The organism is Kluyvera sp. Awk 3 (assembly GCF_028069715.1).
Lineage (GTDB): Bacteria > Pseudomonadota > Gammaproteobacteria > Enterobacterales > Enterobacteriaceae > Kluyvera > Kluyvera georgiana_A.
The window spans coordinates 1-42,728 of sequence record NZ_JANEWH010000028.1; the positions used below are offsets into that span (position 1 = coordinate 1).

The following is a 42,728-nucleotide window of genomic DNA, read 5'->3' on the forward strand; positions in this document are numbered from 1 at the left end:
GTGTTGGGACATGTCGATTTTTATGATGAATTAATGCATTAAAAAATCTAATTAAAAACTTGCGCTGTCAACCGAAAACGGCCACTTCATGATGAAGTGGCCGGAAGATCGTTTACTGATTACCCGTTAGCTCGCCGTACGGCAGCGTATCGTAATCTTTCAGTGATTTTTTGTCGTATGGGTTGCCAATCCAGCGCGTACTTTCCTCAAACTGAGGGTTGGTTAGCGCACGCGTTGGGTCGAAACCGTCATAGCTCAGGCCTGCCAAATCTGACCAGGTGTGGATGAGCTCGGAGCTGCTGTATTTGCGGTTCACGTCCTGCGAGAAATCACGCGGATGCGCCTCATGCCACTTCTCCGATGTCCACAGCAGGAACGGAATGGTGTACATGTGGCGGGTCGGTTCTTTCTCATTACGCCCCTGAGTCTGATGCGGCGGCGTGTCATAGACCTCTTCCCCATGGTCAGAGAAGTACAGCAAGAAGCCATTAGGATCCGTCGCCTTGTAGTCTTTAATCAGCGTGGAAACGATATAGTCGTTATACAGGTTGGCGTTGTCATAGTTGTTGTACGTGTCCTGCTGATCCTGGCTTAAACCAGCCGGCATAGTGTCGGTTTTACCGGAGAATTTGTTCCAGTTTTCAGGGTAGCGGTACTCGTAGTTAATATGCGTACCCAGCAGGTGAACGATAATGAACTTTTTCGGCGCCGGGTCGGCCAGCACCTGCTTAAACGGCGCCAGCACGTTGGCATCGTATTCGCGGGCGCTTTGGGTGCGCTGCTGGTTCATATAGTACTGCTGGTCGGTCTGTTTCGAGAACACCGTCAACATAGTGTTGCGCGACGTCATCGTCTGCTGGTTTGTTATCCAGAAGGTTTTATAACCCGCCTGCTTCATCAGGTTCATCAGCGAGGGTTTGGTCAGATACAGGTCCGGGTTCTGCTCATTCGCGAAGGTCAGCGCCTGTTGCAGAATCTCAATGGTGTAGGGACGAGATGTGACCACATCGTTGAACACGGTAAAGTTAGGATCGGACTTACGTAGCGCGTCCAGTTCCGGCGTGGTTTCACGTGGATAGCCGTACAGGCTCATATGCCCACGCTGTGTTGACTCACCGATCACCAGCACCAGCGTACGCGGCGCATCGCCGGTGCTGTCTTTTAAGTTCGCCAGCGGCGGCAGGGCGTGGTTGTCGTTGAGCAGTCGCGTCAGGCTATTGAGCTGATGGCGATACTGGTAGTAACCGGTAATGAACTGCCATGGTGCGGCAGGGGCAAGGCGGGTTGATACGCCATCCAGCACATCGGCAACCGGTTTGTCCTTCATCACGACTCCAGTCACGAGCGGATGGAGGATCAGCCCGTACAGCAGGGCGAACGACACCAGCCAGCGCCATGGCGTTGGGATGTAAACCGGACGTAGACGTGTCCACAGGAAGATAGCGATCGCCGTATAGACCAACGCGACCAGCACAATTTTGAGGCTAAAGTACTGGCTTAAGAATTCGCCCGCTTCGTTGGTGTTGGTTTCGAACATCACGAATAGAACGCTTTGCGAGAACTCTTGCCCGTAAATAACGTAATAGCTAATTGCCGCCAGCGAGGCAGCCCAGAGAATGATGCCAATCAGGGCGCCGATAATGCGGGTTTTTCGGGGAAAGAGAAATACAGGCACCAGCCATAACAAGCTAAAGAGAATCGAATCCCTTAGGCCAGTCGAGCCGCTATAACCTGTGGCGTAGATGACAATCTGCAATGCTGTTGAAAAGAAGCAAAAATACAATACGGCCCAGCCAAGGGCTTTCCAGCTGAAGGCTGGCGTACTCTGAGTAGTCGTGAATTGCATATGATTAACTTTATTTACGGTGAAGGCGGCCAGTCTAGCTACCAATGCTTAAGATATAATTAGATCGATATCAGGGCGTAAAAACAGATAGGCCTATTATCTGAAGTGATAAAGAGGTGGCGTAAATTATCTGAGTAATCACGTTCTGAAATACCGTATCTTTTCCATAATCACCCTTTCATGAAGGGGTGGCTCATGATGCAGCGGTGCAGAAGAAAAAGAAACTACCTGAAATGAAAATGCCCGCAGCATGGCGGGCATTAATTTTTAATATAACGCGTTGGCGTTACTCGATATTTTGAATCTGCTCACGCATCTGTTCGATGAGGACTTTCAGCTCAATAGCAGAGTTTGTGACATCGGCATTAATTGACTTCGATGCCAGCGTATTCGACTCACGGTTGAATTCCTGCATCATGAAGTCCAGGCGACGGCCAACGGCCTCTTTTTTCTTCAGGATGTTATAGGTCTCTTTGACGTGGGCTTCCAGGCGATCCAGCTCTTCGGCCACGTCAATACGCTGGGCCATCAACACCAGTTCCTGCTCCAGGCGATTGTTTTCCAACTGCACTTCCGCGTCTTCCAGCTTCGCCACCAGGCGATCGCGCTGCCACTGCAGAATTTCCGGCATATGGGCACGCACTTTGGCCACTTCGCCGCTCACACCTTCCAGGCGTTGTTCAATCAGCGCTTTCAGCGCCTGGCCTTCGGTTTCGCGAGCGACGATGAAGTCGTCCAGCGTACCGTCCAGCGCATTCAGGATCTCGGCGGCGATGGCGTCCAAATCCTGCTCTTGTGCGGCCATAACGCCCGGCCAGCGCAGAATATCGACCGGGTTAATTTCCCCTTCGTCGCTCTGCATTTTGACCCAGTTGGCCGCGTTAACCAGCTGCTTTGCCAGGTTTTCATTGAGAATAAGTTCGCCTTGCGCACTGGCATCTGGCTCAAAACGCAGAGTGCACTCTACTTTCCCGCGCGTTAAGCGGGTACGCAGACGTTCACGAACAACGGGTTCGAGGCTGCGGAACTGCTCCGGCAGACGGAAATAGGTTTCGAGATAACGCTGGTTAACAGAGCGCAGTTCCCAGGCGGCGCTGCCCCAAGTGCCCTTAATTTCGCGGCGGGCATAGGCGGTCATGCTGCGGATCATAGACGTTCCTGTTTTTAAAGGAGAGATGGGGGGATTATAGCCCTCGGGGGCTTATGAGGATAGGAATAAGCACCGTTAATCCGTATAACACTTCATCCTTCAAGCTGTCTCTGCGTTGGCTGCCGTCGCTTACCCCAGTCACGTACTTATGTACGCTCCTGGGGATGCGCTCCTTTGCCGCCTTGATACAGCTCGAATGATTTTGTGTATAATGCGCAGCCACATTCGTTTCAAGCCGGAGATTTCTATCATGCGTCCAGCAGGTCGTAGTGCCAACCAGGTGCGTCCCGTCACCCTGACCCGTAATTATACAAAACACGCAGAAGGCTCCGTGCTGGTCGAATTTGGCGATACTAAAGTGCTGTGCACCGCCTCTATTGATGAAGGCGTGCCGCGTTTTCTGAAAGGTCAGGGCCAGGGCTGGATCACCGCCGAGTACGGCATGCTGCCGCGCGCTACCCATACCCGTAACGCGCGTGAAGCGGCGAAGGGCAAACAGGGCGGCCGCACCATGGAGATTCAGCGTCTGATTGCCCGCGCGCTGCGTGCCGCGGTCGATCTGAAAGCGCTCGGCGAGTTCACTATCACGCTGGACTGTGACGTTATCCAGGCTGATGGCGGCACGCGTACCGCGTCCATTACCGGTGCCTGCGTGGCGCTGGCTGATGCGCTGGGCAAACTGGTTGCCGCTGGCAAACTGAAAACCAACCCGATGAAAGGGATGGTTGCCGCGGTTTCCGTTGGTATTGTGAACGGCGAAGCGCTGTGTGACCTGGAATATGTTGAAGACTCCGCGGCGGAAACTGACATGAACGTGGTGATGACCGAAGACGGCCGCATCATTGAGGTTCAGGGGACGGCGGAAGGCGAACCGTTCACCCACGAAGAGTTACTCACCCTACTGGCGCTAGCCCGAGGGGGAATCGAATCCATTGTAGCGGCGCAGAAGGCGGCGTTAGAAAATTGATTTTTAAGGGCGACGTGGTCGCCCTTTTTTTTGTCCGTAATAAAGTGAGATGAGGAGCGAATCCATGAAACCGTATCAGCGCCAGTTTATTGAGTTTGCGCTTAACAAGCAGGTACTTAAGTTTGGCGAGTTTACGCTGAAATCCGGGCGCAAAAGCCCCTATTTCTTCAACGCCGGCCTGTTTAATACCGGGCGCGATCTGGCACTGTTAGGCCGTTTTTATGCCGAAGCGCTGGTGGATTCCGGCATCGAGTTCGATCTGCTGTTTGGCCCTGCGTACAAAGGTATTCCAATTGCGACCACCACCGCGGTGGCGCTGGCGGAACATCACGACAAAGACTACCCGTACTGCTTCAACCGTAAAGAAGCCAAAGATCACGGCGAGGGCGGTAATCTGGTTGGCAGCGCGCTGACCGGGCGCGTGATGCTGGTGGATGACGTTATCACTGCGGGAACGGCGATTCGTGAATCGATGGAGATCATCCAGGCCAACGGCGCGCAGCTGGCTGGCGTGCTGATCTCTTTAGATCGTCAGGAGCGCGGTCGCGGTGAAATCTCGGCCATTCAGGAAGTGGAACGTGATTATGGCTGTGAAGTTATCTCGATCATTACCCTGAAAGAGTTGATCGCTTATCTGGAAGAAAAACCGGAGATGGCTGAGCATCTGGCCTCGGTTCGCGCGTATCGCGAAGCGTACGGCGTCTAAGAAAACAGCCCGGCGCAGGCCGGGCTGTTTGACGATTATTGCAGTTGAGCGACGATCAGCGGCCAGCGAGCGTCGAAATCGTCTGTCGGGCGATACTTGAATTCGCTGCGGACAAAGCGCGAGAGCATCCCTTCACAGAACGCCAGCAGCTGGCTTGCCAGTAACGTCTCATCGGTTTCGTAGCCTTCCCCTTCACGCATTTTGCGCTCGCGCAGCACCTGACGCAGTTGAGCCTCAATGCGCTCAAACAGCTGGTTAATGCGGCCCTGCAGACGGTCTTGCTCAAACATCAGCGCATGACCGGTGAGGATACGGGTCAGGCCTGGATTGCGCTCACCAAAGCCCAGAATCAGCAGCACAATCAGACGCAAACGTGCGGTCGTATCTTTTTCGTCTTTCAGAATCAGGTTGATACGGGTAATCAGGCTATCTTCGATAAACTCGATAAGGCTATCGAACATGCGGGTCTTGCTTGGGAAATGCCGGTACAGCGCCGCTTCGGACACACCAACGGACGCGGCTAGCTTTGCCGTCGTGATCCGCTGGCTGCCATCGCTGGATTCAAGCATCAACGCCAGGGATTGAAGTATTTCCTCGCGACGATTCCTTTTCGCAGTTTGCTTTTCTGCCATGTTCTAAAATACCCCTGAAAATAAAACACTTGTCAGGCGAGCATCCACACGGTGACCGCAACCATAAATTGCAGTGATCTTTTTGCATTATGACGCCGTGAGATGCGTAAAAAACGGGCACATCACATCCTGCATGATGTGCCTGAGGGCGAGTTATTGACGCCCTGAGTGGCCGAAGCCACCTTCGCCACGATCGGTGGCTTCAAACGATTCGACCAGATTAAACTCGGCCTGTACGACAGGAACAAACACCATCTGCGCGACGCGTTCGCCTGGCTCGATAGTGAAGGTGGTTTGCCCGCGGTTCCAGATGGAGACCATCAGTTGCCCCTGATAGTCAGAGTCGATAAGCCCCACCAGGTTACCCAGCACGATACCGTGCTTGTGGCCGAGGCCAGAGCGCGGCAGCATCACCGCCGCCAGAGACGGATCGGCAATGTGAATCGCCAGGCCGGTCGGCAGTAAGGTGGTTTCACCTGGCGCCAGTTCTACGGCGTCATCAAGACAGGCGCGCAGGTCAAGGCCTGCAGAGCCAGCGGTGGCATAGGTCGGCAGCGGGAACTGCTGGCCAATACGCGAGTCCAGAATCTTAACGTCGATTTTTTTCATCATAACGGGTAACGATCTCGTCCAATAATAGTTGGCCCAGGAGTGACTTACTGGCGAGCGGTAAAGTCTTCTCGCCGTCCTGCCAGAAAAGATGCAAGGCATTGTTATCGCTGTTAAAACCTTGATTTGATTGCGATACATCATTGGCACAAATCAGATCAAGGTTCTTGCGGCTACGCTTTTGCCGCGCATATTCTTCCACATTATTCGTTTCGGCGGCAAACCCTACGACGTAGGGACGATGCTCTTTCAGTGCGGCAACGCCAGCGACGATATCCGGGTTTTTCACCATTTTTATTGTGAATTCATCACCCTGGGTGTCCTGCTTCTTAATTTTTTCTTCGGCGATAACCGCGGCGCGATAGTCGGCAACTGCGGCGCAGCCGATAAAAATCTGCTGTTGCGCGATGCCGGCCTGAACCGCGGCGTTCATCTCTTCAGCGGTGGTGACATCAATACGTTGCACAAAGGCGGGCGTTGGCAGCGACACCGGGCCGCTAACCAGCGTAACGTTTGCCCCACGACGCGCGGCGGCATCGGCAATCGCAAAGCCCATTTTGCCTGAGCTGTGGTTGGTAATGTAACGCACCGGGTCCAGCGGTTCACGGGTCGGGCCTGCGGTAATCATGATGTGCAGATGTTGCAGATCGTTGACGGTGGAAAAGTGCGCTGCGGCCATGTCGACAATCACCAATGGATCAAGCATCCGACCAGGGCCAACGTCGCCACAGGCCTGGCTGCCGCTGTCCGGGCCCCAGATCAGCATATTGCGTGAAGCCAGTACTTCCAGATTGTGCTGCGTGGCGGCGGCACGATACATCTGTTGGTTCATGGCGGGGACAACGGCGACCGGCGATGGGGTTGCGAGGCAGATGGTCGACACCAGGTCGTTTGCCATCCCGGCGGCCACGCGGGCAATTAAGTCGGCGGTGGCCGGCGCAAGGATAACGAGGTCAGCCCATTTGCCCAGCTCAATGTGGCCCATCGCGGCTTCGGCGGCGGTATCGAGCAGGCTGTCGGAGACCGGATAACCGGATACGGCTTGCAGGCTCAGCGGGGTGATGAAGGCTTTTGCTGCGTCGGTCATCGCGACGCGCACGTCCGCGCCGCGCTCACGCAGGCGACGCACCAGCTCCGGCGTTTTGTAGGCAGCGATACCGCCGCTGACGCCAAGAACAATTTTCTTACCGGCCAGGCTCATCATGATTTTTCCTGTTAGGGGGACACCAGAATTCGCGCATTTTATCACAATCCTGGCGGGGTCGTGTGCTTACGACAGAGACACTTTGCGAGCCGCTACGCAAGAGCGAAATCCATACCGTGCAGGAGGGCGTGTACTGTGGCATTTTGGCGGCAGCCATAAGAGGAGGCCGTCATGGAGAGTACAGAAGCCCTCCTGCCGCGCGAGAAGATGCAGCGGTACGGAATTGAATCGCTCACGGATGTTGAGCTTCTGGCGCTATTTTTGCGCACCGGTACGCGGGAAAAAAACGTTCTACGTTACTCTCAGGACCTGCTGCGCCATTTCGGCTCGCTGTACGGCCTGCTTTCGGCTACCGAGAAAGCGATAACGCAGATCGACGGTATGGGCATTGCTAAATATGCCCAGCTCAAAGGGATTGCCGAACTGGCGCGCCGCTATTTTAGCCTGCGGGTGCTTTCCGAGGATTCTCTGCTAAGCCCAGAGATGACGCGTGAGTTTCTGCAAAGCCAGCTCGCCGACGAAGAGCGGGAAATCTTTGTGGTGATTTTTCTCGATAATCAACACCGGGTGCTCAAACATAGCCGCCTTTTTTCCGGCACCCTGAGTCACGTTGAAGTGCATCCGCGCGAAATTGTACGAGAAGCCATCAAAGTTAACGCCGCTGCGGTGATCCTGGCACATAATCATCCATCGGGTCATGCGGAGCCGAGTAAATCAGACAGACTTATTACTGAAAGGGTGGTAAAGTGTTGCCAATTCATGGATATACGGGTGCTTGATCATCTGGTTATTGGCCGCGGTGAGTACGTTTCTTTTGCCGAACGAGGCTGGATTTAGCGGTTTATTACGCGATCCACCGGGATCTTTGTCTGTTCGGGACTTGAGCATAACGCCGGGTCAGCGTATACTACGCCACCTTTGAGAATCTCGGGTTTGGCATTTGGGCCTGGCAATCGAGAGTTCACTTAGAACTATGCGATGACCGGGCTGTAAAGCCTGACGAGGCGCCGATACCCCATACGAAGCTCGAGCTAATTTGATTTTTGGAGAATAGACATGTCCCGAGTCTGCCAAGTTACTGGCAAGCGTCCGGTGACCGGTAACAACCGTTCCCACGCACTGAACGCGACTAAACGCCGTTTCCTGCCGAACCTGCACTCTCACCGTTTCTGGGTTGAGAGCGAGAAGCGTTTTGTCACCCTGCGCGTATCTGCTAAAGGTATGCGTGTAATCGATAAGAAAGGCATCGATTCAGTTCTGGCTGAACTGCGTGCCCGTGGCGAAAAGTACTAAGTACTTAGAGGAAATAAATCATGGCTAAAGGTATTCGTGAGAAAATCAAGCTGGTTTCTTCTGCTGGTACTGGTCACTTCTATACCACCACGAAGAACAAACGTACTAAGCCGGAAAAACTGGAACTGAAAAAGTTCGATCCAGTTGTCCGTCAGCACGTTCTGTACAAAGAAGCTAAAATCAAATAATTTTAGTTTCGATGTCACAAAAAACCTCGCCTCGGCGGGGTTTTTTGTTTTCTGCGCGTCCCCATAATAGAGACATCTGTATTCGAGCCGGAGACGTTATGCCTGAATTACCCGAAGTTGAGACCAGCCGCCGGGGCATTGAACCCCATCTGGTCGGCGCAACCATCCAGTACGCCGTGATTCGCAACGGACGCCTGCGCTGGCCCGTCTCTGATGAAATCTACCGCCTGAGCGATAAACCGGTTATCAGCGTTCAGCGCCGCGCTAAATACCTGCTGCTTGAACTATCAGACGGCTGGATCATCATTCATCTGGGGATGTCGGGAAGTTTACGCATTCTTGCGGAAGAACTTCCGGCGGAAAAACACGATCACGTCGATCTGGTGATGAGTAACGGTAAAGTGCTGCGCTACACCGACCCACGGCGCTTTGGCGCCTGGCTGTGGACGCCGGTGCTGGAAGGGCACAGCGTGCTCGCTCATCTCGGCCCGGAGCCGCTCAGCGCGGAATTTAGCGCGGAGTATCTGCAGGCAAAATGTGCGAAGAAGAAAACGGCGATTAAACCCTGGCTGATGGATAACAAGCTGGTGGTGGGCGTCGGTAATATCTACGCCAGTGAATCGCTGTTTTCCGCGCGGATCCATCCGGATCGGCTGGCATCATCGTTATCGGCAGAAGAGTGCGAACGACTGGTGGCGGCGATCAAAGCAGTACTGCAACGATCGATTGAGCAGGGTGGTACGACGCTAAAAGACTTCCTGCAAAGCGACGGCAAGCCGGGCTACTTTGCACAAGAACTACAGGTATACGGGCGAAAAGGGGAGGCCTGTCGGATATGCGGGACGCCGATTATCGCCAGCAAACATGCGCAGCGGGCGACGTTTTACTGCCGGCAGTGCCAAAAGTAAGTTGATTGCCCGGCGACGAACCGCCGGGAAATGCACTGAAGCCTACTTCAGCTTCTCCATCAGCGCCTGATGTACATTCGCCGGCAGGAAATGGGTCACATCGCCATCGTGACGCGCCACCTCTTTCACCAGCGATGATGAAATAAACGACCACTCTTTCGACGGCATCAGAAAGACGCTTTCCAGCTCCGGCATCAGGTGGCGATTCATGTGCGCCAACTGCATTTCATACTCGAAATCCGCCACCGCGCGCAGGCCACGAATCAGAATATTGGCCTGCTGGGTGCGGGCAAAGTTAGCCATCAGATCGCTAAAACCCATCACTTCCACGTTACCAAGGTGTGCCGTTGCCTGCTGGGCCAGCGCCACGCGCTCGCTAAGGTCAAACATCGGTTTTTTGCTTGGGCTGGCCGCAATAGCGAGGATAACCTGATCGAACATGCAGGCCGCGCGTGTCACGATATCAAGATGACCGTTGGTGATGGGATCGAAAGTGCCCGGATAAATCGCCCGTTTTTGCATAATCATCCTCAATGCGTTTTGGGTGGCAGGTACGGTTCCAGGAGTTGTAACAGGCGTTGTAGCGCGCCCTGGTTCTGGTACAAGACCTCAACGGCGTGACGACCGTAGAAACTACGATAATCGGCATCGCCTAACAGTGAGGATACCTCTTTTTCGAGACTGGCGGCATCGGTCACGGTGATAAGCCCACTCGCCTGTTCCAGACGGGCGCAGATATCCTTGAAGTTAAAGGTATGCGGGCCCATCAACACGGGAATGGCATGCGCTGCGGCTTCCAGCGGGTTATGGCCACCACGTTCAACCAATGAGCCGCCAACAAACGCCAGGTCGGCAATGCCATACAGCAGCATCAGCTCACCCATGGTGTCGCCAATGACCACCTGCGTTGTCGCGGAGGGGACTTCACCGGAGGAACGGGTGATAAAGCTCAAACCAGCCTGACGCGTGAGGTTGATGGCGTCCGGGAAACGTTCCGGATGACGCGGCACCAGTATCAGCAGTAAATCCGGGTAGTGCTGCAGCAGCGCCTTGTGGGCGGCAATCACGATACTCTCTTCGCCCTCGTGGGTACTGGTGGCTATCCATACCGGGCGGCGTGGCGCCCATTGGCGACGAAGCGTGACCGCTTTGGCTGCCAGCTGCGGCGTAACAGAAATATCGAATTTCAGGCTGCCGGTAATGGTCACCTGATTATTTTTAGCCCCTAAGGCGACAAAACGTTGACCGTCTTCTTCATTCTGCGCGGCAATCAACGTAATACGCTGGAGTAGCGTGCGAACAAATGAGCCCAGTTTGGCGTATCCGGCGGCCGAACGCTCAGACAAGCGTGCGTTGGCAATCACCAGCGGAATATGGCGACGATGCAATGCGGCAATCAGGTTTGGCCACAGCTCTGTTTCCATAATCAACACCAGTTTCGGGTCGATTTTATCGAGGAAGCGGTTAAGGGCATCGGGTAAATCATACGGCAGATAGACGTGCTGAACGTCTTTGCCAAACGCCGACTGCACGCGCTCGGACCCGGTTGGGGTCATCGTGGTGACAGTAATCGGCAAATCGGGGTAGCGGTGACGCAGTGCGCGAACTAACGGGATCGCCGCCAGCGTTTCGCCAACGGACACCGAGTGCAGCATAATCCCGCCGGGCTTCAGCGGCTGGCGATAAAAACCGTAACGTTCACCCCAGCGTTTTCGGTAGGCCGGAGCCTTACGTCCGCGCACCCAAAGCCGTATCCAGATTAGGGGCTGGATAAGGTAGAGCAGAGCGGTGTAAAGCAATTCAAGCATAATAAATAGCTGAGTTATGAATGTGCTGTGGATTCTAAGTATTTACCTGAGGCATTACCATTACTTTTGCTGTTTTTGGTCTAAATTATCCACAGCGCAGGGGCTAGCCGTGGATATCACTGCCAATCCCCCTTTTTTATGCTGCTCATTGCGGTTAACACCCCTGGATATTTGGGGGCTGGCAAACCCGGCCTTACAACAACGGAAATGATTTTAATTTATTGATTTTTAAAATAAAAAAACTTTATTTTCGCGAAAGCTATCCGGTTCGGATTGTGGACAAGGAAGTGGTACACTAGCGCATCAAAATAAGTGCAATATCAGTAATCAGGTTGCTGTTGAGCCTGGGGCGGTAGCGTGCTTTTTTCCTTCTTTTACCGGAAAATCTCAACCAAAGAGTCGCTTGTGGAAAAGCCATTTCGAAAAATTCTGGTCATTAAAATGCGTTTTCACGGGGATATGTTGCTTACCACTCCCGTTATTAGCACGCTGAAGCGCCATTATCCTGAGGCGAAGGTGGACGTCCTGCTGTATCAGGACACGATCCCTATTTTGTCCGAAAACCCTGAGATTAACGCGCTGTATGGTATTAAAAATAAAAAAGCCAAAGCGGCGGAGAAAATATCAAATTTCGTCAGCATCATCAGGCAACTGCGCGCTAATAAATACGATCTCGTCATCAATATGGCCGACCAGTGGATGGCGGCGGTGCTGGTGCGCCTGCTGAACGTGCCGATGAGTATCTCGCAGGACTATCGCCACCGTCAGTCTGCCTTCTGGCGCAATAGCTTTACGCATCTGGCGCCGTTAAGCGGCGACAACGTGGTTGAGAGCAATCTTTCCGTGCTGGCGCCGCTGGGGCTCGACGCCCTCGTTGCGCAAACGACCATGAGCTACAACCCGGTCTGCTGGCAGCGTGTGCGCGGCGAGCTGGATAAAGCCGGTGTCGGCAAACGCTACGTGGTGATTCAACCGACGGCCCGACAGATATTTAAATGCTGGGAGAACGAGAAATTCTCCCGGGTGATTGACGCGTTGCATGACCGCGGAATGGAAGTGGTGCTGACCTCCGGACCGGGCGCGGACGATCTGGCCTGCGTCAACGCGATTGCCCAGGGCTGCCAGCAGCCGCCAGTGACGGCGCTGGCCGGTAAAGTTAGCTTCCCGGAACTGGGGGCGTTGATTGACCACGCGGTGCTGTTTATCGGCGTCGATTCTGCGCCGGGGCATATCGCGGCCGCGGTCAAAACGCCGTTAATCGCGCTGTTTGGCGCGACGGACCCTATTTTCTGGCGCCCGTGGTCGGACAATATGATCCAGTTCTGGGCCGGTGATTATCGCCCGATGCCCCCGCGCGAGCAGCGTAACCGCAATGAAATGTACCTCGCGGTGATTCCGGCAGAGGATGTTATCGCCGCCATCGATAAAATTCTGCCCGCAGAACCGGCAACAGGTGAAGAACTATGATCGTTGCATTCTGTCTGTATAAGTACTTCCCCTTCGGCGGCCTGCAGCGCGACTTTATGCGCATTGCCCAGACCGTGGCGGCCCGCGGCCACCAGGTGCGCGTCTATACGCAATTCTGGGAAGGTGAGTGTCCTGAGGCGTTTGAGTTGATTCGGGTTCCGGTGAAATCTCATACCAACCACGGGCGCAACGCGGAATATTATACGTGGGTGCAAAATCACCTGCGTGAGCATCCGGTCGCCAGAGTGGTGGGCTTTAATAAGATGCCGGGGCTGGATGTCTATTACGCGGCTGATGTGTGCTACGCCGATAAAGTGGCGCAGGAGAAAGGTTTCTTTTATCGTCTGACGTCACGCTATCGCCACTATGCGGCGTTCGAGCGTGCCACCTTCGAACATGGTAAACCGACGCAGTTGCTGATGCTAACGGACAAGCAAATTGCGGATTTCCAGAAACACTATCAGACCGAGCCCGAACGTTTTCATATTCTGCCGCCGGGAATTTACCCGGACAGAAAATACAGCCAACAGATTCCGAACGCCCGTCAGGTTTACCGGCAAAAGAACGGTTTGACCGAATCGCAGAACGTACTGCTACAGGTGGGATCCGATTTTACTCGTAAAGGCGTGGATCGCACGCTGGCCGCGATGGCTTCGCTACCGGAAAGCCTGCGCCAGAACACGCAGTTGTTTATTGTCGGCCAGGATAAGCCGGGAAAATTCGCCGCGCTGGCCGAGAAGTACGGCATTCAGCATAACGTTCACTTCTTCTCCGGGCGCAACGACGTGGCGGAGCTGATGGCGGCTGCCGATTTACTGCTGCACCCGGCCTATCAGGAGGCGGCAGGCATCGTGCTGCTGGAAGCGGTAACGGCGGGGTTACCAGTATTAACAACCGCCGTATGCGGATATGCGCACTATATTGCGGATGCAAACTGTGGCGCGGTGATTGAGGAACCTTTCCGCCAGGAAGCCTTGAATGAGCTCCTTCTTAAGGCATTAACCCAGCCAGCGCTGCGCGCGGCTTGGGCGGAAAATGCGCGCAACTACGCCGATACACAAGACTTATACAGTCTGGCGGACAGAGCGGCAGATATCATTATAGGTGATTTGGATGGTTGAGCTGAAAGAACCGCTGGCCACGCTGTGGCGCGGGAAAGATGCCTTTGAGGAAGTGAAACATCTGGAAGGCGAGGTATTTCGTGAGCTGGAAACCCGTCGTACGCTGCGCTTCGAGCTGGCGGGCGGTAGCTATTTTCTGAAATGGCACCGTGGCACTTCACTTAAAGAGATCGTCAAAAACCTGATTTCCCTGCGTATGCCGGTACTGGGCGCCGATCGTGAGTGGAATGCGATCCACCGCCTGCATGATGTGGGTGTCGATACTATGCACGGCGTGGGCTTCGGCGAGAAGGGGCTGAACCCGTTAACCCGCACGTCCTTTATCATTACCGAAGACCTTACGCCGACTATTAGCCTGGAAGACTATTGTGCGGATTGGGTGGTGAACCCGCCGACGCCCACGGTGAAGCGTATGCTGATTAAGCGCGTCGCCACGATGGTGCGCAAAATGCACCTGAGCGGCATTAACCACCGCGACTGTTATATCTGTCATTTCCTGCTGCATCTGCCGTTTAGCGGTGACGAAGAGACGATGAAGATTTCGGTGATTGATCTGCACCGTGCGCAAATTCGCGATCGTGTTCCACGTCGCTGGCGTGATAAAGACCTGATCGGTTTGTATTTTTCTTCAATGAACATTGGGCTGACCCAGCGCGATGTGCTGCGTTTTATGCAGATTTATTTTGCGCAGCCACTCAGGGACGTAATGAAGCAGGAACAGGCGCTGATAGCGAAAGCCGAAGAAAAAGCGCACAAAATCAAAGAAAGAACGATCAGAAAGTCGTTGTAACGTTTGGGGAAGAGTATGGCGTATTCGTATTTAAATGCGGAAGAGATGATCAACGATACGATTATCTTCGATGAACGTGAAGCGGCGCAGGACGGTTTGCCGTTCCATATCGCTTACGGTATTGATAAGAACTTCCTCTTCGGTTGCGGCGTCTCTATTGCCTCGGTTCTGTTGCACAACCGCGATATGGACTTTGTTTTTCACGTGTTTATCGACGTGTTACCGGAAGCGGAAAAGCAGCATTTTTCGCAGCTGGCAAAGGACAATAAGACCTGTATCCAGATTCATATCGTCAACTGCGAGCGTCTGAAGGCCTTCCCGACCACAAAGAACTGGTCCGTGGCGATGTACTTTCGCTTTATTATCGGCGACTACTTTATCGGCCAGCAGTCTCGCGTGCTTTATCTGGATGCGGACATCGTGTGTCAGGGCAGCATAAGCGAGCTGCCGGCGCTGGCATTAGGTGATAAGGTGGCGGGCGTCGTCGCGGAGCGCGATCAAAAGTGGTGGCTGTCGCGCAGCCAGAGCCTGGAGTGCCAGGCGATTGAGAACGGCTATTTTAACTCGGGCGTGCTGCTGCTGAATATTCCGGCATGGGCCAGCGAGTTTGTTTCAGGCAAAGCGATGTCGCTGCTGTCCGATAAGAACGTCACCCGTAAATTGAGCTTTATGGATCAGGACATCCTGAACATCATTCTTGCCGGGAAAGTGGCTTTTATCGCGGGTAAATTTAATACGCAGTTCAGCCTCAACTATGAGCTGAAGGATTCCTTTATCAACCCGATTAATGACGGTACCGTGCTGATCCACTACGTGGGGCCAACCAAGCCGTGGCATAACTGGGCTACTTACCCTAGCGCAGCGCCGTTCCTGAAGGCAAAAGCCGCGTCGCCATGGCAGGCAGTACCGCTGCTCAAACCGAGCAATGCCAACTATGCACGCTATTGCGCGAAGCATAATTTTAAGAATAATCAGCCGCTTGCTGGCTTCATGCACTACATTTATTACTTTTATCTGCGGCTGGTTAAGTAGGCTAGCCGTTGTAGCGCGAAAAACAGAATCGGCTTTGGGCAATATATTTTGGTGACAGCCTTATGAGCGGTAAATTGCACAGCATCACAACCGAAGACATTAACGAAATCAAACGTCACAAGACCTCTGATAACAGTATTATTTTTCTTTCCGGGCCTTCGTCGTTGAAAACTCCGCTGGACCTGCTGGCGGCATCGGACGTTATCTCCGTCAACGGTTCGGCGCGTTATCTGCTGGATAACAATATTCAGCCGTTTATCTATGTATTAACTGACTCGCGTTTCTTACTGCAGCGTAACGATGATTTTCGCGAGTTTGTGAAGATGAGCAAATACACTATCGTTAACGGCGAGGTGTACGATAAGGCTTCCGCAGAGGATAGACATTTTATTGATAATAGCGGTTTCGTGATCCGCTCTTTGTACCAGCGAGAAAAAGGCGGCTTCTTTAAGAAGTTAAAGTTTACCCTGATGGCTAAGCTGGACGAAAAAATACTGATAGACGTCCCGTTCTCAAAACGGAAACGGTTGGTGGGTTTTAGCCTGGATATTACACATGGCTACTGCTCTTGCCACACGGTCGCGTTTGCTGCCCTGCAGGTGGCGTACAGTTTAGACTATAAAAAAATCATCCATTCCGGGCTCGATTTGGTCGATAATTGCGCTCGTTTTTACGACGAGAAAACCAATAAGCAGGCATCGGAACTCAGTCGTGATTTAGGTAAGATCCTGCCGTTCTATGCGTTCATGCGAGAAAAGGTACCGGATATTAACGTCTACAACCTTTCGGACAACACCGCCGTGAGCTATGACGTCGTCCCCTTTATTACGCCGCAGGAGGTGTAATCTACGGGCAATAAAAAAGGCTGCATAATGCAGCCTTTTTTATTTAGTTCTGTTGACTTCGCGCCTTCAATGCCAGGGCGATACCCAGCAGCATCGTCAGGTTCTCGATACTCACGGTTTCAAACGCGCCGCGCACGAACAGGTTGCCGACAAGAATGAGCCCAATCAGCAGCCACGCTTCTTTTACCAGACCCTGGCTGGCACGATAGCCTTTTACCGCTTCAGTCAGCAGTGAAATCAGCAGATACCATACGGCGAATAGGCCTAATAGCCCACCGGCATACCACATTGAGAGTGTCAGGTTATGAGGGCCGATAGAGTGCTTAAAGAACCACTGCGGATAGTCATGCACCCGGCTGTTATAAACGCGATAGAAGATGTCTTCGCCATAGCCGTAGCCTTTGACGGGGTTTTCCATAATCAGGTCAAGCGCCGATCCCTGGGTACCGCCGCCGTAGCGGTAGGAGCTGGAAGTTTGCTGCATTTTATGGAAGAGCAGCTTAAAGGCATCCTGATCCTTCACGTATCCGGCCACGAGCACGCCGCCCAGTAAAACGGCAGCGATTAACGGCAGTTTCCATTCTTTTTTCAGCACACACCAGATAAGCGCTGGGATCAAAATGGATAGCCAGGTACCGCGTTGCAGGGTCCCTGCGATCATAAATCCCATGACGCAGGCAATAACAAAGAAAAGGACCTTGGCCCTCGCCGTTTTGATATTCCAGAGGAATAAGAAAGCAGGAGCCATAAAGATTAAAATATCAGAACGGTATTTATGGTCGAAATTCGTCAGCGGCATAATACCTTGCTGATACTCGTGGTAGTACTGCCAGCCATCAACGATTGCCAGAGGCAAAATGCCGATAATCAACGAGTAAATCAGCGTTTTTGAGATGTTTTCCTTGCTTTCGGCATGCAGCAGAATCGGGATGATTAGCGTCATCAGCAGCAGTTTTTCGAGCACGGTATTCGCAAACTTACTGAAGCTATAAGCTGGATCGACGGAAATCGCGACAGCGTAAGCGCACACCGCCACAAAGCATAAGAGCGAATAGGTCAGGTTATTTTTGAAAAAATGCAGCAGTGCCGTTCTTTTCTTTGCGACATAATATAATGCGGTAAAAAACATCAGCCCAGCAACAAGATGTTTGTAACGGGTAATATTGTCAAAGAAGTTTATTATAATAAAGAGTGAAACTAACCCACGATTCCATATGGATTGCCAGCAATATTCCTTATGCCCGGTTGATGCAAATGAGTTCATCAAAATACCTTAAAAAGATAACCTGGAATTAATTTTTTGCAGTTCACCAATCACAGTGAGTGCATCAAGCGTTGCTAAATCTTTTGCTTCTGAACAGCACGCCACCTGATTCTTCCCATATCCCCCAATCAATCCAGGGTCGGTCGGGCCATACAGCGTGATATTTGGGCGATCCAGCGCCGCAGTTAAGTGGCTTAATCCGGTATCTACCGAAACAACAAATTCCGCACCTGCCAGCACGTGCGCCACCTTCTCGAGGCTCAGACGCGGCAGAACTTCCACGTAATCAAACCCTTCAGCCAGGCGCTTCGCGCGGGCTTCTTCATGCGGCGCACCCCATGGCAATTTGATGCGTAGACCGCGCTCGCCCAGCAGGCGAATCAGCTCACGCCAGTTTTCTTCCGGCCAATGCTTATCATCGCGCGTCGTGGCATGCAGAAAGACGCAGTAGGGGGCTTCTGCAGGCGTAAGCGCCCCCACAAAATGTTGCGCTATGGCGTAGTCGCCCTGCGTTTCAGGTTTGGTGTAGCCGAGGCTCTTCGCAAACAGCTCGCGGGTGCGCTCTACGGCATGCTGCTGTTTGGCAATATGATGGCAGCGGTTATAGAACAGGCTGGCCAGCGGCTCGCGGGCGCTACTCCAGTCCATGCCATGCTTGATGCCGTGTGCCAGTCGGGTAACCAGCGCGGCGCTTTTTACCAGCCCTTGAGCATCGATGATCGCATCATATTTTACCGCCTGAATGGCATCGCGAAAGGCTTTGCGTTCGGCTTTGATGGGGGCGGAGAACCACGCTTTACGCCAGCGGCGGATGGCCACCGGAATCACGCGGTCTACCGCTTCATGCCATGAAGGAATTTGCGCGAAACCCTCTTCCACGACCCAGTCAAAGCGAATATCGGGGATGGCACGCATCGCGTCGGTTAATGCCGGCAGCGTGTGCAGGACGTCGCCCATGGAGGAGGTTTTGACGATCAACACTCGCATGCGTCAGGCTTCCTCGCTCGACAGCAGCGCGTTGAGCTCTTCCTGGACGCGTGCTGGGGTGATATCGATCAGGCTCTGATGATAGCCCTGCGCAGAGTCGCCTTTGCGGACCTTGTGGTAACCGGTAATCAGCCGAATCACCCGCGCTTTGTTTGACAGCGGCGGCGTGAAGTCCGGGCTGCTTGGCCCGTAGAGTGCAACTAGCGGGCGGTTTAGCGCGGCAGCCACGTGCATCAGGCCGGAATCATTGGTGACGATAGCCTTACAAGCGGCAATCAGCACCACTGCCTGCTCCAGTTGGGTCTCGCCAGCCAGGTTACGGCACCAGCCTTTTTGCTCGTCGCTGAGTGCGGCGATAATTTCATTACCTGCCTCGTTGTCCTTCGCGGAACCGAAAAGAACAATCTGATTACCCTGGTCGATCAGCTGCTTCGCGAGTGCGGCGTAGTGGTAGTGTGGCCAGCGTTTTGCCGGACCAAACTCCGCACCGGGGCAAAAGCCGATCATTGGGCGGTCGCTGGAGAGCGAAAACGCGTTACAGGCCAGCGATTTCTCGCCTTCGTTCACCTGCAACTGCGGCCACAGCAGCGGCTGCGGCAGATCTTTCGCGCAGCGCATCACGCCTTTGTCGTAGGCCAGCGCCACGTAGCGCTCGACCATCAGCGGCCAGGCCTCTTTATCCAGCACTCGCGCATCGTTCAGCAGGCCGTAGCGCATCTCGCCACGCCAGCCGGTGCGCAGTGGGATACCGGCAAAGAAGGGCACCAACGCAGATTTAAAGGAATTAGGCAGGACATAAGCGCGATCATAGCGCCGCTCGCGCAGGCTATGGCCGAGCTTGCGCCGTTCGCCAATTTCCAGCGCGCCATGCCCTAAAGGCATGGCGATCGCTTCATTGACTTCCGGCATCCGCGATAACAGCGGACGGCACCACGCGGGTGCCATCACGTCGATTATCGCCTGGGGATAGCGCGCCTTGAGCGTGCGATAGAGACTTTGCGACATCATCATGTCGCCCACCCATGACGGGCCGATCACCAGTATTTTCATGCTGACTTCTTACGCGTCGCGGTTCAACCAGGCCATGTATTCCGTTACGCCTTCGGCGACGGTCTTGAACGGCTTATCGTAGCCAGCAGCGCGCAGGTTGGTCAGATCGGCCTGCGTGAACGCCTGATAGCGGCCTTTCAGTTTGTCCGGGAACGGAATGTATTCAATGCTGCCCTTTTTGTGGAACGCCAGGGTGGCGTCAGCCACGGCCTGGAAGGATTCCGCGCGGCCGGTACCGAGGTTGAAGATGCCGGATTTACCGTTTTCCCAGAACCACAGGTTGACCGCCGCCACGTCGCCGACGTAAACGAAGTCACGTTTGAAGCCATCGCTGCCTTCGAACAGTTTCGGGCTTTCGCCGTTGTTCAATTGGGTGTTCAGGTGGAACGCGACGCTCGCCATGCTGCCTTTGTGGCCTTCACGCGGCCCGTAGACGTTAAAGTAGCGGAAGCCCACGATCGGTGAATTCGCTTCCGGCATGATGCGGCGTACGTACTCGTCGAACAGGAATTTAGAGTAACCGTACACGTTCAGTGGTTTTTCAAATTCGCGGGACTCGATAAAGTCGCTGGTGCGGCCGCCGTAGGTGGCTGCGGAAGAGGCGTACAGGAACGGAATTTCACGCTCCAGGCAGTAGTGCAGCAGCTCTTTGGAGTACTGATAGTTGTTATCCATCACGTACTTACCGTCCCACTCGGTGGTGGAAGAGCAAGCGCCTTCGTGGAATACGGCTTCGATGTCGCCGAATTCTTCACCGGCCATAATCTGGATCAGAAAATCTTCTTTATCCATGTAGTCGGTGATATCCAGGTCCACCAGGTTTACGAACTTGGTGCCGTCTTTCAGGTTGTCCACTACCAGGATGTCGGTAATGCCTTTGTCATTCAGCGCTTTCACGATGTTGCTGCCAATGAAGCCAGCGCCGCCGGTAACGATAATCATAACTGTAACCTTTGATATTGGTGGGCCAGGGCGTATCCCGGGCACGAATGCTTCTAATCATACCATCACATTAGCCCGCCTTCAGCCTTTCACCGTTCGGCTGGATGTGGGACGCGTGATTTATGCTGCAAATAATTCATTCAGACATGCATCATCTCGTATCAGCGTATAGCTTTGGGTAATATGTGCCAAATTTTACCGAATCTGGAGAGTTGCAATGCGTGGTGATTTTTACAAACAGTTAACTCAGGACCTCGATACCGCCCGTGCGGAAGGGTTGTTTAAAGAAGAACGTATTATCACCTCCGCTCAGCAAGCGGATATCACCGTGGGCGACGGCAGCCACGTCATTAACTTCTGCGCCAACAACTATCTTGGCCTGGCCAACCACCCTGAGCTGATCAATGCCGCCAAAGCCGGTATGGACAGCCATGGTTTCGGTATGGCCTCGGTACGTTTCATTTGCGGCACCCAGGACAGCCACAAAGCGCTGGAGCAGAAGCTGGCAAGCTTCCTCGGTATGGAAGACGCCATTCTGTATTCCTCCTGCTTTGATGCCAACGGCGGCCTGTTTGAAACGCTGCTGGGCGCAGAAGACGCCATTATCTCCGACGCCCTGAACCACGCCTCGATCATCGACGGCGTGCGCCTGTGTAAAGCGAAGCGTTTCCGCTATGCCAACAACGATATGGTTGAGCTGGAAGAGCGCCTGAAGGAAGCGCGTGCAGCCGGTGCACGCCACGTGCTGATTGCCACCGACGGCGTGTTCTCGATGGACGGTGTGATTGCCAATCTGAAAGGCGTCTGCGACCTGGCGGACAAATACGATGCGCTGGTGATGGTCGATGATTCCCACGCGGTTGGCTTCGTCGGCGAAAATGGCCGTGGTTCGCATGAATACTGTGATGTGATGGGCCGTGTCGACATCATCACCGGCACGCTGGGCAAAGCGCTTGGCGGCGCGTCCGGCGGCTATACCGCAGCGCGTAAGGAAGTGGTGGAGTGGCTGCGCCAGCGTTCGCGTCCGTATCTGTTCTCCAACTCGCTGGCGCCGGCTATCGTTGCCGCATCGATTAAAGTGCTGGAGATGGTGGAGAATGGCGCTGAGCTGCGCGACCAGCTGTGGGCCAATGCCCGTCTGTTCCGCGAAAAAATGACTGCCGCCGGCTTTACGCTTGCGGGCGCGGACCACGCGATTATCCCGGTGATGCTGGGTGATGCGGTGGTGGCGCAGAACTTCGCGCGTGAGCTGCAAAAAGAAGGAATTTACGTCACCGGATTCTTCTTCCCGGTGGTACCAAAAGGCCAGGCGCGTATCCGCACCCAGATGTCAGCGGCGCATACGACGGCACAAATTGAACGTGCGGTGGAAGCCTTTACCCGCATCGGTAAACAACTGGGCGTGATTGCCTGAGGGTGTCAGATGAAAGCGTTATCTAAACTGAAAGCGGAAGAAGGGATCTGGATGACCGACGTTCCGGAACCGGAACTCGGCCACAATGACCTGCTGATTAAAATTCGCAAAACCGCGATTTGTGGCACCGACGTGCATATCTACAACTGGGATGAATGGTCACAGAAGACGATCCCGGTACCGATGGTTGTGGGTCATGAATACGTGGGCGAAGTGGTCGGTATCGGCCAGGAAGTGCGCGGCTTTAAAATCGGCGACCGCGTCTCCGGTGAAGGCCATATCACCTGTGGTCACTGCCGTAACTGCCGCGCCGGACGTACGCACCTGTGCCGCAACACCATTGGCGTTGGCGTTAACCGTCCGGGCTGTTTTGCGGAATATCTGGTGATCCCGGCGTTTAACGCGTTCAAAATTCCGGACAATATCTCCGACGACCTGGCCTCAATTTTTGACCCGTTCGGCAACGCGGTGCACACCGCGCTCTCTTTCGACCTGGTGGGTGAAGATGTGCTGGTCTCCGGCGCGGGCCCGATTGGCGTGATGGCGGCCGCGGTCGCTAAACACGTTGGCGCGCGTAACGTGGTGATTACTGACGTGAACGAATACCGCCTGGAGCTGGCGCGCAAAATGGGCGTGACCCGCGCGGTCAACGTCGCCAAAGAGAACCTCAACGACGTCATGGCAGAGCTGGGCATGACTGAAGGTTTTGATGTCGGTCTGGAAATGTCCGGCGCGCCGCCGGCGTTCCGCTCCATGCTGGACACCATGAACCACGGTGGGCGCATTGCGATGCTGGGTATTCCGCCGTCCGATATGTCCATCGACTGGACCAAAGTTATCTTTAAGGGTCTGTTTATTAAAGGTATCTACGGTCGTGAAATGTTCGAAACCTGGTACAAGATGGCGGCGCTTATCCAGTCTGGCCTCGATCTGTCGCCGATCATCACCCACCGCTTCGGCATTGATGACTTCCAGAAAGGCTTTGACGCGATGCGTTCGGGTCAGTCCGGTAAAGTTGTGCTGAGCTGGGATTAATCATAAAAGGCCAGGATCGCTCTCCTGGCCTTTTATTTTCGGCTTCATCTCTAGTACGCTAGCGCCAGTTTCACTTCATAGTAAAGAGCGAGTATGACCAGCCAGACAATCGATGTTAGCGTTATTATTCCGGTTTATAACGGTGAAAAGAGTATCCAGCAGATCGTTGAAGACGTTCTGGCTGAACAAAGGGTATCGCTGGAGCTTATCGTTATTGACGATGGTTCAACGGATAATACGCTGAATATTCTTTCGTCGATTTCTGACAGCCGTCTGAAAATCATTTCTCAACCTAACAGCGGCGTCTACGTTGCGCGAAACGCAGGGCTGGCAGCCCACCGGGGCAAATGGCTGATTTTACTTGATGCCGATGATGATATTCATCCGGATATGATTTATTCACGGCTGCAACTGGCCGAGAAAAATAATTGCGATGTGCTAATTTCCAACGGTATGTTCACTTCGGCACGTGGCCATCAGCATGGGCACGCTGTTCACTCCCGACAGATTTATAACCAAACGCAGAGTGGTTTTGCATGGATTAACCATGCGGTGAAAGTGCGGGAATGGCCGCATTATATCTGGCTGCAAATTATCCGTTCAGAGTACATCAAAAAAAATAACATCGATTTTCATATTGGCAGCAGCCATAAAGATATTCTGTGGACGACGGAACTGGCGCTGGCCAATGGTGTGTTTTATCTCTCAGAGACGCCGGATTACTACTACGTCAAGAATACTGAGTCGATCACTAATCACACTCGCTACTACGATCCACGAGCCTATAGCTACATTGATATTATCAGCAAACTGATCGCCTACGCGAAACGTCCGGAATATGCAGCCGTTCGCCGTTCGCTGCTGATTCACGCGTTAAAAGAAAGCGGGCATTTTCTGGGGCTCTATCGCCGTAAGATAAAAGACAAAACGGCCGTACGACAAAAATTCAACGAGCAGATCGCACTCTCCGACCTGGCGAAAGGGCTTACCGACATACACAGCGTATGGTTCCTCATTCGCCTGTGGTCAAAGATGCGCGGTTAATTAAGCCCCACTGCTGCTCCACCCCTGCCATTGCAGCTGCATATACTGCACCAGCGTGCTGTGGGTGATGCTTTCGCTCAATACGTTGAAGAAGCGGCTGGCGTAGACCGGCTCCAGCGGTTTCTTCGGCTTGCAAAGCTTCACGCCATGGAACGGGTTGCGTGGCTGTGACGGTTGAACGGACGGCGACAAACCGCGATTCGGCGTCGAGGTGTCAACCTGCGGTTCGTTGAGCAGGCTGCTCGGGCGCACCAGGGTGATATCTGACGGCAGGTTATAGACCATTTGCTGCAATACGCGCACGGTCGTTGGATGCGGGTGACCAATAGCGATCGCCGAACCGTTGCGGCGCGCGAGGTCGACTGCCCGGTTAAACTGGCGACGAATATCCGCTTCGTTCTGGGTGTCGTCGAGGAACACTCTGCGCTTAATCACCTTCACCCCGGTACCGTTAGCGGCGCGCATGGCCTGGCTATTGCCGATGGTCATGCTGTCGAGGAAGTAAAGATTGTAGCGGCTGAGTGCCTGCATCACTTTTTGCATACCAAACAGGCTGGAGGTCATCGCGCTGCCCATATGGTTGTTCAGGCCTACGGCATACGGCACTTTATCAACCGCTTCGCGAATAATCCGTTCGATCTCATCGCTGCTCATGTCCGGGCGCAGGGTGTCTTTTTCCAGCGGCTGCTTACTGAGCGGCGCCATCGGCAGGTGAATCAACACTTCATGCCCGGCGTTATGGGCTTTAGTGGCCATTTCACGCGCATGAGGGGCGTTAGGGAGTACCGCAACGGAAATGGTGGACGGCATCGCCAGCACCTGATTTTCCTGCTGCGGACGATAACCAAAGTCATCGATAACGATAGAGAGCTTACCGGCATAGCTCGGCGCGGCGAATGCCAGCGCACTAAGAAGTACGACTCGACGAAATTGAAGCAAAACTTATCTTCCCAACCACGGCAGTGGATTGACCGCCTGACCCTGGCGGCGAATTTCGAAATAGAGCGACGGTCGACCCTGTCCGCCGCTGTTGCCCACCAGGGCGATCGGCTGCCCGGCGCGGACCTGTGTGCCGACGCTGACCAGCGCGCTCTGGTTATACCCGTAGAGGCTCATATCGCCTTTACCGTGCTCGACCACCACAACAAGGCCATAGCCCTGTAGCCAGTCGGCAAGGATGACGCGCCCATCGGCAATGGCTTTGACTTCGGTGCCTTCCGATGCGCTGATGACCATCCCCTTCCAACGTAGCTCACCTTGTAGCTGTTCGCCATAGCGATGCAGCGTCGTGCCGCGAACCGGCCAGTAAGCCTGACCGCGAGGGGCGCCCAGACCGCCGGTTCGTGCCATAAGTGAGCGTTCACTTTCGGAAGGTTTGTAGGTAGTGCCTTTGCGGGTGGCCTCTTGCTGACGGTTACGTACCGCCTCGGCCTCTTTGGCTTCGCGCTCGGCGCGGGCTTTTGCTGCCGCTTCGGCACGCGCAATGCTATTGCGCAGGCGGGATTCGTTCGCCCGTAGCTCGCCAAGCTGTTGCTGGCCCTGCTGAATGGAGGATTCCAGCCCGGAAATCGTTTTCTGGCGCTCGTTACGCGCCGCTTCCAGTTTGGCCTGCTGGGCCTTCTGCTCGTACAGCAGCGTTTGCTGTTCGCTCTGTTTCTCTTCCAGCTCGGTTTTTTGCGCCGCCACGTCTTCGCGGGTTTGTTTGAGCTCGGCGATGGTTTCCTGCCGCGCCTGGTTCAGGTAGCCGAAATAGGCCTGTAGACGCTGCCCACGCTGGCTCTCTTCACCGCTGAGAATCAGCTGAATACCGGTATGTTCGCCCTGACGGAACGCGGCATCAAGCTGTGCGGCGAGGTTGCGCTCCTGCATCGCGCGCTGTTTTTCCAGCTTCGCAATGTTGGCGTTCATCTCGGCGATTTGCGCATTGAGCTGCGCCAGCGAGTTTTGCGTTTCACGTAGCTGACGCGCGGCGGCGGCGATGGCCTGTTCCTGCGCTTTAAGCTGGGCGAGAAGGGTGGCGCGTTGTTGCTGTTGTTGGCGTACCGCGCGCTCTTTGGCGGCGATATCGGCCTGAATAGACTGGAGCTGTGAGCGGTCGTCCGCGTGGGCGGGCGTGGCGCACAGCAATACGCCAGCGCTGAGCACGCTGGCGTAAAACGTAGACCGAAGCGTCGCTTCGGCCCATTTAATGGAATAGATCGCCTTTCCCCTCATGGGGAAGGATTATTCCACGATGAACAGCGGCTTACCAGTCATCTGTTGCGGGATTTCCATCCCCATCAGCGCCAGCATGGTCGGCGCGATGTCGGAGAGCTTGCCGCCTTCCACCGCTTTGACGGTTTTGTCGCCAACATAAATCAGCGGAACCGGCAGGCTGGTGTGGGCAGTGTGCGCCTGGCCGGTAGCCGGATCACGCATCTGCTCGGCGTTGCCGTGGTCAGCGGTGACCAGCAGTTGGCCGCCCACTTTCTCGACCGCATGAGTGACTTCATCCAGGCAGTGATCCAGCGCTTCAACGGCCTTCACTGCGGCTTCCATGACGCCGGTATGGCCAACCATATCGCCGTTCGGGTAGTTACAGATGATGGTGTCGTACTTGCCGCTTTCGATGGCCGCAACCAGCTTCTCGGTCAGCTCGGCAGAGCTCATTTCCGGCTGCAGGTCGTAGGTGGCCACTTTCGGGGAGTTGATCAGGATGCGATCTTCCCCTTTGAACGGCTCTTCAACGCCGCCGTTGAAGAAGAAAGTCACGTGCGCGTATTTCTCGGTTTCGGAGATGCGCAGCTGGGTTTTGTCATGCTTCGCCATCCACTCGCCAAAGGTATTTTCCAGAGACGCTGGTGGGTAGGCGCACGGTGCTTTGATGTCTGCCGCATATTCAGTCAGCATGATGAAATCACCCAGCTTCACTTCTTTGTGGCGCTTGAAGCCGTCGAAGTCAGCGTTAACGAAAGCGCGGGTGATTTCACGCGCGCGGTCAGCACGGAAGTTCATGAAGACCAGCGCATCGCCATCTTCCATTGCGGCATCGGCCTGGCCGGCTGCACGGATGACGGTTGCTTTCACGAATTCGTCGTTTTCGTCGCGAGCGTAAGCGGCTTCCAGCGCGGCAACCGCGGTGTCAGCCTGGAATTCGCCCTTGGCTTCAACCAGCAGGTTGTAAGCTTGTTCAACGCGATCCCAACGGTTGTCACGGTCCATCGCGTAGTAACGACCGATGATGGAGGCGACGCGGCCTTTGCCCAGTGCGGCAAATTTCTCTTCAAACTTCTGCAGGGAGCCGTTAGCGCTGCGTGGCGGGGTATCACGACCGTCGAGGAAGGCGTGCAGGTAGATTTTTTCTGCGCCACGTTCAGCGGCCAGCTCTACCATCGCCATAATGTGGTCTTCATGGCTGTGTACGCCACCGGCGGACAGCAGGCCCATGATGTGTACCGCTTTACCGGCGGCAACCGCTTTGTCTACCGCGCCGCACAGCACCGGGTTAGCGAAGAACTGGCGATCTTTGATTTCAACGTCAAGACGGGTCAGATCCTGATACACGATACGGCCTGCGCCCAGGTTCACGTGACCGACTTCAGAGTTACCCATCTGACCGTCTGGCAGACCCACTTCCAGGCCGGAAGCGTGGATCAGGGTATGCGGACGTTTGGCCCACAGCGCGTCCATTACTGGCGTTTTTGCGCTGTAAATAGCGTTATCCTGATGCTCTTCGCGGTAGCCGTAGCCATCCAGAATCACCAGTACCATAGGTTTTTTAGAAACCGACATTGCGACAACCTCATGCTCTAAAGACAGAAAATTTGCGTAATTTTACTACAGCTGAATCGATAAAATAACAATGAGAGATCAAAGAAAGCGGGGAGATGCACGAGGAAAAACGCACATTTTCCTCCTTTTTTCCGTAGCACTCCGCAGAAAACGCATTACATCGCGCGCGCTGGCTGTATTTGCGCCACGCCGCAGGTATACTCCTTCCCTGGTTTTTAAACATTACACGTCGGGAGCTGTTACCCCCCATGCAAGAAATTATGCAATTTGTAGGTCGTCACCCTGTCCTGAGCATCGCGTGGATCGCGCTGCTGGCGGCCGTGCTGTTCACCACTTTTAAAGGGCTGATGTCTAAAGTTAAGGTCATCAACCGCGGCGAAGCGACGCGCCTGATCAACAAAGAAGACGCGATTGTCGTTGACCTGCGCCAGCGTGATGATTTCCGTAAAGGCCACATTGCCGGTTCCCTGAACCTGCTGCCGAACGAAATCAAAGCCAACAACGTCGGCGAGCTGGAAAAACACAAAGACAAACCGGTGATCGTGACCGACGGCACGGGTATGCAGGCAACTGAGTCCGCTACCGCACTGCTGAAAGCCGGTTTTGAAAAAGTATTCGTACTGAAAGAAGGTATTGCTGGCTGGAGCGGTGAAAACCTGCCTCTGGTTCGCGGCAAATAATTCCCTGCTCGTTCATCGGGTGAAGTCAGGAGAGCTGTCATGGCGAAGATTGAAATCTATACCAAAGCAACATGCCCTTATTGCCACCGTGCAAAAGCGCTGCTGTCTGAAAAAGGCGTCACCTTTGAGGAACTGCCTATCGACGGTAACGCTGAAAAGCGCGAAGAGATGATTCAGCGCAGCGGCCGCACGACGGTTCCGCAGATTTTTATTGATGCACAGCACATTGGCGGCTGCGACGACTTGTATGCGCTTGATGCGCGTGGTGGACTTGATCCCCTGCTGCGCTAATGCTTCGCGTTCGCGCCTGCAGAAGCAGGCGTGAGGCGTACCGCTTTTTTTAAGGACAACACGAAAGGGTTTTTTACACATGTCAGAACAAAACAACGCAGAAATGGCTTTCCAGATTCAGCGCATCTACACCAAAGACGTTTCCTTTGAAGCGCCGAATGCACCGCATGTTTTCCAGAAAGATTGGCAACCAGAGGTTAAACTTGATCTGGATACCGCTTCCAACCAGCTGGCTGAAGGCGTGTATGAAGTGGTGCTGCGTGTCACCGTAACGGCGACGCTGGGCGAAGAAACCGCATTCCTGTGTGAAACTCAGCAGGCGGGTATCTTCTCCATCGAAGGTATCGAAGGGACACAAATGGCTCATTGCCTGGGTGCATACTGCCCGAACATCCTGTTCCCGTATGCGCGTGAATGCATCACCAGCCTGGTTTCCCGTGGGACTTTCCCACAGCTGAACCTTGCGCCGGTTAACTTTGATGCGCTGTTCATGAACTATCTGCAGCAGCAGGCTGGCGAAGGTGCAGAACAACATCAGGATGCCTGATGAACGCACTTAATGCTTCAATGACTGTGATCGGTGCCGGCTCTTACGGCACCGCTCTTGCCATCACCGTGGCAAGAAACGGCCACCAGGTCGTACTCTGGGGCCACGATCCCAAACATGTCGCGACGCTACAGCACGATCGCTGCAACGCGGCATTTCTTCCCGACGTTCCGTTTCCCGAGACGCTCCACCTGGAAAGCGACTTAGCGACCGCGCTGGCCGCCAGCCGCGATATTCTGGTGGTGGTGCCAAGCCACGTATTCGGCGACGTACTGCGTCAGATGAAACCGCTGCTGCGTCCTGATGCGCGCCTTTTATGGGCGACGAAAGGCCTGGAAGCGGAAACCGGTCGTCTGTTGCAGGATGTGGCGCGTGAAGCGCTGGGTGACGAGATCCCGCTGGCGGTGATTTCTGGCCCAACCTTTGCCAAAGAGCTGGCGGCGGGTTTGCCGACGGCGATTTCGCTGGCGGCGACGGACCCGGTCTTTGCCGACGATTTGCAGCAGTTGTTGCACTGCGGCAAAAGCTTCCGCGTCTACAGCAACCCGGACTTCATCGGCGTCCAGCTGGGCGGTGCGGTGAAAAACGTGATTGCGATTGGCGCGGGCATCTCCGACGGCATTGGCTTTGGCGCCAACGCGCGTACGGCGCTGATCACCCGTGGCCTGACCGAAATGTCGCGTCTGGGCGTGGCGCTGGGCGCAGACCCGGTAACCTTTATGGGCATGGCGGGGCTCGGCGATTTAGTGCTGACCTGTACCGACAACCAGTCGCGAAACCGTCGTTTCGGCATGGCGCTGGGCAAAGGGGCGCAGGTTCAGGAAGCACAGGACAGTATTGGCCAGGTGGTCGAAGGTTACCGTAATACCAAAGAAGTCCGCGAGTTGGCGCACCGTGTAGGTGTCGAAATGCCAATAACCGAGGAAATTTATCAGGTATTATATTGCGGAAAAAACGCGCGCGAGGCAGCATTGACTTTATTAGGTCGTGCACGCAAGGATGAGCATAGCGGCAATTAATCGCAGGAAACCTTTGTCATCCCGACGATCCGGCAAGCGCAGACTTGCCGATCGTTCCAATATGTCTGGAGTAAGCAATGTCGTGTGAAGAACTGGAAATTGTCTGGAACAATATTAAAGCGGAAGCCAGGGCTCTGGCGGACTGTGAGCCTATGCTCGCCAGTTTTTATCATGCGACCTTACTCAAACACGAAAACCTCGGCAGTGCCTTAAGCTACATGCTTGCCAACAAGCTGGCCTCTCCGATTATGCCTGCTATCGCGATTCGCGAAGTGGTAGAAGAGGCCTACGCCGCCGACCCGGAGATGATCGCCTCCGCCGCCTGCGATATTCAGGCCGTGCGCACGCGTGACCCGGCGGTCGACAAATATTCTACCCCGCTGCTGTATCTGAAGGGTTTCCACGCTCTGCAGGCTTATCGCATTGGTCACTGGCTGTGGGGCCAGGGGCGTCGCGCATTGGCGATTTTCCTGCAAAATCAGGTCTCCGTATCTTTCCAGGTGGATATTCACCCGGCGGCCAAAATTGGCCGCGGCATCATGCTCGACCACGCGACCGGCATAGTGGTTGGGGAAACGGCGGTGATTGAAAACGACGTCTCGATCCTCCAGTCCGTCACCCTTGGCGGTACCGGTAAAACCAGCGGCGACCGTCACCCGAAAATCCGCGAAGGCGTGATGATTGGTGCCGGGGCGAAGATCCTCGGCAATATTGAAGTGGGTCGCGGCGCGAAGATTGGCGCTGGCTCGGTGGTTCTCCAGCCGGTTCCACCACACACCACCGCCGCAGGCGTCCCGGCGCGTATCGTCGGCAAGCCGGAGTCGGATAAACCGGCGATGGATATGGACCAGCACTTCAACGGCATTAATCACGGGTTTGAGTACGGCGACGGGATTTAAGGCCTTGCCCGGTGGCGCAGCGCTTACCGGGCCTACCAAACCGTAGCCGTCATCCGGCCAATATCAGCTACGCAATACGGCGCCCGGATACCCCAGCTGGCGCCATGCCTCATACACCACCACCGACACCGCGTTTGACAGGTTCATGCTGCGGCTGTCCGGCATCATTGGAATCCGAATTTTTTGCTCAGGCGGCAGCGCGTCCAGAATGGTCGCGGGCAGCCCACGGGTTTCCGGGCCAAACATCAGATAGTCGCCGTCCTGATAGCTCACCGCGCTGTGGGCGGGCGTACCTTTGGTGGTCAGGGCAAACAGGCGCTGCGGGTTTTCGCTCTCAACAAAGGCGGCGTAATTGGCATGGCGCGTGACGGCGGTGAACTCGTGGTAGTCCAGCCCGGCGCGGCGCAGGCGTTTATCGTCCCAGGCAAAGCCCATCGGTTCGATGATATGCAGACGGAAGCCGGTGTTGGCGCACAGACGGATGATGTTCCCGGTATTGGGCGGGATTTCAGGTTCGAATAAAACGATGTTAAGCATACTGCCCCCTTGGATTGCGGGGCAGGATAGCAGAATTTGCGGAAACCCTCACCCCGGCCCTCTCCCTGAAAGGGAGAGGGAGCAGAGCGGATCTGCGGGTGAGCAAACGAAACTGAACAGTCCCCTCGCCCCTCTGGGGAGAAGGCCAGGGTGAGGGGAACAAACGGCACAAAACTACGCCGCATTTCCCTGCTTAATGGCATTAAACACCTGCGCCACTTCTGCACTTTGCACCAGCGAATCGCGGCTAATCTCTTTAATCGATTTCGCCCCGGTCAGCGTCATCGCTACTTTCATCTCTTTCTCAACCAGATTCAGCAGGTTAGCCACACCCGCCTGCCCGTGTGTTGCCAGCGCGTAGAGGTACGCGCGACCCAACAGCACGCTGTCCGCGCCCAGTGCAATCATGCGCACCACGTCGAGACCGTTACGGATGCCGCTATCAGCCAGAATCGTGATATCCCCTTTTACCGCATCGGCAATCGCCGGCAGCGCGCGGGCGGAGGAGAGTACACCGTCGAGTTGGCGGCCGCCGTGGTTAGAAACCACGATACCATCCGCGCCGAAGCGCACCGCGTCGCGGGCATCTTCCGGGTCGAGGATCCCTTTGATCACCATCGGGCCGTCCCAGAATTCGCGGATCCACTCGAGGTCTTTCCACGAGATAGACGGATCGAAGTTATTCGCCAGCCAGCCGATGTAATCTTCCAGCCCGGTGGGTTTGCCGAGATAGGTCGAGATATTGCCCAGGTCGTGCGGACGCCCGTTGAGGCCAACGTCCCAGGACCATTGCGGATGAGTCACCGCCTGCCAGTAGCGGCGCAGGGCGGCGTTGGGGCCGCTCATGCCGGAGTGGGCATCGCGGTAGCGCGCGCCTGGGGTTGGCATATCGACGGTAAAGACCAGCGTTGAACAGCCTGCCGCTTTGGCGCGCTCCAGCGCGTTGCGCATAAAGCCGCGATCGCGCAGCACGTACAGCTGGAACCACATCGGGCGCTTGATGGTCGGGGCGACCTCTTCAATCGGGCAGACCGAGACGGTGGAGAGGGTAAACGGGATGCCTTTGGCATCTGCGGCGGCGGCGGCCTGCACTTCGCCGCGACGGGCGTACATGCCGCATAGACCAACCGGCGCCAGCGCGACCGGCATAGAAAGCTGCTCTTTAAACAGCGTGGTTTCCAGGCTCAGGTCGGACATATTTTTCAGCACACGCTGGCGCAGCGCGACGTCGGAGAGATCTTCCACATTGCGGCGCAGGGTGTGTTCCGCATACGCGCCACCGTCAATATAGTGGAACAGGAACGGCGGCAGAATGCGCTGGGCGGCAGCGCGATAGTCACTCGCAGCGGAAATAATCATGCTTTTTTCTCCCTGGAAATATCAGTGTGGTCGTCGGGCAGTCGGGTGATCCGCGCCTGGCGAGCCAGGTCTTCATCAAAACGTTTAATGGTGGTGTGGACGAAACCGAGGTGCGCCATCATCGCCTGACGCGCGCCTTCGGCATCACCGGCGGTAATGGCATTGAGAATGGCCAGATGCTGCTCGGTCAGCTTCGCAAACACCGGCGGCACCAGATACATACGTTCGCGGCTTTGGATCACCGACGATTGCAACAGGTCAAAAAAACCGCGCATGGTTTGCAGCAACACCACGTTGTGGGATGCCTCGGCAATGGCGAGATGGAAGCGAACGTCGGCCTGAGAGGCGAGGTCCGGGTCGTCGCTCTGGGTGGCTTCAAAGCAAAGGCGGATTTTTTCTTTATCGGCATCGGTCGCGCGCATCGCGGCATACCAGGCGGTGCTGGCTTCAATGGCGTGGCGCGCTTCGAGGATATCAAAGCTGTAGTCCGGATCGTCGGCCAGCAGCGTTTTCAGCGGCTGCACAATATTTTGCTCAGACCAGCCTTCATGCTGCCAGCGCACGAAGGTGCCGCCGCCGCGACGGCTGAGCAGCAATCCTTCGCTCACCAGCTTCGCCAGCGCTTCGCGCAGCGAGTTGCGCGAGACGCCAAGCTGGACTGCCAGCTTTCTTTCGGCGGGCAAACGCATGCCCGCCTCCAGCTGTTGTTCTTCAATCAGTGCCCGCACGCGGCAGGCGACATCGTCTGACAGACGTTTGGGCAGTGTTATCACGGAATCATCCAGGTTAAGACGTAAGCCTGCAGCGTGGTGATTACGCCCACCATGCAGGTGAAAATCAGGCTGTGTTTCACGGTAAAGCGGAACAGGTCGGACTCTTTACCTACCAGGCCAACCGCCGCGCAGGCAATGGCGATGGACTGCGGCGAAATCATCTTGCCGGTGACGCCGCCGGTGGTGTTAGCCGCAACCAGCAGGACGTCCGACACGCCAATCTGCTGTGCAGCGGTAGCCTGAAGCGCGGCGAACAGCGCGTTGGAAGAGGTGTCCGAACCGGTCAGGAATACGCCAAGCCAACCAAGGAACGGCGAGAAGAAGGTAAAGGCGTGGCCGGTATGCGCCAGCGCCAGTGCCAGCGTTGATGACAGACCTGAATAGTTCGAGATAAAGGCGAACGCCAGCACCATGCCGATAGAGTAAATCGGTAACGCCAGTTCTTTCAGCGTGGAGCCGAAGGTATTGATGGCATCTTTCGGTTTCATGCGCAGCCAGACGATAGAGAGCAGGGCGGCAAACAGAATCGCGGTGCCGGTTGCCGACAACCAGTCGAACTTATAGACCGCCGCGTAGGCCGTGGCCTGACTCACTACCGGCGGCATACGGGCAACCAGCTTGTCGAGATACGGAACCGAAACGTTAATCACCAGATCGTACAGCGCGCCGCCTGGAGCGAACAGCGCCTTAAACGGCGGGATACTCCACAGCGTCACAGTGGCGGTCAGGAACAGGAACGGCGACCACGCGCGAACGATCTGCCCGGCGGTGTAGCCGGTGCGCGCCAGGTTCATATCGACCTGGGAGGCGCCCATATCGGCAAAGCGGAAAATACGTACCGGCTGCCAGCGCTTGAGGAACAGCGTCAGACACACCAGAGAAACCAGCGAAGAGATGATGTCCGGCAGTTCCGGCCCCAGGAAGTTAGAGCTGAGGTACTGGGCGATAGCAAACGAACCACCTGCTACCATCACCGCGGGCCAGGTCTCCTTGATACCGCGCCAGCCGTCCATAATCGCCATGATCCAGAACAGCACGATGATGGTCAGGAAGGGCAGCTGACGGCCTACCATCTGGCCGATTTCAAAGCTGTCCAGCCCGGTCACCTGTCCGGCGACCAGAATCGGAATCCCCATCGCGCCAAACGCCACCGGTGCGGTATTGACGATCAGACACAGACCCGCTGCATACAGAGGGTTAAAGCCCAGACCAACCAGCAGCGCGGCGGTAATCGCCACCGGCGCGCCGAAACCCGCCGCCCCTTCGAGGAAGGCGCCGAAGGAGAAGCCGACGATCAGCATCTGCAAACGTTGGTCCGGCGTAATGGAAAGAATCGACGAACGAATAATGTCGAATTGCCCGGTCTTCACCGAAATTTTGTAGACAAAAACGGCGGCGATAATAATCCAGGCGATGGGCCACAGACCGTAGAAGAAGCCGTACACCACCGACGCCAGCGCGCGGTCGACCGGCATTTTGTAGAACAGCAACGCGACGGCAAGGGCGATGAATACCGTCCAACTGGCTGCGACGTAGCCCTTCAACTTGAGCTTAATCAGCGCGAAGAAGAAGAACAGGATAGGGAGTGAGGCAATCAGGCTTGAAAGCCAGATATTCCCGGCCGGATCGTAGTTTTGTTGCCAGAGGCTCATGCAGGTCTCCAGGGGGCCACACGTACCGGTCGGCGGTGAGTCTGTGCTCATCTCTGCGTCACAGTTTGTGTAAAATTGGCCCTGCCAATAGGGTGGTGTAGGGATAATGACAATGAATGGTTAATCAAATGTTGCTATGTAGCAATGTGTTTGTGACGCTAAATAGTGGAATTGTGAATTACCAGAGATTTGGTTGTGAAATTGGTTGGGCCAATTTGGGAGGGAGAGAATAAAAAACCTTCCCCCGGGCGGGAGAAGGTTCAAGGAGGAATCAGAACTCGCTCTTCGCGAACCCGGTCATCACCTGCAGGCCCATTTCACGGCCAAGCGCTGTCATCGGGTGAACCACCACCAGGCCACGGACGCTTTTCTTCAGCTTGCCCATGTCGGCCTGTTCTTTTTTGGTGATTGGACGGCTGAAGCCCATTTTGGCCAGTTTCTGGGCCTCTTTGCTCAGCTTCTGCGTATGCACTTCACGCAGGCGAGCAATTTCGGTTTCGAGCTTGGTTTTTTCTTCTTCCAGCTCGGCATATTTTTCTGCGCTCTCAACCAGAGACAGACCTGCCTGCTGGTGGCGGATGGCGTCGAGCAGATCGCTCAGACGTTTGATTTCATTTTTCTCGATTTCTTTCATCTTGCTGATATCTGATAACAAAATAGACGTAATAGCGCTTAGTATGCGCGTTGCTGCTCATTTCTGGTAGTTAATTATACAAAATAAGGTAGTTTCTTCGGGCGATTATAAGCAGATAATTAATGTAACTTTATGAATAGTATTGTTATTTCATAAAATAGTTAAGTTGATCGCTTTTTTGGAAATGAGTGGCAAAGAACCGCACATTTTCCTCAACCCTTCGCGCCAGGATTATCCATGCTTAGGGAAAGGTCTTAAAGAGGGAGTGCGACGATGAGCAAAATGGGAGAGAACGTACCGCAAATCATTGATAAGGCGGTAGACTTTATGGCCTCCAGCCAGGCGTTTATGGAGTATCTGCAAAAACGACCCTATTCAGACCGGGTTCCCGCCGATATTCCCGAGGACAAAGCCGAGATGTTCCTGGTGCGATTAGCCCATTATCGTAACCTTTATCGCCCTGTGGAAACGCCAAAAAAGTAGCATAAAAATCGGCGTACTGACGCCGATTTAACGACTTCTCCTGCTGGTGACACATTGTGTACAACCAGCGTTTTTTGCTGTCCGTCTCTTCTGGTAAAAATTCCCCGCCGCGGAATGGCGAAAACGGTCATTGCGCATTATTTTCATATTATCAGCCATCAGCATCTCGGCTGCCTGCAATTTAAAAAAACCAAATAAGCGTGAATCTGGGGCAGATATGTTTCTAAACTATTTTGCGTTGGGCGTGCTGATCTTCGTTTTCCTGGTCCTGTTTTACGGGATCATCATGATTCATGATATTCCTTATACCATTGCGAAAAAGCGTAATCATCCCCACGCCGATGCTATTCATACTGCCGGCTGGGTCAGTCTGTTTACGCTGCATGTTATCTGGCCGTTTTTATGGATCTGGGCCACCCTCTACCAGCCTGAACGCGGCTGGGGCATGCAGTCACATATAAAACCTTCAGAACCCGTACCAGCAGCGGATGACGCACTTGCACAGCTTTCCCGCCGCGTGGCTGAGCTGGAGCAAAAGTTGGCGGAAATATCCCCCTCAACCGACGCGACAAAGCCGGAGCAATAATTATGGATCTGCTGATCGTATTAACTTATGTGGCGCTTGCGTGGGCGGTATTTAAAATATTCCGTATTCCTGTTAACCAATGGACGTTAGCCACCGCCGCGCTGGGCGGTATATTTTTGGTTAGCGGGCTTATTTTATTAATGAACTATAACCACCCGTATACCTATACCGCGCAAAAAGCGGTGATCTCTATTCCGATTACGCCACAGGTCACCGGCATAGTCAGTGAGGTGACGGATAAAAATAACCAGCTGATTAAAAAAGGTGAGGTGCTGTTTAAGATTGACCCGACGCGTTATCAGGCGCGAGTCGACCGATTACAGGCCGACCTGGTGACTGCCACACATAGCGTCCAGACGCTGAAAGCTCAGCTGTCCGAAGCGCAGGCGAACACCACCCGCGTTTCCGCCGAGCGCGATCGCTTGTACAAAGATTATCAGCGCTATCTGAAAGGCAGCCAGGCGCGGGTAAACCCGTTCTCAGAGAGCGATATCGATAACGCCAGACAGAACTACCTCGCGCAGGACGCGATGGTCAAAGGGTCGATTGCCGAACAGTCGCAGATTCAAAGTCAGTTAGACAGCATGGTTAACGGCGAACAGTCGCAAATTGTCAGCCTGCGCGCACAGCTGTCGGAAGCCAAATATAACCTCGATCAGACCATCGTCCGCGCGCCAAGCGACGGATACGCCACGCAGGTGCTCATTCGCCCTGGCACGTACGCTGCCGCGCTGCCGCTGCGTCCGGTCATGGTGTTTATCCCGGAACAGAAACGGCAGATTGTTGCTCAATTCCGCCAGAACTCGCTGCTGCGCCTGGAGGCGGGCGATGATGCGGAAGTGGTGTTTAATGCGCTGCCGGGGCAGGTGTTCCATGGCAAGCTGGCGAGCATTTTACCTGTAGTGCCCGGCGGCTCATATCAGGCGCAGGGCGCGCTACAGTCGCTGAGTGTAGTACCGGGAACCGACGGCGTGATGGCGTTGATTGACCTCGATCCGAACGCCGATGTGGATTCCCTGCCCGACGGTATTTATGCCCAGGTGGCGGTCTATTCCGACCATTTCGCTCACGTGTCGGTGATGCGTAAAGTGCTGCTGCGGATGACCAGCTGGATGCATTATCTCTATCTGGATCACTAGGATGACAAAATCCAGAAGGCGAATGCCGCTGCCTGAGCCATACTGATAGTTTTGTTGGCGTAAAGGAGATGAGAATGAAACTGGTCGGCAGCTACACAAGCCCGTTTGTACGCAAAATATCGATCCTCTTACTGGAAAAGGGGATCGCCTTCGACTTTATCAACGAGCAGCCTTATAGCGCCGACACCGGCGTAGCGCAGTACACGCCGCTGGGGAAAGTACCGGCGCTGGTCACCGATGATGGCGAATGCTGGTACGACTCGCCGATTATCGCGCAGTACATTGAACTGCTGGGCGTTGCGCCGCAGATGGTGCCGTCCGACCCGCAGCAGGCGTTGAGAATCCGTCAGCTGGAAGCGCTGGCCGACGGCATTATGGACGCCGGGCTGGCTTCGGTGCGTGAACAGGCGCGTCCGGCGGCCCAGCAGTCGGAAGAGGAAGTGCTGCGTCAGCGTGAAAAAATCAGCCGCAGCCTCGACGCGCTGGAAGGCTACCTCAACGACGGTACGCTGAAGACTGATGAACTCAACCTGGCGACTATCGCCATCGCCTGCGCTATCGGCTACCTGAACTTCCGCCGCATTGCGCCGGGCTGGTGCGTTGAGCGTCCGCAACTGGTGAAACTGGCCGAAACGTTGTTCCTGCGCGAAAGTTTTGCCCGTACCGAACCGCCAAAGGCTTGATTGAACGCTATAACGCTGGGGCGCAGTCCATTGTACAATCCCTCCTTATGACTCCCTCTCCCGTCGGGAGGGGTAACATTTAACCGTCAGGCCTATTCATGACTACCGATACCCGTTCGCTCTACAGCCAGCTACCCGCAACCGACCGCCTGCTTCGCGATCCTGCTTTTGCCCGTTTACTTGATGCCCATGGCCACTCGCAGGTGGTGGAACAGCTCCGCCAGATGCAGGATGAGGCGCGGCTGAATATTCGTGATCGGCAGGCGCTACCTGCCTGGAGTGAAGACTGGGCACAAGAGACGGCGCGACGCCTGAGCTATGATGCGCAGAGCGCGCTGCGCCCGGTGATTAACCTGACGGGTACCGTGCTGCATACCAACCTCGGACGCGCGCAGCAGGCGCAGTCGGCGATTGATGCGGTGAGCCAGGCGATGCGCGACCCGGTGACGCTGGAATACGATCTGGATGGTGCCGGGCGAGGTCATCGTGACCGGGCGCTGGCCGACCTGCTGTGTCGCTTAACCGGCGCGGAAGACGCCTGTATCGTGAATAACAATGCTGCGGCGGTGCTGCTGATGCTGGCGGCGACGGCGGCGGGCAAAGAAGTGGTGGTATCGCGGGGCGAGCTGGTGGAGATTGGCGGCGCCTTCCGCATTCCCGACGTGATGCGACAGGCGGGCTGCGTGCTGTATGAAGTCGGCACCACCAACCGTACGCATGCCAAAGACTATCGTCAGGCAGTGAACGATAACACCGCGCTGCTGATGAAGGTGCACACCAGCAATTACAGTATTGAAGGGTTTACTAAATCGGTAGAGGAAGCCGAGCTGGCGGAAATTGGCCGCGAGCTGGGTGTACCGGTGGTGGCTGATCTCGGCAGCGGTTCGTTGGTGGATCTCAGCCGCTACGGCCTGCCGAAAGAGCCGATGCCGCAGGAGATGATCGCCGCGGGCGTTAGCCTGGTGAGCTTCTCCGGCGATAAGCTGCTGGGCGGCCCGCAGGCCGGGATCATTGTCGGTACGAAAGCGCTAATCGCTCAGCTGCAGCAGCATCCGCTGAAGCGCGCACTGCGCGCCGATAAAATGACGCTGGCGGCGCTGGAAGCAACGCTGCGCCTGTATCTGCACCCGGAAAAACTGGCGGCAGAGCTGCCCACGCTGCGCCTGCTGAGCCGCAGCGCGCAAGACATTAACCAGCAGGCTCTGCGTCTGCGCGAACCGCTGGCCGCGCGCTACGGCGACAAGTTTGCTGTTCAGGTCATGCCATGCGCATCGCAAATCGGCAGCGGATCGCTGCCTTCGGAAAGCCTGCCCAGCGCGGCCATTGCGCTCACGCCGCTCGATGGTCGCGGCAGCCGACTTGATGCGCTGGCTAACCGCTGGCGCAGCCTGCCCATACCGGTCATTGGCCGAATTTATGATGGGCGTTTGTGGCTCGATCTGCGCTGCCTTGAAGATGAATCCCGTTTCCTGGAGATGTTGCTGAAATGATTATTGCCACCGCCGGTCACGTTGACCACGGCAAAACCACGCTGCTACAGGCGATTACCGGCATCAATGCCGACCGCTTGCCGGAAGAGAAATCCCGCGGCATGACTATCGATCTTGGCTACGCCTACTGGCCGCAGCCGGATGGCCGCGTACTGGGCTTTATCGATGTGCCGGGGCATGAAAAATTCCTCTCCAATATGCTGGCGGGCGTCGGTGGCATCGACCATGCGCTGTTGGTGGTGGCGTGCGATGATGGCGTGATGGCGCAGACCCGCGAGCATCTGGCGATTCTTCAGTTAACGGGTAACCCAACGCTGACGGTGGCATTAACCAAAACCGATCGCGTCGATGGGGCGCGAATCGACGACGTTCGCCGCGAAATCACGCAGGTTCTGCGTGAGTACGGTTTTGAACAGGCCACATTATTCGAAACGGCGGCGACGGCGAATATCGGCATTGAAGCGCTGCGCGACCATTTACGTCTGCTTGCCGCTCGCGAGCACCCGGAGCATCAGCGCTTTCGTCTGGCTATCGACCGCGCTTTTACCGTCAAGGGCGCGGGCCTGGTGGTGACCGGGACGGCGCTGTCGGGCGACGTGCGGGTGGGCGATACCCTGTGGTTGACGGGGATGGGCACACCCATGCGCGTGCGTGGGTTGCATGCGCAGAATCAGTCGGTTGAGCATGCGCACGGCGGGCAGCGTATTGCGTTAAATATCGTTGGCGCAGCGGAAAAGGGCGATATCAGCCGCGGCGACTGGCTGCTGACGGAAGCGCCACCGGAGGCCGTTGAACGAGTTATTGTTGAGCTGCATAGCCATATTCCGCTCACCCAGTGGCAGCCGTTGCATATACACCATGCTGCCAGCCATATCACTGGCCGCGTATCGTTGCTGGAAAATAATCTTGCGGAACTGCTGCTCGACACGCCGCTGTGGCTGGCGGATAACGATCGGCTGGTGCTGCGCGATATCTCGGCGAAAATCACTCTGGCCGGCGCGCGCGTGGTGACGCTGAACTCGCCGCGTCGCGGTAAGCGTAAGCCGGAGTATCTGGCGTGGATTGCCGCGCTGGCGCTGGCGAAAACGGATGCTCAGGCGTTGGCGGTACACCTCTCCCGCGATGCGGTGAAGCTACGAGACTTTGCTTGGGCGCGTCAACTGAGCACGCAGGGGCTGGAGCCGCTGATTGCCCAACCGGGCTTTATCCTCGCTGGCGACTGCCTGCTGGATGCGCCGCTGGCGGCCCGTTGGCAGCGTAAGCTGCTCGACGCGCTGGCGCTTTATCACGAGCAACATAAAGATGAGCCTGGACCGGGGCGTGAACGCCTGCGTCGTATTGCGCTGCCAATGGAAGATGAAGCGCTGGTGCTCACCTTAATTGAGCAAATGCGTGAAAGCGGCGTTATCGCCAGCCATCACGGCTGGCTGCATCTGCCAGAGCACAAAGCCGGGTTCACCGACGAACAGCAGGCCATCTGGCAGAAGGTCGCGCCGTTGTTTGGCGATGAACCGTGGTGGGTGCGCGATCTGGCGACGCAAACCGGGACGGATGAGAACATGATGCGCGGCGTTTTACGGCTGGCGGCGCAGCAGGGGATGATCACCGCGATTGTGAAGGACCGCTATTATCGCAATGACCGCATCGTGGCGTTTGCCAGCATGATCCGCGAACTCGATCTGGAAAAAGGTTCCACCTGTGCGGCCGATTTCCGCGATAAATTGAACGTTGGCCGCAAGCTGGCGATTCAAATTCTGGAGTATTTCAATCGCATAGGCTTCACGCGTCGTCGCGGCAATGACCACTTATTGCGCGATGCGTTGCTGTTTCCTGACAACAAAAATTAACAATTGATTTAGAAAACTTATTAAATTCAACATTTG

General features: G+C 55.3%; 44 protein-coding genes. 25 read left to right on the forward strand and 19 right to left on the reverse strand.

All coding sequences use genetic code 11. The features are described 5' to 3' along the window. Nucleotides 1-112 precede the first annotated feature (112 nt). Together NNN71_RS08290 and NNN71_RS08295 are read right to left on the reverse strand one after the other, a co-directional pair. The gene (locus tag NNN71_RS08290; RefSeq protein WP_271458294.1) at nucleotides 113-1,846 is read right to left on the reverse strand and encodes a phosphoethanolamine transferase CptA; all 1,734 of its coding nucleotides are present in this window, start codon (nucleotides 1,844-1,846) and stop codon (nucleotides 113-115) included. A gap of 286 nt (nucleotides 1,847-2,132) precedes the next feature. Then, nucleotides 2,133-2,996: a YicC/YloC family endoribonuclease gene (locus tag NNN71_RS08295; protein ID WP_163449240.1), complete on the reverse strand. Its 864-nt coding sequence runs from the start codon at nucleotides 2,994-2,996 to the stop codon at nucleotides 2,133-2,135. 250 nt (nucleotides 2,997-3,246) lie between these two features. Here NNN71_RS08295 and rph point away from each other — a divergent pair, with 250 nt between their 5' ends. Continuing rightward, on the forward strand, nucleotides 3,247-3,963 hold the full coding sequence (gene rph, locus NNN71_RS08300) for a ribonuclease PH (RefSeq protein ID WP_163449241.1): 717 nt from the start codon (nucleotides 3,247-3,249) through the stop codon (nucleotides 3,961-3,963). Nucleotides 3,964-4,027: 64 nt separating this feature from the next. Then, nucleotides 4,028-4,669 (forward strand): orotate phosphoribosyltransferase, encoded by a 642-nt coding sequence (gene pyrE / locus NNN71_RS08305; RefSeq protein ID WP_163449242.1) that lies wholly within the window; start codon nucleotides 4,028-4,030, stop codon nucleotides 4,667-4,669. A 35-nt stretch (nucleotides 4,670-4,704) separates the two neighbouring features. Here the strand turns inward: pyrE and slmA are convergent, their stop codons facing one another. The 3 genes from slmA to coaBC form a co-directional block, all read right to left on the reverse strand. Next, nucleotides 4,705-5,301, reverse strand: a complete 597-nt coding sequence (gene slmA, locus NNN71_RS08310; protein WP_064540962.1) for a nucleoid occlusion factor SlmA — start codon at nucleotides 5,299-5,301, stop codon at nucleotides 4,705-4,707. Between the two features lie 153 nt (nucleotides 5,302-5,454). Further along, on the reverse strand, nucleotides 5,455-5,913 hold the full coding sequence (dut, locus tag NNN71_RS08315; RefSeq protein ID WP_035895829.1) for a dUTP diphosphatase: 459 nt from the start codon (nucleotides 5,911-5,913) through the stop codon (nucleotides 5,455-5,457). After that, the gene (gene coaBC / locus NNN71_RS08320) at nucleotides 5,891-7,111 is read right to left on the reverse strand and encodes a bifunctional phosphopantothenoylcysteine decarboxylase/phosphopantothenate--cysteine ligase CoaBC (RefSeq protein ID WP_271458309.1); all 1,221 of its coding nucleotides are present in this window, start codon (nucleotides 7,109-7,111) and stop codon (nucleotides 5,891-5,893) included. Before coaBC ends, dut begins: the two co-directional genes overlap by 23 nt. Nucleotides 7,112-7,285: 174 nt before the next feature. On the opposite strand from coaBC, the gene radC reads away from it, so the two are divergent. The 4 genes from radC to mutM all read left to right on the forward strand — a co-directional run bounded on the left by radC (nucleotide 7,286) and on the right by mutM (nucleotide 9,503). Continuing rightward, on the forward strand, nucleotides 7,286-7,951 hold the full coding sequence (gene radC / locus NNN71_RS08325) for a RadC family protein (protein WP_163449243.1): 666 nt from the start codon (nucleotides 7,286-7,288) through the stop codon (nucleotides 7,949-7,951). 219 nt (nucleotides 7,952-8,170) lie between these two features. After that, nucleotides 8,171-8,407, forward strand: a complete 237-nt coding sequence (rpmB, locus tag NNN71_RS08330) for a 50S ribosomal protein L28 (RefSeq protein WP_106924954.1) — start codon at nucleotides 8,171-8,173, stop codon at nucleotides 8,405-8,407. Nucleotides 8,408-8,427: 20 nt separating this feature from the next. Further along, a complete protein-coding gene (gene rpmG, locus NNN71_RS08335; RefSeq protein WP_003024094.1) occupies nucleotides 8,428-8,595 on the forward strand; it encodes a 50S ribosomal protein L33 in 168 nt (55 codons plus the stop codon). A 98-nt stretch (nucleotides 8,596-8,693) separates the two neighbouring features. Further along, complete coding sequence (gene mutM / locus NNN71_RS08340) at nucleotides 8,694-9,503, forward strand: bifunctional DNA-formamidopyrimidine glycosylase/DNA-(apurinic or apyrimidinic site) lyase (protein WP_271458295.1); 810 nt, start codon at nucleotides 8,694-8,696, stop codon at nucleotides 9,501-9,503. Nucleotides 9,504-9,545: 42 nt separating this feature from the next. Here the strand turns inward: mutM and coaD are convergent, their stop codons facing one another. Together coaD and waaA are read right to left on the reverse strand one after the other, a co-directional pair. Further along, complete coding sequence (gene coaD, locus NNN71_RS08345) at nucleotides 9,546-10,025, reverse strand: pantetheine-phosphate adenylyltransferase (protein ID WP_163449245.1); 480 nt, start codon at nucleotides 10,023-10,025, stop codon at nucleotides 9,546-9,548. Nucleotides 10,026-10,033: 8 nt separating this feature from the next. Beyond that, the gene (gene waaA, locus NNN71_RS08350; protein ID WP_064540971.1) at nucleotides 10,034-11,311 is read right to left on the reverse strand and encodes a lipid IV(A) 3-deoxy-D-manno-octulosonic acid transferase; all 1,278 of its coding nucleotides are present in this window, start codon (nucleotides 11,309-11,311) and stop codon (nucleotides 10,034-10,036) included. Nucleotides 11,312-11,716: 405 nt separating this feature from the next. On the opposite strand from waaA, the gene rfaQ reads away from it, so the two are divergent. The 5 genes from rfaQ to waaZ all read left to right on the forward strand — a co-directional run bounded on the left by rfaQ (nucleotide 11,717) and on the right by waaZ (nucleotide 16,566). Then, nucleotides 11,717-12,778 (forward strand): lipopolysaccharide core heptosyltransferase RfaQ, encoded by a 1,062-nt coding sequence (gene rfaQ / locus NNN71_RS08355; protein ID WP_271458296.1) that lies wholly within the window; start codon nucleotides 11,717-11,719, stop codon nucleotides 12,776-12,778. After that, nucleotides 12,775-13,899, forward strand: coding sequence for a glycosyltransferase family 4 protein (locus NNN71_RS08360; RefSeq protein WP_271458297.1), 1,125 nt, complete (start codon nucleotides 12,775-12,777; stop codon nucleotides 13,897-13,899). Before rfaQ ends, NNN71_RS08360 begins: the two co-directional genes overlap by 4 nt. Continuing rightward, the gene (rfaP, locus tag NNN71_RS08365) at nucleotides 13,892-14,689 is read left to right on the forward strand and encodes a lipopolysaccharide core heptose(I) kinase RfaP (RefSeq protein ID WP_271458298.1); all 798 of its coding nucleotides are present in this window, start codon (nucleotides 13,892-13,894) and stop codon (nucleotides 14,687-14,689) included. Before NNN71_RS08360 ends, rfaP begins: the two co-directional genes overlap by 8 nt. A 15-nt stretch (nucleotides 14,690-14,704) precedes the next feature. Beyond that, nucleotides 14,705-15,721 carry a lipopolysaccharide 3-alpha-galactosyltransferase gene (waaO, locus tag NNN71_RS08370; protein WP_271458299.1) on the forward strand — a complete coding sequence of 339 codons (1,017 nt, stop codon included), beginning with the start codon at nucleotides 14,705-14,707 and terminating at the stop codon, nucleotides 15,719-15,721. 62 nt (nucleotides 15,722-15,783) lie between these two features. Beyond that, complete coding sequence (waaZ, locus tag NNN71_RS08375; RefSeq protein WP_271458300.1) at nucleotides 15,784-16,566, forward strand: 3-deoxy-D-manno-oct-2-ulosonate III transferase WaaZ; 783 nt, start codon at nucleotides 15,784-15,786, stop codon at nucleotides 16,564-16,566. 43 nt (nucleotides 16,567-16,609) lie between these two features. Here waaZ and rfaL read toward each other — a convergent pair whose 3' ends face one another. From rfaL to rfaD, 4 genes are read right to left on the reverse strand one after another with little or no spacing between them, the layout of a single operon-like run. Beyond that, the gene (gene rfaL / locus NNN71_RS08380) at nucleotides 16,610-17,830 is read right to left on the reverse strand and encodes an O-antigen ligase RfaL (protein WP_271458301.1); all 1,221 of its coding nucleotides are present in this window, start codon (nucleotides 17,828-17,830) and stop codon (nucleotides 16,610-16,612) included. A gap of 9 nt (nucleotides 17,831-17,839) precedes the next feature. Next, nucleotides 17,840-18,817 (reverse strand): lipopolysaccharide heptosyltransferase RfaC, encoded by a 978-nt coding sequence (gene rfaC / locus NNN71_RS08385; RefSeq protein WP_271458302.1) that lies wholly within the window; start codon nucleotides 18,815-18,817, stop codon nucleotides 17,840-17,842. 3 nt (nucleotides 18,818-18,820) lie between these two features. Beyond that, the gene (gene rfaF, locus NNN71_RS08390) at nucleotides 18,821-19,867 is read right to left on the reverse strand and encodes an ADP-heptose--LPS heptosyltransferase RfaF (protein ID WP_167574815.1); all 1,047 of its coding nucleotides are present in this window, start codon (nucleotides 19,865-19,867) and stop codon (nucleotides 18,821-18,823) included. Between the two features lie 9 nt (nucleotides 19,868-19,876). Then, nucleotides 19,877-20,809 (reverse strand): ADP-glyceromanno-heptose 6-epimerase, encoded by a 933-nt coding sequence (rfaD, locus tag NNN71_RS08395; protein WP_064541014.1) that lies wholly within the window; start codon nucleotides 20,807-20,809, stop codon nucleotides 19,877-19,879. 217 nt (nucleotides 20,810-21,026) lie between these two features. Between rfaD and kbl the strand changes: the two genes are divergently transcribed. The 3 genes from kbl to NNN71_RS08410 all read left to right on the forward strand — a co-directional run bounded on the left by kbl (nucleotide 21,027) and on the right by NNN71_RS08410 (nucleotide 24,302). Next, on the forward strand, nucleotides 21,027-22,223 hold the full coding sequence (kbl, locus tag NNN71_RS08400) for a glycine C-acetyltransferase (RefSeq protein ID WP_163448428.1): 1,197 nt from the start codon (nucleotides 21,027-21,029) through the stop codon (nucleotides 22,221-22,223). A gap of 9 nt (nucleotides 22,224-22,232) precedes the next feature. Next, on the forward strand, nucleotides 22,233-23,258 hold the full coding sequence (gene tdh / locus NNN71_RS08405; protein WP_163448426.1) for an L-threonine 3-dehydrogenase: 1,026 nt from the start codon (nucleotides 22,233-22,235) through the stop codon (nucleotides 23,256-23,258). Between the two features lie 93 nt (nucleotides 23,259-23,351). Further along, nucleotides 23,352-24,302: a glycosyltransferase gene (locus NNN71_RS08410; protein ID WP_163448425.1), complete on the forward strand. Its 951-nt coding sequence runs from the start codon at nucleotides 23,352-23,354 to the stop codon at nucleotides 24,300-24,302. Here NNN71_RS08410 and NNN71_RS08415 read toward each other — a convergent pair whose 3' ends face one another. Genes NNN71_RS08415 through gpmM form a run of 3 tightly spaced genes read right to left on the reverse strand, consistent with a single transcriptional unit; the run spans nucleotide 24,303 to nucleotide 28,073 of the window. Next, nucleotides 24,303-25,241, reverse strand: a complete 939-nt coding sequence (locus NNN71_RS08415; protein ID WP_271458303.1) for a divergent polysaccharide deacetylase family protein — start codon at nucleotides 25,239-25,241, stop codon at nucleotides 24,303-24,305. 3 nt (nucleotides 25,242-25,244) lie between these two features. After that, nucleotides 25,245-26,516, reverse strand: a complete 1,272-nt coding sequence (envC, locus tag NNN71_RS08420) for a murein hydrolase activator EnvC (RefSeq protein ID WP_163448422.1) — start codon at nucleotides 26,514-26,516, stop codon at nucleotides 25,245-25,247. Between the two features lie 9 nt (nucleotides 26,517-26,525). Continuing rightward, the gene (gene gpmM / locus NNN71_RS08425) at nucleotides 26,526-28,073 is read right to left on the reverse strand and encodes a 2,3-bisphosphoglycerate-independent phosphoglycerate mutase (RefSeq protein WP_167574817.1); all 1,548 of its coding nucleotides are present in this window, start codon (nucleotides 28,071-28,073) and stop codon (nucleotides 26,526-26,528) included. A gap of 248 nt (nucleotides 28,074-28,321) precedes the next feature. Between gpmM and NNN71_RS08430 the strand changes: the two genes are divergently transcribed. The 5 genes from NNN71_RS08430 (at nucleotide 28,322) to cysE (ending at nucleotide 31,509) form a co-directional block, all read left to right on the forward strand. Beyond that, complete coding sequence (locus NNN71_RS08430; RefSeq protein ID WP_163448418.1) at nucleotides 28,322-28,753, forward strand: rhodanese-like domain-containing protein; 432 nt, start codon at nucleotides 28,322-28,324, stop codon at nucleotides 28,751-28,753. 39 nt (nucleotides 28,754-28,792) lie between these two features. Continuing rightward, nucleotides 28,793-29,044, forward strand: coding sequence for a glutaredoxin 3 (gene grxC / locus NNN71_RS08435; RefSeq protein ID WP_163448417.1), 252 nt, complete (start codon nucleotides 28,793-28,795; stop codon nucleotides 29,042-29,044). Nucleotides 29,045-29,123: 79 nt separating this feature from the next. Beyond that, on the forward strand, nucleotides 29,124-29,591 hold the full coding sequence (gene secB, locus NNN71_RS08440) for a protein-export chaperone SecB (RefSeq protein ID WP_064541041.1): 468 nt from the start codon (nucleotides 29,124-29,126) through the stop codon (nucleotides 29,589-29,591). Further along, nucleotides 29,591-30,610 carry an NAD(P)H-dependent glycerol-3-phosphate dehydrogenase gene (gpsA, locus tag NNN71_RS08445; RefSeq protein ID WP_163448415.1) on the forward strand — a complete coding sequence of 340 codons (1,020 nt, stop codon included), beginning with the start codon at nucleotides 29,591-29,593 and terminating at the stop codon, nucleotides 30,608-30,610. Before secB ends, gpsA begins: the two co-directional genes overlap by 1 nt. A gap of 77 nt (nucleotides 30,611-30,687) precedes the next feature. After that, nucleotides 30,688-31,509 carry a serine O-acetyltransferase gene (gene cysE, locus NNN71_RS08450; RefSeq protein ID WP_035894708.1) on the forward strand — a complete coding sequence of 274 codons (822 nt, stop codon included), beginning with the start codon at nucleotides 30,688-30,690 and terminating at the stop codon, nucleotides 31,507-31,509. 63 nt (nucleotides 31,510-31,572) lie between these two features. Here the strand turns inward: cysE and trmL are convergent, their stop codons facing one another. The 5 genes from trmL to NNN71_RS08475 all read right to left on the reverse strand — a co-directional run bounded on the left by trmL (nucleotide 31,573) and on the right by NNN71_RS08475 (nucleotide 36,464). After that, a complete protein-coding gene (gene trmL / locus NNN71_RS08455) occupies nucleotides 31,573-32,046 on the reverse strand; it encodes a tRNA (uridine(34)/cytosine(34)/5-carboxymethylaminomethyluridine(34)-2'-O)-methyltransferase TrmL (protein WP_064541047.1) in 474 nt (157 codons plus the stop codon). A gap of 174 nt (nucleotides 32,047-32,220) precedes the next feature. After that, nucleotides 32,221-33,405 carry an FMN-dependent L-lactate dehydrogenase LldD gene (lldD, locus tag NNN71_RS08460; RefSeq protein ID WP_167574819.1) on the reverse strand — a complete coding sequence of 395 codons (1,185 nt, stop codon included), beginning with the start codon at nucleotides 33,403-33,405 and terminating at the stop codon, nucleotides 32,221-32,223. After that, the gene (gene lldR / locus NNN71_RS08465) at nucleotides 33,402-34,178 is read right to left on the reverse strand and encodes a transcriptional regulator LldR (RefSeq protein ID WP_271458304.1); all 777 of its coding nucleotides are present in this window, start codon (nucleotides 34,176-34,178) and stop codon (nucleotides 33,402-33,404) included. Before lldR ends, lldD begins: the two co-directional genes overlap by 4 nt. Next, complete coding sequence (gene lldP, locus NNN71_RS08470; RefSeq protein ID WP_163448408.1) at nucleotides 34,175-35,830, reverse strand: L-lactate permease; 1,656 nt, start codon at nucleotides 35,828-35,830, stop codon at nucleotides 34,175-34,177. The genes lldR and lldP overlap by 4 nt, the downstream gene beginning before the upstream one ends. Before the next feature lie 271 nt (nucleotides 35,831-36,101). Continuing rightward, nucleotides 36,102-36,464 (reverse strand): YibL family ribosome-associated protein, encoded by a 363-nt coding sequence (locus NNN71_RS08475; protein ID WP_064541058.1) that lies wholly within the window; start codon nucleotides 36,462-36,464, stop codon nucleotides 36,102-36,104. Nucleotides 36,465-36,737: 273 nt separating this feature from the next. Here NNN71_RS08475 and NNN71_RS08480 point away from each other — a divergent pair, with 273 nt between their 5' ends. The 6 genes from NNN71_RS08480 (at nucleotide 36,738) to selB (ending at nucleotide 42,692) form a co-directional block, all read left to right on the forward strand. Beyond that, nucleotides 36,738-36,947 (forward strand): hypothetical protein, encoded by a 210-nt coding sequence (locus NNN71_RS08480; protein WP_065357211.1) that lies wholly within the window; start codon nucleotides 36,738-36,740, stop codon nucleotides 36,945-36,947. Nucleotides 36,948-37,164: 217 nt separating this feature from the next. Next, the gene (locus tag NNN71_RS08485) at nucleotides 37,165-37,533 is read left to right on the forward strand and encodes a DUF3302 domain-containing protein (protein ID WP_271458310.1); all 369 of its coding nucleotides are present in this window, start codon (nucleotides 37,165-37,167) and stop codon (nucleotides 37,531-37,533) included. Nucleotides 37,534-37,535: 2 nt separating this feature from the next. Continuing rightward, the gene (locus NNN71_RS08490) at nucleotides 37,536-38,672 is read left to right on the forward strand and encodes an HlyD family secretion protein (RefSeq protein ID WP_271458305.1); all 1,137 of its coding nucleotides are present in this window, start codon (nucleotides 37,536-37,538) and stop codon (nucleotides 38,670-38,672) included. Nucleotides 38,673-38,746: 74 nt separating this feature from the next. Further along, complete coding sequence (locus tag NNN71_RS08495) at nucleotides 38,747-39,355, forward strand: glutathione S-transferase (protein WP_271458306.1); 609 nt, start codon at nucleotides 38,747-38,749, stop codon at nucleotides 39,353-39,355. 98 nt (nucleotides 39,356-39,453) lie between these two features. Beyond that, nucleotides 39,454-40,845, forward strand: coding sequence for an L-seryl-tRNA(Sec) selenium transferase (gene selA, locus NNN71_RS08500; RefSeq protein WP_271458307.1), 1,392 nt, complete (start codon nucleotides 39,454-39,456; stop codon nucleotides 40,843-40,845). After that, nucleotides 40,842-42,692: a selenocysteine-specific translation elongation factor gene (selB, locus tag NNN71_RS08505; RefSeq protein ID WP_271458308.1), complete on the forward strand. Its 1,851-nt coding sequence runs from the start codon at nucleotides 40,842-40,844 to the stop codon at nucleotides 42,690-42,692. The genes selA and selB overlap by 4 nt, the downstream gene beginning before the upstream one ends. Nucleotides 42,693-42,728: the final 36 nt, after the last annotated feature.

Bases quoted from the DNA above. Each gene is read 5' to 3' on its own strand.
- rfaL (WP_271458301.1), bottom strand. From the start codon at position 17,830: ATGAACTCATTTGCATCAACCGGGCATAAGGAATATTGCTGGCAATCC.
- NNN71_RS08480 (WP_065357211.1), top strand. From the start codon at position 36,738: ATGAGCAAAATGGGAGAGAACGTACCGCAAATCATTGATAAGGCGGTA.
- coaBC (WP_271458309.1), bottom strand. From the start codon at position 7,111: ATGAGCCTGGCCGGTAAGAAAATTGTTCTTGGCGTCAGCGGCGGTATC.
- selB (WP_271458308.1), top strand. From the start codon at position 40,842: ATGATTATTGCCACCGCCGGTCACGTTGACCACGGCAAAACCACGCTG.
- cysE (WP_035894708.1), top strand. From the start codon at position 30,688: ATGTCGTGTGAAGAACTGGAAATTGTCTGGAACAATATTAAAGCGGAA.
- NNN71_RS08360 (WP_271458297.1), top strand. From the start codon at position 12,775: ATGATCGTTGCATTCTGTCTGTATAAGTACTTCCCCTTCGGCGGCCTG.
- secB (WP_064541041.1), top strand. From the start codon at position 29,124: ATGTCAGAACAAAACAACGCAGAAATGGCTTTCCAGATTCAGCGCATC.
- NNN71_RS08410 (WP_163448425.1), top strand. From the start codon at position 23,352: ATGACCAGCCAGACAATCGATGTTAGCGTTATTATTCCGGTTTATAAC.
- NNN71_RS08295 (WP_163449240.1), bottom strand. From the start codon at position 2,996: ATGATCCGCAGCATGACCGCCTATGCCCGCCGCGAAATTAAGGGCACT.
- waaZ (WP_271458300.1), top strand. From the start codon at position 15,784: ATGAGCGGTAAATTGCACAGCATCACAACCGAAGACATTAACGAAATC.
- rpmG (WP_003024094.1), top strand. From the start codon at position 8,428: ATGGCTAAAGGTATTCGTGAGAAAATCAAGCTGGTTTCTTCTGCTGGT.
- rpmB (WP_106924954.1), top strand. From the start codon at position 8,171: ATGTCCCGAGTCTGCCAAGTTACTGGCAAGCGTCCGGTGACCGGTAAC.
- kbl (WP_163448428.1), top strand. From the start codon at position 21,027: ATGCGTGGTGATTTTTACAAACAGTTAACTCAGGACCTCGATACCGCC.
- grxC (WP_163448417.1), top strand. From the start codon at position 28,793: ATGGCGAAGATTGAAATCTATACCAAAGCAACATGCCCTTATTGCCAC.
- slmA (WP_064540962.1), bottom strand. From the start codon at position 5,301: ATGGCAGAAAAGCAAACTGCGAAAAGGAATCGTCGCGAGGAAATACTT.
- NNN71_RS08490 (WP_271458305.1), top strand. From the start codon at position 37,536: ATGGATCTGCTGATCGTATTAACTTATGTGGCGCTTGCGTGGGCGGTA.
- gpsA (WP_163448415.1), top strand. From the start codon at position 29,591: ATGAACGCACTTAATGCTTCAATGACTGTGATCGGTGCCGGCTCTTAC.
- pyrE (WP_163449242.1), top strand. From the start codon at position 4,028: ATGAAACCGTATCAGCGCCAGTTTATTGAGTTTGCGCTTAACAAGCAG.
- selA (WP_271458307.1), top strand. From the start codon at position 39,454: ATGACTACCGATACCCGTTCGCTCTACAGCCAGCTACCCGCAACCGAC.
- rfaC (WP_271458302.1), bottom strand. From the start codon at position 18,817: ATGCGAGTGTTGATCGTCAAAACCTCCTCCATGGGCGACGTCCTGCAC.
- NNN71_RS08485 (WP_271458310.1), top strand. From the start codon at position 37,165: ATGTTTCTAAACTATTTTGCGTTGGGCGTGCTGATCTTCGTTTTCCTG.
- mutM (WP_271458295.1), top strand. From the start codon at position 8,694: ATGCCTGAATTACCCGAAGTTGAGACCAGCCGCCGGGGCATTGAACCC.
- gpmM (WP_167574817.1), bottom strand. From the start codon at position 28,073: ATGTCGGTTTCTAAAAAACCTATGGTACTGGTGATTCTGGATGGCTAC.
- NNN71_RS08430 (WP_163448418.1), top strand. From the start codon at position 28,322: ATGCAAGAAATTATGCAATTTGTAGGTCGTCACCCTGTCCTGAGCATC.
- tdh (WP_163448426.1), top strand. From the start codon at position 22,233: ATGAAAGCGTTATCTAAACTGAAAGCGGAAGAAGGGATCTGGATGACC.
- rfaD (WP_064541014.1), bottom strand. From the start codon at position 20,809: ATGATTATCGTTACCGGCGGCGCTGGCTTCATTGGCAGCAACATCGTG.
- rfaP (WP_271458298.1), top strand. From the start codon at position 13,892: ATGGTTGAGCTGAAAGAACCGCTGGCCACGCTGTGGCGCGGGAAAGAT.
- lldD (WP_167574819.1), bottom strand. From the start codon at position 33,405: ATGATTATTTCCGCTGCGAGTGACTATCGCGCTGCCGCCCAGCGCATT.
- coaD (WP_163449245.1), bottom strand. From the start codon at position 10,025: ATGCAAAAACGGGCGATTTATCCGGGCACTTTCGATCCCATCACCAAC.
- NNN71_RS08495 (WP_271458306.1), top strand. From the start codon at position 38,747: ATGAAACTGGTCGGCAGCTACACAAGCCCGTTTGTACGCAAAATATCG.
- NNN71_RS08475 (WP_064541058.1), bottom strand. From the start codon at position 36,464: ATGAAAGAAATCGAGAAAAATGAAATCAAACGTCTGAGCGATCTGCTC.
- dut (WP_035895829.1), bottom strand. From the start codon at position 5,913: ATGATGAAAAAAATCGACGTTAAGATTCTGGACTCGCGTATTGGCCAG.
- envC (WP_163448422.1), bottom strand. From the start codon at position 26,516: ATGAGGGGAAAGGCGATCTATTCCATTAAATGGGCCGAAGCGACGCTT.
- waaO (WP_271458299.1), top strand. From the start codon at position 14,705: ATGGCGTATTCGTATTTAAATGCGGAAGAGATGATCAACGATACGATT.
- trmL (WP_064541047.1), bottom strand. From the start codon at position 32,046: ATGCTTAACATCGTTTTATTCGAACCTGAAATCCCGCCCAATACCGGG.
- waaA (WP_064540971.1), bottom strand. From the start codon at position 11,311: ATGCTTGAATTGCTTTACACCGCTCTGCTCTACCTTATCCAGCCCCTA.
- radC (WP_163449243.1), top strand. From the start codon at position 7,286: ATGGAGAGTACAGAAGCCCTCCTGCCGCGCGAGAAGATGCAGCGGTAC.
- rfaF (WP_167574815.1), bottom strand. From the start codon at position 19,867: ATGAAAATACTGGTGATCGGCCCGTCATGGGTGGGCGACATGATGATG.
- NNN71_RS08290 (WP_271458294.1), bottom strand. From the start codon at position 1,846: ATGCAATTCACGACTACTCAGAGTACGCCAGCCTTCAGCTGGAAAGCC.
- rph (WP_163449241.1), top strand. From the start codon at position 3,247: ATGCGTCCAGCAGGTCGTAGTGCCAACCAGGTGCGTCCCGTCACCCTG.
- lldP (WP_163448408.1), bottom strand. From the start codon at position 35,830: ATGAGCCTCTGGCAACAAAACTACGATCCGGCCGGGAATATCTGGCTT.